The 57,336-nt window shown below is 74.2% G+C and carries 45 protein-coding genes, 2 tRNA genes, 1 pseudogene and 1 riboswitch (2 of these 49 cut by a window edge); of the genes and pseudogenes, 33 read left to right on the top strand and 15 right to left on the bottom strand.

Annotated features, from left to right (window positions below):
* Positions 1 to 727, top strand: the 3' portion of a protein-coding gene (locus ACH5AR_RS24905) for a LuxR C-terminal-related transcriptional regulator (protein WP_396303709.1). Its footprint begins 236 nt before the window's first position; 727 of the gene's 963 nt are visible here — the last part of the coding sequence; its start codon lies off the left edge, out of view; its stop codon occupies positions 725 to 727.
* 39 nt (positions 728 to 766) lie between these two features.
* Here ACH5AR_RS24905 and ACH5AR_RS24900 read toward each other — a convergent pair whose 3' ends face one another.
* Positions 767 to 1,264, bottom strand: coding sequence for a MarR family winged helix-turn-helix transcriptional regulator (locus ACH5AR_RS24900; protein ID WP_396303708.1), 498 nt, complete (start codon positions 1,262 to 1,264; stop codon positions 767 to 769).
* A 110-nt stretch (positions 1,265 to 1,374) separates the two neighbouring features.
* On the opposite strand from ACH5AR_RS24900, the gene ACH5AR_RS24895 reads away from it, so the two are divergent.
* Positions 1,375 to 2,172: a methyltransferase domain-containing protein gene (locus tag ACH5AR_RS24895; RefSeq protein ID WP_396303707.1), complete on the top strand. Its 798-nt coding sequence runs from the start codon at positions 1,375 to 1,377 to the stop codon at positions 2,170 to 2,172.
* 18 nt (positions 2,173 to 2,190) lie between these two features.
* Here the strand turns inward: ACH5AR_RS24895 and ACH5AR_RS24890 are convergent, their stop codons facing one another.
* Both ACH5AR_RS24890 and ACH5AR_RS24885 read right to left on the bottom strand, forming a co-directional pair.
* Positions 2,191 to 2,793 carry a TetR/AcrR family transcriptional regulator gene (locus ACH5AR_RS24890; protein WP_359827732.1) on the bottom strand — a complete coding sequence of 201 codons (603 nt, stop codon included), beginning with the start codon at positions 2,791 to 2,793 and terminating at the stop codon, positions 2,191 to 2,193.
* A 212-nt stretch (positions 2,794 to 3,005) separates the two neighbouring features.
* Positions 3,006 to 4,037 (bottom strand): acyl-CoA desaturase, encoded by a 1,032-nt coding sequence (locus tag ACH5AR_RS24885; RefSeq protein WP_396303706.1) that lies wholly within the window; start codon positions 4,035 to 4,037, stop codon positions 3,006 to 3,008.
* A 258-nt stretch (positions 4,038 to 4,295) separates the two neighbouring features.
* On the opposite strand from ACH5AR_RS24885, the gene ACH5AR_RS24880 reads away from it, so the two are divergent.
* From ACH5AR_RS24880 to ACH5AR_RS24855, 6 genes are all read left to right on the top strand, one after another.
* Positions 4,296 to 4,366: transfer RNA gene (locus ACH5AR_RS24880), tRNA-Gln, on the top strand.
* A gap of 143 nt (positions 4,367 to 4,509) precedes the next feature.
* Positions 4,510 to 5,964, top strand: coding sequence for a bifunctional UDP-N-acetylglucosamine diphosphorylase/glucosamine-1-phosphate N-acetyltransferase GlmU (glmU, locus tag ACH5AR_RS24875; protein ID WP_396303705.1), 1,455 nt, complete (start codon positions 4,510 to 4,512; stop codon positions 5,962 to 5,964).
* Between the two features lie 203 nt (positions 5,965 to 6,167).
* A complete protein-coding gene (locus ACH5AR_RS24870; protein WP_396303704.1) occupies positions 6,168 to 7,145 on the top strand; it encodes a ribose-phosphate diphosphokinase in 978 nt (325 codons plus the stop codon).
* 277 nt (positions 7,146 to 7,422) lie between these two features.
* Complete coding sequence (locus ACH5AR_RS24865; RefSeq protein ID WP_396303703.1) at positions 7,423 to 8,010, top strand: 50S ribosomal protein L25/general stress protein Ctc; 588 nt, start codon at positions 7,423 to 7,425, stop codon at positions 8,008 to 8,010.
* A 105-nt stretch (positions 8,011 to 8,115) separates the two neighbouring features.
* Positions 8,116 to 8,694, top strand: a complete 579-nt coding sequence (gene pth / locus ACH5AR_RS24860) for an aminoacyl-tRNA hydrolase (protein WP_396303702.1) — start codon at positions 8,116 to 8,118, stop codon at positions 8,692 to 8,694.
* Between the two features lie 166 nt (positions 8,695 to 8,860).
* Positions 8,861 to 9,169, top strand: coding sequence for a hypothetical protein (locus tag ACH5AR_RS24855; RefSeq protein WP_396303701.1), 309 nt, complete (start codon positions 8,861 to 8,863; stop codon positions 9,167 to 9,169).
* Between the two features lie 66 nt (positions 9,170 to 9,235).
* Here ACH5AR_RS24855 and ppc read toward each other — a convergent pair whose 3' ends face one another.
* Positions 9,236 to 12,034, bottom strand: a complete 2,799-nt coding sequence (ppc, locus tag ACH5AR_RS24850; protein ID WP_396303700.1) for a phosphoenolpyruvate carboxylase — start codon at positions 12,032 to 12,034, stop codon at positions 9,236 to 9,238.
* A 259-nt stretch (positions 12,035 to 12,293) separates the two neighbouring features.
* Between ppc and ACH5AR_RS24845 the strand changes: the two genes are divergently transcribed.
* A complete protein-coding gene (locus ACH5AR_RS24845; RefSeq protein ID WP_396303699.1) occupies positions 12,294 to 13,562 on the top strand; it encodes a sensor histidine kinase in 1,269 nt (422 codons plus the stop codon).
* A 31-nt stretch (positions 13,563 to 13,593) separates the two neighbouring features.
* On the opposite strand, the gene ACH5AR_RS24840 is transcribed toward ACH5AR_RS24845, so the two are convergent.
* Complete coding sequence (locus ACH5AR_RS24840) at positions 13,594 to 14,130, bottom strand: SUKH-3 domain-containing protein (RefSeq protein WP_396303778.1); 537 nt, start codon at positions 14,128 to 14,130, stop codon at positions 13,594 to 13,596.
* Positions 14,131 to 14,179: 49 nt separating this feature from the next.
* Entirely contained in the window at positions 14,180 to 14,641 is a 462-nt protein-coding gene (locus ACH5AR_RS24835; protein WP_396303698.1) for a YwqJ-related putative deaminase, read from the bottom strand.
* Between the two features lie 370 nt (positions 14,642 to 15,011).
* Between ACH5AR_RS24835 and ACH5AR_RS24830 the strand changes: the two genes are divergently transcribed.
* From ACH5AR_RS24830 to ACH5AR_RS24800, 7 genes are all read left to right on the top strand, one after another.
* Positions 15,012 to 16,172 carry a Gfo/Idh/MocA family protein gene (locus ACH5AR_RS24830; RefSeq protein WP_396303697.1) on the top strand — a complete coding sequence of 387 codons (1,161 nt, stop codon included), beginning with the start codon at positions 15,012 to 15,014 and terminating at the stop codon, positions 16,170 to 16,172.
* Positions 16,169 to 17,341, top strand: coding sequence for a DegT/DnrJ/EryC1/StrS family aminotransferase (locus ACH5AR_RS24825; RefSeq protein WP_396303696.1), 1,173 nt, complete (start codon positions 16,169 to 16,171; stop codon positions 17,339 to 17,341). Before ACH5AR_RS24830 ends, ACH5AR_RS24825 begins: the two co-directional genes overlap by 4 nt.
* Positions 17,342 to 17,469: 128 nt before the next feature.
* Positions 17,470 to 18,471 (top strand): SMI1/KNR4 family protein, encoded by a 1,002-nt coding sequence (locus tag ACH5AR_RS24820; RefSeq protein WP_396303695.1) that lies wholly within the window; start codon positions 17,470 to 17,472, stop codon positions 18,469 to 18,471.
* Between the two features lie 94 nt (positions 18,472 to 18,565).
* Positions 18,566 to 21,172, top strand: coding sequence for an SUKH-4 family immunity protein (locus ACH5AR_RS24815; protein WP_396303694.1), 2,607 nt, complete (start codon positions 18,566 to 18,568; stop codon positions 21,170 to 21,172).
* A gap of 265 nt (positions 21,173 to 21,437) precedes the next feature.
* Positions 21,438 to 22,793 carry a hypothetical protein gene (locus tag ACH5AR_RS24810; RefSeq protein ID WP_396303693.1) on the top strand — a complete coding sequence of 452 codons (1,356 nt, stop codon included), beginning with the start codon at positions 21,438 to 21,440 and terminating at the stop codon, positions 22,791 to 22,793.
* Positions 22,794 to 23,496: 703 nt separating this feature from the next.
* Positions 23,497 to 27,156: a transcription-repair coupling factor gene (gene mfd, locus ACH5AR_RS24805; RefSeq protein WP_396303692.1), complete on the top strand. Its 3,660-nt coding sequence runs from the start codon at positions 23,497 to 23,499 to the stop codon at positions 27,154 to 27,156.
* Between the two features lie 154 nt (positions 27,157 to 27,310).
* Positions 27,311 to 28,351 carry a MazG family protein gene (locus ACH5AR_RS24800; RefSeq protein WP_396303691.1) on the top strand — a complete coding sequence of 347 codons (1,041 nt, stop codon included), beginning with the start codon at positions 27,311 to 27,313 and terminating at the stop codon, positions 28,349 to 28,351.
* A gap of 4 nt (positions 28,352 to 28,355) precedes the next feature.
* Here ACH5AR_RS24800 and ACH5AR_RS24795 read toward each other — a convergent pair whose 3' ends face one another.
* Entirely contained in the window at positions 28,356 to 28,778 is a 423-nt protein-coding gene (locus tag ACH5AR_RS24795; RefSeq protein ID WP_396303690.1) for an SDR family NAD(P)-dependent oxidoreductase, read from the bottom strand.
* 312 nt (positions 28,779 to 29,090) lie between these two features.
* Between ACH5AR_RS24795 and ACH5AR_RS24790 the strand changes: the two genes are divergently transcribed.
* The 7 genes and pseudogenes from ACH5AR_RS24790 to ACH5AR_RS24760 all read left to right on the top strand — a co-directional run bounded on the left by ACH5AR_RS24790 (position 29,091) and on the right by ACH5AR_RS24760 (position 37,308).
* The gene (locus tag ACH5AR_RS24790) at positions 29,091 to 30,479 is read left to right on the top strand and encodes a cytochrome P450 (RefSeq protein WP_396303689.1); all 1,389 of its coding nucleotides are present in this window, start codon (positions 29,091 to 29,093) and stop codon (positions 30,477 to 30,479) included.
* A gap of 174 nt (positions 30,480 to 30,653) precedes the next feature.
* Positions 30,654 to 30,822: riboswitch (cyclic di-AMP (ydaO/yuaA leader) on the top strand.
* Between the two features lie 5 nt (positions 30,823 to 30,827).
* Positions 30,828 to 31,727, top strand: a complete 900-nt coding sequence (locus tag ACH5AR_RS24785) for a transglycosylase family protein (RefSeq protein WP_396303688.1) — start codon at positions 30,828 to 30,830, stop codon at positions 31,725 to 31,727.
* A gap of 301 nt (positions 31,728 to 32,028) precedes the next feature.
* Positions 32,029 to 33,315, top strand: coding sequence for a phosphopyruvate hydratase (eno, locus tag ACH5AR_RS24780; protein ID WP_396303687.1), 1,287 nt, complete (start codon positions 32,029 to 32,031; stop codon positions 33,313 to 33,315).
* A 94-nt stretch (positions 33,316 to 33,409) separates the two neighbouring features.
* Positions 33,410 to 33,931 (top strand): septum formation initiator family protein, encoded by a 522-nt coding sequence (locus ACH5AR_RS24775; protein ID WP_396303686.1) that lies wholly within the window; start codon positions 33,410 to 33,412, stop codon positions 33,929 to 33,931.
* Positions 33,903 to 34,442 (top strand): annotated as a pseudogene (locus ACH5AR_RS24770) (DUF501 domain-containing protein); the annotation flags it as partial. The gene ACH5AR_RS24775 and the pseudogene ACH5AR_RS24770, both read left to right, overlap by 29 nt.
* A 128-nt stretch (positions 34,443 to 34,570) precedes the next feature.
* The gene (locus ACH5AR_RS24765; RefSeq protein WP_396303685.1) at positions 34,571 to 35,512 is read left to right on the top strand and encodes an exopolyphosphatase; all 942 of its coding nucleotides are present in this window, start codon (positions 34,571 to 34,573) and stop codon (positions 35,510 to 35,512) included.
* Between the two features lie 428 nt (positions 35,513 to 35,940).
* A complete protein-coding gene (locus tag ACH5AR_RS24760; protein ID WP_396303684.1) occupies positions 35,941 to 37,308 on the top strand; it encodes an NAD(P)/FAD-dependent oxidoreductase in 1,368 nt (455 codons plus the stop codon).
* Between the two features lie 178 nt (positions 37,309 to 37,486).
* Here ACH5AR_RS24760 and ACH5AR_RS24755 read toward each other — a convergent pair whose 3' ends face one another.
* On the bottom strand, positions 37,487 to 40,045 hold the full coding sequence (locus tag ACH5AR_RS24755; protein ID WP_396303683.1) for an ABC transporter permease: 2,559 nt from the start codon (positions 40,043 to 40,045) through the stop codon (positions 37,487 to 37,489).
* A 71-nt stretch (positions 40,046 to 40,116) separates the two neighbouring features.
* A complete protein-coding gene (locus tag ACH5AR_RS24750; protein WP_396303682.1) occupies positions 40,117 to 40,926 on the bottom strand; it encodes an ABC transporter ATP-binding protein in 810 nt (269 codons plus the stop codon).
* 255 nt (positions 40,927 to 41,181) lie between these two features.
* Here ACH5AR_RS24750 and ACH5AR_RS24745 point away from each other — a divergent pair.
* The 3 genes from ACH5AR_RS24745 to ACH5AR_RS24735 all read left to right on the top strand — a co-directional run bounded on the left by ACH5AR_RS24745 (position 41,182) and on the right by ACH5AR_RS24735 (position 42,743).
* Positions 41,182 to 41,263, top strand: a tRNA-Leu gene (locus ACH5AR_RS24745).
* 138 nt (positions 41,264 to 41,401) lie between these two features.
* Entirely contained in the window at positions 41,402 to 42,274 is an 873-nt protein-coding gene (locus ACH5AR_RS24740) for a Bax inhibitor-1/YccA family protein (RefSeq protein WP_396303681.1), read from the top strand.
* Between the two features lie 85 nt (positions 42,275 to 42,359).
* A complete protein-coding gene (locus tag ACH5AR_RS24735; protein ID WP_396303680.1) occupies positions 42,360 to 42,743 on the top strand; it encodes a hypothetical protein in 384 nt (127 codons plus the stop codon).
* Between the two features lie 146 nt (positions 42,744 to 42,889).
* Here the strand turns inward: ACH5AR_RS24735 and ACH5AR_RS24730 are convergent, their stop codons facing one another.
* From ACH5AR_RS24730 to ACH5AR_RS24720, 3 genes are all read right to left on the bottom strand, one after another.
* On the bottom strand, positions 42,890 to 43,828 hold the full coding sequence (locus ACH5AR_RS24730) for a hypothetical protein (protein WP_396303679.1): 939 nt from the start codon (positions 43,826 to 43,828) through the stop codon (positions 42,890 to 42,892).
* Between the two features lie 291 nt (positions 43,829 to 44,119).
* Positions 44,120 to 45,361, bottom strand: a complete 1,242-nt coding sequence (locus ACH5AR_RS24725) for an acetyl-CoA C-acetyltransferase (RefSeq protein WP_396303678.1) — start codon at positions 45,359 to 45,361, stop codon at positions 44,120 to 44,122.
* 48 nt (positions 45,362 to 45,409) lie between these two features.
* A complete protein-coding gene (locus ACH5AR_RS24720; RefSeq protein WP_396303677.1) occupies positions 45,410 to 46,507 on the bottom strand; it encodes an SGNH/GDSL hydrolase family protein in 1,098 nt (365 codons plus the stop codon).
* Positions 46,508 to 46,720: 213 nt separating this feature from the next.
* Between ACH5AR_RS24720 and ACH5AR_RS24715 the strand changes: the two genes are divergently transcribed.
* From ACH5AR_RS24715 to ACH5AR_RS24695, 5 genes are all read left to right on the top strand, one after another.
* Entirely contained in the window at positions 46,721 to 48,121 is a 1,401-nt protein-coding gene (locus tag ACH5AR_RS24715) for a cystathionine beta-synthase (RefSeq protein WP_396303676.1), read from the top strand.
* 547 nt (positions 48,122 to 48,668) lie between these two features.
* Positions 48,669 to 49,007 (top strand): hypothetical protein, encoded by a 339-nt coding sequence (locus ACH5AR_RS24710; protein WP_396303675.1) that lies wholly within the window; start codon positions 48,669 to 48,671, stop codon positions 49,005 to 49,007.
* Between the two features lie 201 nt (positions 49,008 to 49,208).
* Positions 49,209 to 50,495, top strand: a complete 1,287-nt coding sequence (locus ACH5AR_RS24705; protein ID WP_396303674.1) for an Ig-like domain-containing protein — start codon at positions 49,209 to 49,211, stop codon at positions 50,493 to 50,495.
* A gap of 194 nt (positions 50,496 to 50,689) precedes the next feature.
* Entirely contained in the window at positions 50,690 to 51,241 is a 552-nt protein-coding gene (locus ACH5AR_RS24700; protein ID WP_396303673.1) for a SigE family RNA polymerase sigma factor, read from the top strand.
* A complete protein-coding gene (locus tag ACH5AR_RS24695; RefSeq protein WP_396303672.1) occupies positions 51,238 to 52,119 on the top strand; it encodes a hypothetical protein in 882 nt (293 codons plus the stop codon). The genes ACH5AR_RS24700 and ACH5AR_RS24695 overlap by 4 nt, the downstream gene beginning before the upstream one ends.
* Positions 52,120 to 52,288: 169 nt before the next feature.
* Here ACH5AR_RS24695 and msrA read toward each other — a convergent pair whose 3' ends face one another.
* Both msrA and ACH5AR_RS24685 read right to left on the bottom strand, forming a co-directional pair.
* Entirely contained in the window at positions 52,289 to 52,954 is a 666-nt protein-coding gene (gene msrA / locus ACH5AR_RS24690) for a peptide-methionine (S)-S-oxide reductase MsrA (RefSeq protein ID WP_396303671.1), read from the bottom strand.
* A 97-nt stretch (positions 52,955 to 53,051) separates the two neighbouring features.
* A complete protein-coding gene (locus ACH5AR_RS24685; RefSeq protein ID WP_396303670.1) occupies positions 53,052 to 54,665 on the bottom strand; it encodes a M48 family metalloprotease in 1,614 nt (537 codons plus the stop codon).
* A gap of 231 nt (positions 54,666 to 54,896) precedes the next feature.
* Here ACH5AR_RS24685 and ACH5AR_RS24680 point away from each other — a divergent pair, with 231 nt between their 5' ends.
* Positions 54,897 to 56,051: a cystathionine gamma-synthase gene (locus ACH5AR_RS24680; protein WP_396303669.1), complete on the top strand. Its 1,155-nt coding sequence runs from the start codon at positions 54,897 to 54,899 to the stop codon at positions 56,049 to 56,051.
* Between the two features lie 25 nt (positions 56,052 to 56,076).
* On the opposite strand, the gene ACH5AR_RS24675 is transcribed toward ACH5AR_RS24680, so the two are convergent.
* Complete coding sequence (locus tag ACH5AR_RS24675; RefSeq protein WP_396303668.1) at positions 56,077 to 56,559, bottom strand: MarR family winged helix-turn-helix transcriptional regulator; 483 nt, start codon at positions 56,557 to 56,559, stop codon at positions 56,077 to 56,079.
* A gap of 122 nt (positions 56,560 to 56,681) precedes the next feature.
* On the opposite strand from ACH5AR_RS24675, the gene ilvA reads away from it, so the two are divergent.
* Positions 56,682 to 57,336 carry the 5' portion of a threonine ammonia-lyase gene (gene ilvA / locus ACH5AR_RS24670; RefSeq protein WP_396303667.1) on the top strand. It continues 557 nt past the right edge of the window, so the window shows 655 of its 1,212 coding nt (coding positions 1–655); it begins with the start codon at positions 56,682 to 56,684; its stop codon lies beyond the right edge, outside the window.

Here is a 57,336-nt window from a genome sequence, read left to right as displayed (position 1 = left end):
GCCGGCGGTCGGCCTCGGGCCCGCCCGCCGCAGCCCCGGCGCGGAGCACGGCGACGAGGCCCGGCGCGGCCGCGCCGCCCCGCCCCTGCCGCAGCCGCGCAGGCCGGCCCCGCCGCCCGGGGCGCCGGTGCCGAACGGGTTTCCGCCCGGCGCCCGGGCCGCGGTGGACCCGCTGCGGGGCGACCAGCTCAGACCCGCCGCTCCGCCGCCCGACGGCATCACCCTGCTCGGACGGCTCCGGCGCGCCCACCCCGGGCTGCGCGCCGTCGTGCTGGCCGCTGCCGACGACCCGCACCGCGCGGCCCGCGCCCTGCACGCGGGCGCCACCGGCTGGGTGGCCAAGGAGAGCTCGCTGGCCCGGCTGCTCGCGGTGGTCCGGGGCGTGCTGCGGGACGAGACCCACCTGCCGCCCGCGCTGCTCACCGGGGTGATCCGCGAGCTCACCACCGCCCGGCGGGACCGCACCGAGAGCGAGCGGCTGGTGGACACGCTGACCCCTCGGGAGAAGCAGATCCTGCGCTGCATGGTCGCCGGCCTCGGCCGGCAGGCCGTCGCGGAGCGGCTCTACCTGTCGCCGCACACCGTCCGGACGCACATGCAGAACGTGCTGGGCAAGCTCGGGGTGCACTCCACGCTGGCGGCCGTGGCGGTCGCCCGCCGGGCCGGGGTCAGCCCCGCCGAGCCGACCGCGCCGCCGTCGGTGGTCGGCACCGCCGAACGGCCCTGAGCCGGGCGGGAGTCCGGCTCCCGCGCCGCGAGGCGCCCGTCAGCCCGGGATGTTGTCGAAGGGCGCGACCAGCACCCGCAGCAGGGCGGCCAGTTCGCTCTGCTGCCCGGAGCTGAGCCGGGCGAGCAGTTCCCGCTCGTGCGCGAGCAGTCCGGCGAGCGCCTGGTCGGCGCGGTCGCGGCCGTCGTCGGTGAGCCGGACCAGCACGCCGCGCCGGTCGTCCGGGTCGGGCAGGCGCTTGACCAGGCCCTTGCCGGTCAGCCGGTCGATCCGGTTGGTCATGGTGCCCGAGGTGACCAGGGTCTGGGTGAGCAGCTGGCCGGGGGAGAGCTGGTACGGGGAGCCGGCCCGCCGCAGGGCGGTCAGGACGTCGAACTCCCAGGGCTCCAGACCGTGCTCGGCGAAGGCGGCACGGCGGGCGCGGTCCAGGTGCCGGGCGAGCCGGCTGACCCGGCTGAGCACCTCCAGCGGCTCCACGTCGAGGTCGGGGCGCTCCCGGCGCCACGCTGCGACCAGCCTGTCGACCTCGTCCTCCATGACGATCAGTGTATCGGTGGATGTGTCGATGTGAAGTCTCTTGACATCGAGAAATGTGCCAGCAAGGCTACCGATGGATATCTTGATGTCGAGATACTTCGAGGTGAACCATGGCCGCCCCCGTCTGGGACCCGTCGCAGTACCTGCGCTTCGCCGACGAACGCACCCGCCCGCTGCACGAGCTGCTCGCCCGCGTCCCCGCCCTTCCGCACCCCGGCGCCGAGGTGGTCCTGGACATCGGCTGCGGCCCCGGCAACTCCACCGCCGTGCTGCGCGCGCGCTGGCCGCACGCCCGGCTCACCGGCGTCGACAACTCCGCCCCGATGCTGGCCGCCGCCCGCACCGAGGGCGAGCCCGACGCCGAGTACCTGCTCGCCGACGCCCGCGACTACGACCCGGCCCCGGCCCGGCCCGACCTGATCGTCTCCAACGCCACCCTCCAGTGGGTGGACGGGCACCTGGCCCTGCTGCCGCGCTGGGCGGAGGCCCTCGGAGCCGGCGGAGTGCTGGCCTTCCAGGTGCCCGGCAACTTCGACGCCCCCAGCCACACCCTGCTCGCCGACCTGCGCCGCAGCGCCCGCTGGCGGGACGCGCTCGGCGGACAGGCCGTCCGGGCCGGGGTCCACCCGCCCGAGCGCTACCTCGACGCGCTGGCCGAGGCCGGCTGCCGGCCGGACGTCTGGGAGACCACCTACCGCACCCTGCTGCCGGGGCCGGACCCGGTCCTGGAGTGGGTCAAGGGCACCGCCCTGCGCCCGGTGCTCACCCGGCTCACCGACCCGGCCGACCGCTCCGCCTTCCTCGCCGAGTACGGGAGGCTGCTGCGGGAGGCCTACCCGGCCGGGCCGCACGGCACGGTCTTCCCGTTCCGGCGGATCTTCGCGGTCGGGACCAGGCAGTCGCGGTGACGGCCCCGGCACGGCCGGTCAGCCCCTGCGCTCGCCGACCAGCTTCGGGTGCCGCTCCAGGCCCTCCAGCCCGTGCCAGGCGAGGTTCACCAGGTGCGCCGCCACCGTCGCCTTGTCCGGCTTGCGGACCTCCAGCCACCACTGGCCGGTCAGCGCGACCATGCCCACCAGCATCTGCGAGTACATCGGGGCCAGCCGGGCGTCGAAGCCGCGGGACTTGAACTCCAGGCCCAGGATGTCCTCGACCTGGGTGGCGATGTCGCTGATCAGCGAGGCGAAGGTGCCGGTCGACTGGGCCACCGGGGAGTCCCGCACCAGGATCCGGAAGCCGTCCGTCGAGGTGTCGATGTAGTCCATCAGCGCGAAGGCGGCCTGCTCCAGCAGCTCGCGCGAGTGCCCGCCGGTCAGCGCCCCGGTCACCATGTCCAGCAGCAGCTGCATCTCGCGGTCGACGACCACCGCGTACAGCCCCTCCTTGCCGCCGAAGTGCTCGTACACCACGGGCTTGGAGACCCCGGCGCGCTCGGCGATCTCCTCCACCGAGGTGCCGTCGTAGCCGCGTTCCGCGAAGACCGTCCGGCCGATCTCCAGCAGCTGCTCCCGCCGCTGCTTGCCGGTCATCCGGACCCGGCCGCCCCGGCGGCGCGGGGTGGGCGCCGGGGCGCCGCCGGCACTCCGGTCCGGACCCGCCTCCTCGGTGCCGGCCGCCGGTGCAGCGGCCCGCGGACGGGCCGGCGCCGTGGCGGGCGACGCGTCCGTCCGCGTGCTGTGGTGACCGCCTGTGCTGTCTGCGCTGCTCCCGTTCACCCCTACATCATGCTGGAAGCGCCGCCTCATGCGGCGCGGCGGGCGGCGATCCGCTGCGCGTCCGGCCAGCGAACGTCCCGGACCCAGCCGGCCAGCTCGAACCAGCGGATCAGCCGGGCCGAGGAGTCGATCTGCCCGCGCAGCACCCCGTGCCGGGCCGCGGTCGGGTCCGCGTGGTGCAGGTTGTGCCAGGACTCCCCGCAGGAGAGCACCGCGAGCCACCAGACGTTGCCGGAGCGGTCCCGGGAGCGGAACGGGCGCCGGCCGACGGCGTGGCAGATCGAGTTGATCGACCAGGTGACGTGGTGCAGCAGGGCCACCCGGACCAGCGATCCCCAGAAGAAGGCGGACAGCGCGCCCTGCCAGGACAGGCTCACCAGGCCGCCGATCAGTGCGGGCACCAGCAGCGAGAGGAGGGTCCAGAGCCAGAACAGCCGGGAGATCCGCCTCATGGCCGGGTCGCGCACCAGGTCGGGGGCGTAGGTGAGCTGCGAGGTCTGCTCCTCGTCGAACATCCAGCCCATGTGGGCCCACCACAGCCCCTTCATCAGCGCCGGGACGCTCTCCCCGTAGCGCCACGGCGAGTGCGGGTCGCCGTCCTTGTCGCTGTACCGGTGGTGCTTGCGGTGGTCGGCCACCCAGCGCACCAGCGGGCCCTCGACGGCGAGGCTGCCGGCGATCGCCAGCGCCAGGCGCATCGGGCGGGAGGCCTTGAAGGCGCCGTGGGTGAAGTAGCGGTGGTAGCCGACGGTGACGCCGTGGCAGGTCAGGAAGTACATCGCGACGGTGATCGCGAGGTCCGTCCAGCCCAGCCCGTGGCCCCAGGCGACCGGGACGGCGGCCACCAGGGCGGTGAACGGCACCAGGATGAACAGGGAGAGCGCGATCCGCTCGGCCAGGCCCTGCTTCTCCCCGCCGCGGGTGGCGGAGACCCGGGTGGCCGCGGCGTCGGCTTCGGTGGGCACGGCGGTCCCCGCGGGGTCGGCGGGCTCGGAGTCGGGAGACGGAGTGCGGGACGCGGTGTTCCCGGCGCGCGCCTCGCCTGCCTGGATGGTCATGGGCGTCCCTTTGCGGCGTCCCGTCGAGCGGGAGAGGAAACGGGGTAGCGGAGCTACGTTGGCGTAACCTACGGCATCGTAGGTTGCGCTCCGTGTCCAGCGGAACACTCCGCCGCGGGGCGCTTGGGTGAATTCACCCGACTGGATGGATGAACCGGGGGTCCGCCGGGTTCGCCGAGGGGCCTGGAATCCGGCTCGTGGATCGGTGCGGTTCGATACCCACGGCCGGGCCCTCTCGGGTAGGGTCTGACACGACTGTCCGCCGTGGTGTAATGGCAGCACAGGGCCCTTTGGAGGCCTTTGTCTGGGTTCGAATCCTAGCGGCGGAGCCTCTGCGCGCCTCGGGTTCGGGCGTTTTCCCCCGCGCCGGTATTGTCGGTGCTGCTCGGCGGACTGTGCGAATGGCGACCGGCCTGGGTCCGGGCCGGGCCTGCTCTGCCCTCTCCGTGAACCTACCGAGGAGCCTCCCCGCATGGGTGCCAATTCGCTTGCCGCCGTTGTCGTGCTCGCCGCCGGTGGCGGGACCCGGATGAAGTCGAACAAGCTGCCCAAGGTGCTGCACGAGGTGTGCGGGCGCTCGCTGGTCGGTCACGCGGTGTCGGCGGCCCGGGAACTGACGCCGGAACAGCTGGTCGTGGTGGTCGGCCACCAGCGCGAGCAGGTCGTGGCGCACCTGGCGGAGCACTACCCGGCCACCCGCACCGCGGTGCAGGAGGAGCAGAACGGCACCGGGCACGCGGTGCGCACCGCGCTGGAGTCGCTGGCCGCCGACGGGGTCGCGCTGGACGGCACCGTCATCGTCACCGCCGGCGACTCGCCGCTGCTGACCGGGGAGACCCTGCGCCGGCTGGCCGAGGCGCACGCCGCCCAGCAGAACGGCGTCACCGTGCTGACCGCCGTCGTCCCGGAGCCCTTCGGCTACGGCCGCATCCTGCGCGACGAGGACGGCACCGTCGCCGCGATCGTCGAGGAGCGGGACGCCAGCGCCACCCAGCGCGCGATCACCGAGATCAACTCCGGCGTCTTCGCCTTCGACGCCAAGCTGCTGGTCGCGGCGCTCGGCGAGCTCACCACCGACAACTCCCAGGGCGAGGAGTACCTGACCGACACCCTGGAGATCCTGCGCACGGCGGGGCACCGGGTCGGCGCCGTGGTGGCCGAGGACCACCGGGACATCCTGGGCATCAACGACCGGGTCCAGCTGGCCCAGGCCCGCCGGCTGCTGAACGACCGCCTGCTGGAGCGGGCGATGCGCGGGGGCGTCACCGTGGTGGACCCGGCGACCACCTGGTTCGACGTGCAGGTCACCTACGAGCCGGACGCCGTGGTGCTGCCGAACACCCAGCTCCAGGGCGCCACGCACCTGGGCGAGGGCTGCGAGGTCGGCCCGAACTCGACCCTGCGGGACACCCGGGTCGGCGCCGGCGCCCGGGTGAGCAACACCACGGCCGACCGCGCCGAGGTGGGCGAGCTGGCCGGCGTCGGCCCGTACGCCTACCTGCGGCCGGGCGCCCGGCTGGCCCGCAAGGCGAAGGTCGGCACCTACGTCGAGGTGAAGAACTCCGAGCTGGGCGAGGGCGCCAAGGTGCCGCACCTCTCCTACATCGGCGACGCCACGATCGGCGAGGGCACCAACGTCGGCGCGGCCTCGGTCACCGTGAACTACGACGGCGTGAACAAGCACCGCACCGTCATCGGTGCGCACTGCCGCACCGGCTCGGACAACATGTTCATCGCCCCGGTCACCATCGGTGACGGCGCCTACACCGCCGCCGGTTCGGTGATCACCGGCGACGTCCCGGCCGGGGCGCTCGGTGTGAGCCGGGCCACGCAGCGCAACATCGAGGGCTGGGTCGAGCGCAAGCGCCCCGGGACCACGTCCGCGCAGGCCGCGCAGGCGGCGGCGGACGGCACCGGGCAGGCCTGACCGGACGGGCCGGGCCCCGGGGGACGGTCCCGGGGCGGACGGTTTCTGCGCGGGCGCGTAACCTTGGGGACATACGTGCGCCACTGGGCTTACCGCCCGTGTCCAGGCGTACCGACAATTCCCCTACCCGTGCCGCGAGCGGGCCCTGCCTGCCCGCCACCGGGTCCTGGGGTTCAGCGTCCGCAACGCGAGGAGACGGTGCAGTGAGCGGGATCACGACGTCGGGTGAGAAGAAGCTGAAGCTCTTCTCCGGCCGTGCCCACCCGGAACTGGCGAGGGAGGTGGCCGAGGCGCTCGGGACCGAGCTGGTCCCCACCAAGGCCCTGGACTTCGCCAACGGCGAGATCTACGTCCGTTTCCTGGAGTCCGCCCGTGGCGCGGACTGCTTCGTGATGCAGAGCCACACGGCTCCCATCAACCAGTGGATCATGGAGCAGCTGATCATGATCGATGCTCTGAAGCGGGCCTCCGCCAAGAGCATCACCGCGATCCTGCCGTTCTACGGCTACGCCCGCCAGGACAAGAAGCACCTGGGCCGCGAGCCCATCTCGGCCCGGCTGGTCGCCGACCTGCTGCGCCAGGCCGGTGCCGACCGCCTGATGGCCGTGGACCTGCACACCGCGCAGATCCAGGGCTTCTTCGACGGCCCGGTGGACCACCTGTTCGCGCTGCCGCTGCTGGCGGACTACATCGGCGGGAAGGTCGACCGCTCCAAGCTGACGGTCGTCTCGCCGGACGCCGGCCGCGTGAAGGTCGCCGACCAGTGGTGCGACCGGCTGGACGCCCCGCTGGCGATCATCCACAAGCGCCGCGACATCACCCAGGCGAACACCATCCTGTCCGCCGACGTCGTCGGTGACGTCAAGGGCCGGGTCTGCGTGCTGGTCGACGACATGATCGACACCGCCGGCACCATCTGCGCCGCGGCTGACGCGCTGTTCGACAACGGCGCCGCGGACGTCCTGGTGGCCGCCACCCACGGTGTGCTCTCCGGCCCGGCCGCGGACCGCCTGAAGAACTCGCGGGTGAGCGAGTTCGTGTTCACCAACACGCTGCCCACCCCGGCCGCGCTCCAGCTGGACAAGATCACCACGCTGTCCATCGCCCCGTCGATCGCCGCCGCGATCCGCGAGGTGTTCGAGGAGGGCTCGGTGACCAGCCTCTTCGAGGGCGTGCACTGACGGAGCCCGCGCAGGCGGCCCCGGTCCGGACGGACCGGGGCCGCCGCCGATTTCACGGGAGGCCGCCGGTGCGGTTAGACTCGTGAGACTGCTCGGCGAGGGATGCCGTGCGCCCGCTCGCCGGGTGCCCGCTCCGTGATCGACGCGCTGCCGGTGCCGGACTCCCGTCCACCGGCAGGCCGTTGCCGCCGAGTGACCCCCGAACGTTCCGAGGGTGTGGTCCCGGCGGTTTTTCGCGTTGCCTGCACCCCGCGCCATTTCCACGAGGAGTGCAGTCGTGTCCGAGATCCGTCTTGCCGCTGAGACCCGTTCCGAGTTCGGCAAGGGTGCCGCCCGTCGTGCCCGCCGCGCCGGCTTCGTCCCCGGTGTCGTCTACGGCCACGGCCACGCCCCGGTTCACCTGAACCTGCCCGGCCACGACCTGATGATGGCCCTGAAGACCCCGAACGCCCTGCTGGTCGTCCCGATCGAGGGCAAGGACGAGTACGTCCTGCCGAAGGCCGTCCAGCGCGAGGCCATCAAGCGCACCATCGAGCACGTCGACCTGCTGCTGGTCAAGCGCGGCGAGAAGGTCACCGTCGAGATCCCGGTCCACACCGAGGGCGAGCTGGCCCCGGGCGGCAACCTGCTGGAGCACGTCCTCCAGGCCCTGCCGATCGAGGCCGAGGCCACCCACCTGCCCGAGGCCGTCACCGTCTCCGTCGAGGGCCTGGAGGCCGGCGCCTCCGTCCTCGCCAAGGACATCGCCCTGCCGTCCGGCGTGACCCTGGCCGTCGAGGCCGACGCCGTCGTCCTCCAGGTCATCGCCGCCCAGGCCGCCCCGGCCGAGGACGAGGCCGCCGAGGCCGAGGGTGCCGAGGCCTGAGCCCCGTAGCGCTCGACCGCTGCCCCGGTCGCTCCCGCTGGAGCGGCCGGGGCAGCGGTGTGTCCGGGATGATGGCGTCGGAGTCGACGGCGAGGAGGGAAGGCAATGGCTGAGGAGTACGACGGCCCCTGGCTGGTGGTGGGGCTGGGCAACCCGGGGGAGCAGTACGCCCGGAACCGGCACAACATCGGCTTCATGGTGGTCGACCTGCTGGCGGAGCGGATGGGCGCCAGGTTCAAGGCGCACAGGAGCCGGGCGCAGGTGGCCGAGGGACGGCTGGCGGGCCGGCGGGTGGTGCTGGCCAAGCCGATGTCCTTCATGAACCTCTCCGGCGGGCCGGTCACGGCGCTGCGGGACTTCTACAAGGTGCCGGTCTCGGCGCTCGTCGCCGTCCACGACGAGCTGGACGTCGACTACGCGGCGCTGCGGCTGAAGCTGGGCGGCGGGGACAACGGCCACAACGGCCTGAAGTCGATCACCAAGTCGCTGGGCCCGGACTACCACCGGGTGCGCTGCGGGATCGGCCGCCCGCCGGGCCGGATGGAGGTCGCGGACTTCGTGCTGAAGGACTTCTCCTCGACCGAGCGCAAGGAGCTGGAGTGGTTCGTGGACCGCTCGGCGGACGCGGTGGAGGCGCTGCTGTCCGAGGGCCTGGAGCGGGCCCAGGGGACGTACAACTCCTGACGCCGGCGCTGACCGGGCGTCAGGACCGTGCGCGGGGTACGCAACGGTCGTACAACGCTTGCCCGTCCGCGCCTGGATCGGTGCGGGAACCCCGTGCGGGATCGGATAGCGTCGGCCTGGTACGCGAACGAGTCCTGGGGAGTTCTCGATGCGGGGATTGCGTCCGGTGAGCCGGGTACGGCGCAGCCGGGTGGCCGAGCTGAGGCGGCTCGGCCGACGGGTCGGCACGGCCGGTGCGCTGGGGGTGGCGGGTGTCCTGCTGTCCGGCGGGGCGGTGGCGCACGCGGATCCGTCCGACGAGGCGGACCCGGCGGCCTCCCCGGAGCCGGCGGCCGCGCAGTTCGCCCCGGTGCTCGGCGACTCGGTGGGCCCGGACGCCGGGCTGCTGGCGGTCGGCGGCGGCCTCGTGGTGGCGGCCGGCGGCGCGGCGCTGTGGCTGAAGCGCAGGCGCGCCGGCGAGGGCGGCACGCCGTAGGAACCTTGCGGCGAGGGGCCGGTGTCCGGACGGGACACCGGCCCCTCGGCCGTTCTCGCGGGGCCGTCAGCCGGTGTTGCGCAGGCCGGCGGCGATGCCGTTGACGGTCAGCAGCAGCGCCCGGGCCCGCAGCGGGTCGTCCTGGCGCCCGGCCGCCAGCTCCTCGCGCTGGCGGCGCAGCAGCGCGACCTGGAGGTAGGAGATCGGGTCCAGGTAGGCGTCGCGGACGGCGAAGGTCTGCTTCAACACCGGGTTGTGCTCCAGCAGTTCGCTCTCGCCGGTGAGTCGAAGCACCTCGCGCAGGGTGAGGGCGTGCTCGGCCTCGATCTGGTCGAAGACGTGGTGCAGCTCGCCGGGCACCAGCTGCTCGACGTAGTGGCGGGCGATCCGCAGGTCGGTCTTGGCCAGCGTCATGGCGACGTTGGACAGGAAGTTGCGGAAGAAGTGCCACTCGCCGTACATCTCGTCCAGCACGTCGCCGAGGCCGGCCGCGCGGGCGGCGGCGAGGCCGGAGCCGACGCCGTACCAGCCGGGGACGATCTGCCGGGACTGGGTCCAGCCGAACACCCACGGGATGGCCCGCAGGCCGTCCAGGCCGGCGCCGGAGTCGGGGCGGCGGGACGGGCGGGAGCCCAGGTGCAGCGAGGCGAGCTGGTCGACGGGGGTGGAGGCGAAGAAGTACTTCGGCAGGTCCTCCTGCTCGACCAGGGCGCGGTAGGCGGTGTGGGCGGCCTCGGAGACCCGGTCCATCGCGGCGTCCCAGCGGGCCAGCGACTCGGGGGCCTGGCGCGGGGCGGTGTGCAGCGCGGAGGCGGAGAGCGTGGCGGAGAGGGTCAGCTCCAGGTTCTCCCGGGCCAGCGAGGGGAGCAGGTACTTGTCGGAGATCACCTCGCCCTGCTCGGTGACCTTGATCTCGCCCTCCAGGGTGCCCCACGGCTGGGCCAGGATGGCCTCGTGCGAGGGGCCGCCGCCGCGGCCGACGGTGCCGCCGCGGCCGTGGAACAGGCGCAGCCGGATGCCGTAGCGGTGGGCGACGTCGCGCAGCCGGCGCTGGGCGCGGTGGATCTCCCACTGGGAGGTGGTGATGCCGCCGAACTTGGAGGAGTCGGAGTAGCCGAGCATGACCTCCTGGACGTCGCCGCGCAGCGAGACGAGCAGGCGGTAGGACGGGTCGGAGAGCATCTCGTCGAGGATGCGGTCGGCCTGCTGGAGCTCGTCGGTGGTCTCCAGCAGCGGCACGATGCCGATCTTGGCGATCCCGGCGTGCAGGTCGATCAGGCCGGCCTCGCGGGCCAGCACGGTGGCGGCGAAGACGTCGTCGGCGCCCTGGCACATCGAGATGATGTAGCTCTCGACGATCTCGTCGCCGAAGCGCTCGAAGCCCTGGCGGATGGTGTTGAAGACGCCGAGGGTCTTGGTGCCGGCCTCGTCCAGCGGGGCCGGGGTGGGGGCGAGCGGGCGGCGCGAGCGGAGCTCCTTGGCGAGCAGCTTCTGGCGGTACTCGCGGGGCATGTCGGCGTAGCGCCAGGCCTCCTCGCCGAGCCGGTCGAAGAGCTGGCCGAGGGCGTGGTGGTGGGCCTCGGCGTGCTCGCGCACGTCCATGGTGGCGAGCTGGAGGCCGAAGGCCTCGACGGTGCGGATGGCGCGGGCCAGGCGGCCGTCGGCGATGAGCTCGCCGCGGTGGGCGCGCAGCGAGTCCTGGATCAGCCGCAGGTCGGCGACGAGCTCGCGGGTGCCGAGGTAGTCGCGGCCCTCGACGTGCGGGGTGCCGCCGGCCAGCCGCTCGCGGGTGTTCTCCAGCTTGAGCCGGATGCAGGTGGCCTTGAGGCGGTACGGCTCCTCGGCGTTCATCCGCTTGTAGCGCGGGCTGAGTTCGGGGAGCAGGTGCAGGTCGGTGTTGAGCGAGGCGAGCAGCTCGACCGAGGCGCCGGCCAGCCGCTCCGAGGTGGAGAGCGTGTTGCGCAGGTCGTCGATCGCGGCGAGCGCGTCCTTGATGCCGTACTCGTGCTGGAGGTTGAGGACGTCCCAGGTGACCTGCGGGGTGACGTTGGGGTTGCCGTCGCGGTCGCCGCCGATCCAGGTGCCGAAGGTGAGCGGGCGCACGCCCTCGGGCAGGCTCAGGCCGACCCGGGCGAGCTCCTCGTGCAGCTCCTCCAGGACCTCGGGGACGGCCTCGCGGTAGAGCTCGTCCAGGTAGTAGACGGCGTTGCGGGCCTCGTCGGTGGGCTCGGGCCGGGCGATGCGCAGCTCGTCGGTCTGCCAGAGCAGGTCGATGACCTCGGCCAGCCGGCGGTCGGCGGAGCGCTTGGCGCTGCTGGTGCGGGCCTGGTCGGCGGCGGCCAGGCCGGAGGTGACCTCGTCGCGGTGGATGCGGTCGAGGAGCTCGCCGATCCGGCGCAGCTTGTTGAGGACGCTGCGGCGGGCGGCCTCGGTGGGGTGCGCGGTGAAGACGGGGCGCACCGCGAGGTGGGCCAGGGTGTCCTGGAGGTGCTTGGCGTCGGCCTCGGCGAGCAGGTCGGCGGTCTGCGCGAGCAGCGAGCCCTCGCGGGCGCGGCGGGTGGCGAACTCGCGGCCGCGGTGCACCTGCTCGGTGACGTTGGCGAGGTGGAAGTAGGTGGAGAAGGCCCGGACCAGCTTCGCGGCGGTGTCCAGGTCGATGTCGGAGAGGAGTTCGGCGGTGGCCTCGCCGTCGGTGCGGCTCAGCAGGCGGACCTGTTCGACCAGGCCCAGCAGCTGGGGGCCCTCCTGGCGGACCAGCGTCTCGCCCAGCAGGTCGCCGAGGCGGCGGATGTCCGCGCGCAGGGCGGCGTTGTCGGCGACGACGGGCGTGGGGTTGTCCGCCGGGGCGGGGACCGGAGCGGTCACGGCTGGCTCCCTGTGGTGGTGGGGTTCGGCAACGGCTCATCGTCACAGGTCCGCACGCGGGTGGCGGGTGTGACGCGTGCGGACCGCGCTGTCCGACGCGACCAGCATAGGTGTCGGGGCGGGCGCTGTCCGCGAGGTGGCCGGATGGCGGACAGTGCCGTCGGGAACCACCTGTGGTCTGGACCACTTGGAGACTCCGGGGTGGATGGGGGGTTATCCCGGTGGGGAGGGGACGGGGTCGCCGCTTACCCTGTGGGGCATGAGCAAGTCGCCTGGGGAGCGCGTGCCGGTCCGGTCGTTCTGGTGGTGGAAGCGGCCGCGCAGCGCTTTCCTGGACATCGGGCTGGCGGTGCTCGCCGCCGTGGAGTGCGCGGCCAGCACGATCGCCTTCCTCTCCGCCCGGATCCACGTCAGCACCGCGGGAGCGGTCGGCATAGCCGTGCTCGGCACGCTGGCCGGCGGCTCCCTCGTGCTGCGCCGGCGCTGGCCGGCCGTCCCGGTGCTGGTGACGCTGCTGGTGATGCCGGGCATGCTGGGCGTGGTGCTGCTGGTGGTGGCGCTGTACACGCTGGCTTCGACCTGGGAGTGGCCCTCGCGCCGCCGGCGGGTGGTGGCGCTGTCCGGGCTGGCCTTCGCCGAGGCGGCCGCCGTGATGGCGGTGTCGCTGATGACGCCCGGGGACGCGCCGGTGGACCCGCCGCCGCTGTGGGGCCAGATCCTGCTCTCGCTGCTGGTGTCGGTCGGGCTGACGGTCGCTCCGGTGGTGACCGGCCTGTACGTCGGCGCGCGGCGGCGGCTGATCGACTCGCTCCAGGACCGCGCGCACGGCCTGGAGACCGAGCTGGACCTGCTGGCCGAGCAGGCGCAGGAGCGCGCCCGCCGGGCCCGGCTGGAGGAGCGCACCCGGATCGCCCGGGAGATGCACGACGTGGTGGCGCACCGGGTGTCGCTGATGGTGGTGCACGCCGGGGCGCTGGAGCGGATCGCCGGCAAGGACCCGGAGAAGGCCGCGCAGAGCGCCAAGCTGATGGGCGAGGTGGGCCGGCAGGCGCTGAACGAGCTGCGCGAGATCCTCGGGGTGCTGCGGATGGACGACGAGCGGCAGCCGGAGCCGGACTCGCTGGCCGGGCTGCCGCGGCTGGTGGACCAGTCCCGGGCGGCCGGGATGGCGGTGACCCTGACGGTCAGCGGCAGTCGGCAGGAGTTCACCGGCGAGGCCGAGCAGACCGCCTACCGGGTCGTCCAGGAGGGGCTGACCAACGCGCACAAGCACGCGGACGGCGCCCAGGTGTCGGTGCTGCTCTCGTACGCGCCGAACGGGGTGCGGGTGGCCGTGGTGAACGCCTGCCCGGGCGGGGACCGGGGCGCGGCGAAGCTGCCCAGCGGGGGCAACGGGCTGGTCGGCATGCGGGAGCGGGTGATCGCGCTGGGCGGCACCTTCTCCTCCGGCCCGGAGGCGGACGGCGGGTTCCGGATCGAGGCGGTGCTGCCGTCCCGGCTGGCGGTGCCGGCCGAGCGGTTGCGCTGAGCCGCGCCCGGCCCGCTCCCGCGCCCCGGCGTCAGTACTCGTCCGGGGTCCGCAGCCGCTCCGGGACGGTGCCCAGGACGAGGGTGGAGACCGCCTGGTCGATGCCGTGGCCGAGGAACCACTCGCCGGTGTGGTCCAGGCTGTAGACCCGGCCCTCCTCGTCGACCGCCAGCAGTGCCTGCCCGTACGCCTCCTCGCCGAGCGGGGCCAGCGTGGTGCCCAGCGCCCGGCCGAGGTCGAGCAGGGTGCGCGGCTGGTGCAGGCCGCACAGCGGGTCGATCAGGAACGGGGTGCGGGCCAGCTGGCGGCCCGGGCCGGACAGGTCGAAGGCGAGGCCGCCGAACTCGGCCCAGGCCTCCACGGCCGCCGGGAACACCGAGTGCCGCACCCCGGTGGGCGCGCCGTACCCGACCAGGGTGTCGGCCCACTCCTCGGCCTGCCGGATCTGCCAGCGGCCGGGGTGCCAGCCGGCCGCCTTGAGCTCGGCGGCGACGTCGGCGGGGAAGCGCGGACGGGTCCGGCCGGAGGCGGCGGGGGCGGCCGGCGCGGACGGGACGGGCGGGTTCAGGGCGGGCTCCAGGGCTGGGGGACGGTGGACGGGCCGGCGGCTCGGCCGGTCAGCGCACGGGCGGCCCGACGGCCACGCTGCGCACGGTGAAGTGCTCCAGCATCGGAGCGCAGGAGCGGCACGGCGGGGCGTGGCTGCCGTGCGCGGGATCGCCCTCCTCGCGGATGCGGACGGTCGTCATCCGGGAGCCCTTGAGCGCCTTGCGGGCCTCCTGCAGCGTCATCGGCTTGCGGGCGGCCCGTTTGGAGCGCCGGGCGTCGACCGCGGCCAGGTGCTGGGAGAGCAGGACGGCCTCCGGGCAGCGGCCGGTGAACCGCTCGCGAGCCTCCGCCGGCAGGGCGGCCAGGAAGTCGGCGACCAGGTGGTGCAGCACCGGGCGGCGCGGGTCCTTGTCGCCCGCCAGGGTGTGCACCTCGCCGCCCCTGAGCGACAGCGCGGCGGCGACGGCGGGCAGCAGGCTGTCGCGGTGGTGGCGCAGCACGGGCGGGGCCGCCGGCTCACCGGTGGTCATCCGTCGTCCTCCTCCTCGTTGCCCGGCGTCGGCCGGAGTGACCGGGCCGGTCCGGGGCAAGCCTGTCAAACGGTACTGACAACCGCACAACCGGGGTGCGGCGGCGGCCGGTGCCGCGGCGGACGGCCGGGCGGCGGCCCGGCGCCGGTCGAACGCGTACGCGCCCGTCACGACTTGTCCGCCGATTCACCGAAACGGCCCCCGGGCCCGGTACGCGGCCGGTAGCGTTCCGGCAGCGAGCCGAAGGGGGACGCGGCCGACCGCGCGGGCACAGCCGTCGGCGGGCCCGACTCCGGTGCCCGCATCGGACGTTGAGGCCGCCGGGGATGGCCTGCCGCCCGCCCCGGCGCTGAGCGAAGGGGCTCGCGCGATGACGCCGGTACCGCACGACGAGCACGGGCAGGCCGCCAACCAGGCACCCGGCGGGCACGTGCCCGCACCGGACGAGCCGCCCCGCCCGGTGCCCGAGCACCCCGTCGGGCTGGCCGTGGTCGGGGCGGGCTACTGGGGCCCGAAGCTGGTCCGCAACGCCCAGCACACCCCGGCGCTGCGGCTGCACTGGCTGTGCGACCTGGACGAGGCCAAGGCCCGCGCGGTGCTGGGGGAGTACAGCACCGTCGGGGTGACGGGCAGCTACCGGCGGGTCCTGGCGGACCGGAGGGTCGGCGCGGTGGCGGTGGCCACCCCGGCGGGCGCCCACTACGCGCTGGTGCGGGCGGCGCTGGAGGCCGGCAAGCACGTGCTGGTGGAGAAGCCGATCACCACCTCCGCGGCGGAGGCCGAGGAGCTGGTCGAGCTGGCCGAGCGGCGCGGGCTGGTGCTGATGTGCGACCACACCTTCTGCTACACCCCGGCGGTGCGCCGGATCCGCGAGCTGGTGCACGGCGGGGAGATCGGGGACGTCCAGTTCTTCGACTCGGTGCGGATCAACCTCGGCCTGGTGCAGCCGGACGTGGACGTGCTGTGGGACCTCGCCCCGCACGACCTGTCGATCCTGGACTTCGTGCTGCCGCCCGGGGTCGACCCGGTCGGGGTGTCCGCCCAGGGCGCCGACCCGATCGGGGCCGGCCGCGCCTGCGTCGCGTACCTGACGGTCCGGCTCAGCAACGGCGCGCTGGCGCACTGCCACGTCAACTGGCTCTCGCCGACCAAGGTCCGCACCACCCTGATCGGCGGCTCGCGGCGCACCCTGGTCTGGGACGACCTCAACCCGCAGGCCCGGCTGGCGGTGCACGACCGCGGCGTCGACCTCACCCCGCCCGACCAGCTGACCGACGCGATCCGGCACCGGGCGCTGATCTCCTACCGGGTCGGCGAGATGGTCGCCCCGGCGCTGGTCGAGCAGGAGGCGCTGCGCAACGTGATGGCGGAGTTCGCCGCCGCCATCACCGAGGGCCGGGCGCCGCTCACCGACGGCCGGGCCGGGGTGCGGGTGCTGCAACTGCTGGAGGCGGCCTCGCTCAGCCTCGAACTCGGCGGCGTCACCGTGCCGGTGGGCGCGGCGGTGCGGGCCGGGGCGGAGGCCCGGTGAGCGGCCCGGTGAGCGGCCCGGTGGACGGCGCGGTGGAGGGCCCGGGGGGCGGCGCGGCGCCGCAGGGCGTCCCGCTGGTCGACCTGGCGGCGGCGCACGCCGAGGTGGCGCGGGAGGTGCGGGAGGGCTTCGACCGGGTGCTCGCCTCCGGCGCCTTCGTCAAGGGCCCCGAAGTGGCCGCCTTCGAGCGGGAGTACGCGGCCTTCACCGGCATCCGGCACTGCGTGGGCGCCGCCAACGGCACCGACGCGCTCGAACTGGCCCTGCGCGCCCTGGACCTGCCGGCCGGCGGCGGGGTGGTGCTGCCCGCAAACACCTTCGTCGCCACCGCCGAGGCGGTGCTGCGGGCCGGGCTGCGCCCGGTGCTGGTCGACGCCGACCCGGAGTACCTGCTGATGGACCCGGAGCGGGCCGCCGCCGCGCTGCCCGGCGCGGCCGCGCTGCTGCCCGTCCACCTCTTCGGCCAACTCGCCCCGATGGGGCCGCTGCTGGCGGCGGCCGACGGCCGGCCGGTGGTGGAGGACGCGGCGCAGTCCCAGGGCGCCCGGCAGCACGGGCGCCGCTGGTACGGGCGGATCGCGGCCACCAGCTTCTACCCGGGCAAGAACCTCGGTGCGTACGGCGACGCCGGGGCGGTGCTCACCGACGACGACGCGCTGGCCGACGCCGTCCGGCTGACCGGCGACCACGGCGCCCGCGACCGGTACCGGCACGAACGGTTCGGCTGCAACTCCCGGCTGGACGCGCTGCAGGCCGTCGTGCTGCGGGCCAAGCTGCGCCGGCTCCCCGCCTGGAACGCCGCCCGCCGGGCCGCCGCCGCCCGCTACGACGAGCTGCTGGGCGGCCTGGAGGGGATCGCGCTGCCCCGCACCGCCCCCGGCAACGAGCACGTCCGGCACCTGTACCCGGTGCGGATCGGCCCCGGCCGGGACCGCGACGCGGTGCTGGCCGCGCTGCAGGCGGCCGGGATCGGCGCCGGCGTGCACTACCCGGTGCCCGTCCACCTCCAGCCCGCGTTCCGTCACCTCGGGCACCGCGAGGGGGCGTTCCCGGTGGCCGAGAAGGCCGCCCGCGAGCTGCTCAGCCTGCCGCTGCACCCGCACCTCACCGAGGGCGCGCAGCTGCGGGTGGCCGAGGCGCTGGCACGGGCGCTGCGCGGGCGGCCGTGACGCCGGGGCCCGGCCCGGCCGGGGAGGGCCTGCCGGGGCCCTCCGGGCGGACGACGGGGGCTTGAGGGCAGGCCCTAGGCTGGTGCCCAGCAAGCACCGTATTTGCAGCAGCCAGTGGGGGCTCCCAGATGACGACAGGTCGGCCCGGCGTCGCCGCCGCACCGAACGCGGCGTACGCAGGTCAGGTGGTGCAGTTCCCGGACCCGGTCCGCGCGGAGCGGCACCCCGCCGGGGTCAGGGTGGACGAGTACGGCTTCCCGGACTTCGGCCCGTACGCCGCCGCGGCGGCCGAGGTGGCCGACCCGCCGGCGGGCTTCGGGGTGGACGAGCTGCGGCTCACCGACTACGTCTCGGCCAACGCCGCGCTCTACACCCAGGGCCACCCGCTCTGGGCCGACCTCGCCACCGCCGTCGCCACCCCGCCCGGCTGGACCTGGCACCACGCCGTCGGCCGGGCCGCCCCCGGCTGGCGGCGGATGGAGCTCGTCCCGGTCGAGGTCAAGGCGCTGCTGCGGCACCACGGCGGCCTGGCCACCTCCGGCGCGGACCACACCCGCCGCGGCACCCGCCCGTTGCAGGAGCGCCGGCCGGTGCACTTCTCGCTGGCCCGGGACGGCGGCGACCCGGTCGGCGTGCCCGAGGACCTGGTGCAGCGCGCCGAGGAGCGCCTCGGCTACCGGCTGCCCGACGCCTACCGCACCTTCCTCAAGCTGGGCGGCGGCCGCGCCCCGGTCGGCGTGGCGCTGGACACCGAGCTCGGACTGCTCCTCGACCAGCCGTTCCTGACGCTGGCCGAGGAGTACGGCACCGAGGACGTCGTGTACGCCAACAAGTGCCTGCGCGACCACCTCACCAAGGACTACCTGGGCATCGCCTACGCGCAGGGCGGCCTGGTCGCGCTCAAGGTGCGCGGCGAGCAGGCCGGCTCGGTCTGGTTCCACCTGTACGACGACGCCCGCGACACCGGCGCCCCGGAGGCCCCGGAGGACCGCTGCGCCCGGCTGCTGCTGCCCTGCGGCGAGGACTTCGACGCCTTCCTGCTGCGGCTGGCGGGCAGCCCGCCGGAGCTGGAGACGGTCGCGGAGCTGATGGTGGACGGCGGGTTCGCCCGGGCCGTCCCGGTGGGCTGAGGCGCGTGGTCGCAGTGCTCGCGGTGGTGTCGGTGGCCGCGGTGGTCGCGGTGGAGCGGGGGACGAAGAGGATGCGGACAGGGGTGAACCGGGCGTGGTGACGTACGCGCAGGCGCAGGAGCTCGCCGAGGAGTGGATCAACGGCGGGGTGCCGCGTTCGCAGCAGCGCGAGGTGCGGGTCCGGGAGTTCGACCTGGGCTTCGTCTGCTGGGCGGTGGCGCCCGCGGGCCCGGCCGACGGCTCGGGCGGTGCGGGCGGCGGCTCGGGGGAGGCGCGGCTGGTGATCGCCCGGGACTCGGGCGCCAGCACGCTCTGGCCGGCGCTGCCCGTCAACGAGGTGGTCCGGCAGTACGAGGAGGTCTACGGGCGGCCGGTGGCGGCCAACCCGGCCGGGGCGGCGAAGCCCGCCCCCGGGCCGGTGGAGGCGACCTCCTTCCTGCTCAGCCCGCCGCAGTGGCTCCAGGAGGCGGGGGCCGCGGCGATCGCGGCGGAGGCGGAGCGGCTCGGCACGGCTCCGGCCGCTCCCGGTCCGCCGGGGGCTCCGGGTGTTCCTGCCGCTCCGGCCGCTCCGGTCGAGGAGCCGCCCGCGGCGGCGCCGCGGCCCGCGCCCGCCGTGCTGACCGAGCCGCCGGTCTCCGACCGGCCCGCCGGGGACGCGCCGACCATGCTCGCGCCGCCGGCCGGCCAGGAGGAGCCCGCCGCCTCGCGGCAGCCGCAGCCGCAGGCCGGGGCGCCGGTGCCGCCGCCCGCCGCGCCGGTCGCGCCCGCGCCGCCGGGGCAGCCGTCGGCCGAGGGCGAGGCCGCGACCGTCCTGATGGCCGAGGGGCTGCGGACCACCGGCTCGGACCTGCCCGAGCCCCCCGCGGCGGCCGGGGCCGAGGCCGCGACCGTGCTGATGCCGCCGACCGGCGGCGGATACGGCATGCCCCCGGTCCCGCCGTCGGCGGCCCCGGCGGCCCCGGCGCCCGCCCCGGCCGTCGAGCCGGCGGCCACGCTGCTCGCCCCGCCGGACGCGGTGCCCGGCCTGATGGGCCTGCCGGGTGCCCCGGCGGCCCCGCCCGCCCCGCCCGTCGGCGGTCCGCAGGTGGAGCACGCTCCGACCATGCTGGCCCCGCCCGGCGGCCTGCCCGGCCTCGCCGGGCTGCCCGGTGCTCCGGCCCCCGCCGCACCCGCTCCGGGCGCACCTGCTCCGGCCGCACCCGCGCCGGCCGCTCCGGAGGGCGGGCTCGGCCGCGGCGCGGCCTCGGCCCCGCCGCCGCCCCCGCCGGCCGCGCTGCGCGGCGGCCCCGCCGCCGCCTCCGGTACGGGCGCCGCCCCCGCCGGGCTGGGGCGCGGCGCGGCCGCCGCCCCGCCGCCGCCCCCGCCGGCCGGGCTGAAGCACACCCCGGGCTCCGGCACGCCCGCCGCCGCCCCCGGCGGCCGCGGCGCCGCCTCCGCCCCGCCGCCCCCGCCGCCGGCGGGTCTGCGGGGCGCGGGCCCGTCCGCGTCCGGGCCGTCCTACGAGGCGACCCAGCTGGCCGGCGCGGTCGACCCGGCGCTGCCGGGCGGCCCGGCGGACCCGGGCACCCCGCCGTCCGGCGGCCCGGCCGTCCCGCCGCCGCCCGGCGGCCCGGCGGCCCCCGCCGCGCCCGCGGCCGGCTACGGCTACCCGAACGCGGCCGGTCCGGCCGGCGTCGTCCCGCCCGCGCCGGTGCCCGGTGCGCCGCAGCCCGCGCCGGTGCCGCCAGGCGTGCCCGCGGTCGGCCCGGGGTACTTCGCCGCGCTCAGCTACCGGGGCCCGGACGGCTCGGAGCAGAAGCTGCTGCACCGCAGCGAGCCCGGCACCCCGCACCCGGAGTGGAAGATCCTCCAGGACCTGCGCCGGCTCAACGTGCCGCCGGAGCAGGTCCTGGAGCTCTACACCGAGCTGGAGTCCTGCGACCTGCCGGGCGGCTACTGCAACCGCATGATCGCCGCGTCCTGGCCGAACGTCCGGCTCACCCACACCGCCCCGTACGGCCGCGACCACGCCTCCCGGCAGGCCGGGATGGCCGAGCTGCTCGACCACCTGGACGAGCTGCACCAGCTGGCCTCCGGCGCCCAGCGGGTCCGCCCGTTCCGGGTGCCGCTGCCCGCGCCGGGGACGGTCCAGGCGCTGCCGCCGCTGGCGCCGCAGCAGCTCGCGCAGGAGGTCGGCGCCGCCTTCGGGCAGAACCTGTTCCGCTACGAGCAGCGCGCCGTCTCCCGCCAGGGCGTGCCCGAGCCGGTGTCCCAGACCCTGATGTGGGCCGGGCTGCCGCGGGACTTCGGGCCGTTCTTCTGGGCACAGGCCCAGGAGGGCCGCCCGATCCCGACGCTCGCCGAGCTGGCCGCCGAGCGCGGCCTCGCCGGGGGCCCGGACTTCGGCGGCTACCTGGTGCTGGGCAACGACTACGGCCGCCAGCTGTGCGTCCAGTACGGCACCGCGCACGTGGTGGCGGTGGACCTGGAGGGAACCGGCCAGCCGCCCCGGTTCGTCAACAGCGGTGTACCGGAGTTCGTCCGCTCGCTGGCCCTGCTGGGCCGGATGTGGCGGCTGCGGTACGGGCTGACGCCGGAGCAGGCCGGTCGCTGGACGACCGACTTCCAGGCCCAGCTCGCCGCGATCGACCCGGCGGCCCTGCAGAACGCGGACACCTGGTGGGCCGTGCTGCTGGAGCAGTTCTGGGACGGCCTGCTGTAGCGGACCGTCGCAGATCCTCGCTGGTGGGAGGGGTCGTTCCGGCATCCGGAACGGCCCCTTCGGCATGCCGTCGCAGCTGTGCCTCGTTGGGGTTTCGCCCGGATCTGCGCAAAATAGGTCAAGAGGATGGGTCTACTCGTCCCGTCCTCGCCACATTCCGGTCCGTACGACGACGGAATCCGGCCCCGGCTTGCGAACCGGTTCCGGATCCGTCCGTTCCGTCCGATCATGGGCTCCGCAGCCCGCGAAACGAGGGGAAGAGCCCATGAGCGACGCCGTCCCCCAGTACGGCTTCACCCAGGCCCGTCGTGGCTACGCGCCCGATCAGGTCGACCGAGCCCTCGCCGCGCTCACCGCGCAGCGCGACGAGGCGTGGGAGCGGCTGAGCGTCCTGGGCGCCGGCATCCGGCAGATGGAGGCCCGGCTGGCCGACATCCTCCGGGCCGCCGAGGAGGCGCCGGACCCCGACTACCAGGTGCTCAGCGAGCAGGCCGCCGGCCTGGCCGCGATGGCCGAGAACGAGGCGCGCGCCGTCCGCGAGAAGGCCGAGCGCTTCGCCGAGGACCTGCGCGACGAGGTCTACGAGGCCGGGCAGGCCGCCGAGCGCGCCGCCAAGGAGTACGCCGCCACGACCCGCGCCGAGGCCGACGCGGCCGCCCGCCGCACCGAGGAGCGGACCCGGGCCGAGGCCGAGGGCATCCGGGCCGACGCCGACCGGGAGAGCCGGGCCGTGCGCGACGCCGCCACCGCGTACGCCGCCAAGGTGCGGGTGGCCGCCGCCGAGGCCAGCGAGCAGGCCGAGGCCGAGCTGGCCGCCCGGCGCCGCAAGGCCGACGAGACCTTCGCCGCAGCCCAGGCCGCGGCCGACGCCGAGGACGCCGAGGTCTCGGCGACGGCGGCACGCCGGGTCAAGGAGGCGGAGCAGCAGCGGGAGACGGTGCTCAACCGGATCAAGCAGCTGGAGACGGACGCCCAGGCCAAGGCCGACCAGCTGATCGAGCAGGCCCGCCGGGAGGCCGAGAAGATCAACGCGGCCAGCGAGCGCGAGCAGCAGGAGTACGACGCCCGGCTGGAGACGGTGCAGCAGCACCTGGACCACATCAAGGCCACGCTGGCCTCGCTCACCGGAGCGGCGGTCGGCCAGATCGAGCCGGAGGCGGCGGCCGCGGCGGCCGTCGCGGCGGCCCGGGCCGCCCAGGACGCCGTCGAGGGCTCCGGCGACGCCGCGCCGCGCGCCGCGGCGGTGGCCGAGGACGGCCTCGCCGACGCCGCACCGGTGGACTCGGAGGCGGACACCGGGGAGATCCCGGTGGCGGACCTGCGCAAGGCGCCGGCCCCCGCGGCCGGGCCCGCCGCGGAGCAGTCCGCGCCCGTGCTGCGGACGCCGGTGGTCGGCGGCAGCGCCGCCAGGGCGATCGGCGGCCCCGTGGCGACCGGCCCGGTGCCGCCGAAGCCGGCCGCGCCGCCGGCGGTGGAGCGGGCCGAGGAGGCGGCGGCCGGCGCGAGCCGGGCCGAGGGGAAGCCGTCGGAGGAGGAGACCAGGATCGTCCCGAAGATCATCATCGTGGACGACGGCAGCGACTACGCGACGCCCCACACGGTGAGCTACCGGCGTCGCTGACCGGCCCCGGCCCCGGCTGCGTGAAGGCCCCGACCGCCCCGGAGGGGGCCGACGGGGCCTTCGCCGTGCCGCGGTTCGGGAGAGCGGGCGGCCCCAGGGGTGGGACGGCGCCCGGCGGGGTGGGCCCCGGGAACGGAAGAGGCCGAGACCCGTGGCGCCCTCCAGGAAAGGGCGCCACGGTTCCCGGCGCTTGGGCGGGCGCCCCCACCCAGGGCCGCTCCGCCTCGCACCTCCGACCCCCATCGGGGGTGCGACAGTGCCGCCACAGCCATCCCCCACGGTTGGGTGCGGCGGGCACGTCTCCATGGTGCGCGATCTCCATGGACGGCCAGTGACAGGAGTATGTCCAGTTCGTGGCGGATAGCCGTGCCCGGTTCGGGGCGGCGCCCGGTCGGTTCGTCCACGGGCCGGCCCGCGGTCCGTCCAGTCGTTCGTTCCCGGAAGTGCCCCTGACAAACCGCGTCGGCCGGAGGGGCGGCGGCTCCCACCCGGGCACCCCTCCCCGGGCACCCTTCCCCGGCCCTTCCCGGCCCGGCGTCGCGGTCGGCTCCGGCCCGCCGGAGCCGTGGACCGCGTGCGTGTCCGCGCCGCGGCGTAGGCTGGAGACCCCCGGCCGCTCGGCGTGCCGGGCCGTTCGCGTTGCCCCGGCGGGCCTTCGCCGCCCCGGGGCAGCTCCAGCCACGGGACGAAGAAGAGACCCCAGATGAGCCTGACCGGACTGCTCGATGTCGTCGCGCGGGACGCGGCGCTCGCCGAGGCGATCGAGGCGGCCACCGCCCCCGGAGCCGCGGCCGGCGGACGCCGCCACCTGGACCTGGTCGGGCCGCCCGCCGCCCGGCCGTTCGCCGTCGCCGCACTGGCCCGGGCGCTCGCCGCGCAGGCCGCCGGGGGCCGGGGCCGGCCGGTGCTCGCCGTGACCGCGACCGGCCGGGAGGCCGAGGACCTCGCGGCCTCGCTGCGCTCGCTGCTGCCCGCCGACGCCGTCGCCGAGTTCCCGGCCTGGGAGACCCTGCCGCACGAGCGGCTGTCGCCCCGGTCGGACACCGTCGGGCGCCGGCTGGCCGTGCTGCGCCGGATCGTGCACCCGCAGCTCGATGGGGGCACCTCCCAGCCGGGGGCTGGGGGAGACCCGGCGGCCGGGCCGGTGCAGGTGATCGTCGCGCCGGTCCGCTCGGTGCTCCAGCCGCAGGTCAAGGGGCTGGCCGAGCTGGAGCCGGTGGCCGTGCGGCGCGGGGAGTCGTACGACCTGGAGGACGTGGCCCGCCGGCTCTCCGCCGCCGCCTACGCGCGCGTCGAACTGGTCGAGAAGCGCGGCGAGTTCGCCGTCCGCGGCGGAATCCTGGACGTCTTCCCGCCGACCGAGGAGCACCCGCTGCGGGTGGAGTTCTGGGGCGACGAGGTCGAGGAGGTCCGCTACTTCAAGGTCGCCGACCAGCGCTCGCTGGAGATCGCCGAGCACGGCCTGTGGGCGCCGCCCTGCCGGGAGCTGCTGCTCACCGACGAGGTGCGGGCGCGGGCGGCGGAGCTGTCGGCCGAGCACCCCGGGCTGGCCGAGATCCTGGACCGGATCGCCGAGGGCGTCGCGGTCGAGGGCATGGAGTCGCTGGCGCCGGTGCTGGTGGACGACATGGAGCTGCTGCTGGACGTGCTGCCGCTCGGCTCCGTCACGGTGGTCTGCGACCCGGAGCGGGTCCGCACCCGGGCCGCCGACCTGGTCGCGACCAGCCAGGAGTTCCTGCACGCCTCCTGGGTCGCGGCAGCGGCGGGCGGGGACCGGCCGATCGACCTGGAGGCCATCGACGTCTCCGCCGCCTCGCTGCGCTCGCTCGCCGAGGTGCGCGAGCACGCGGACCGGATCGGGCTGCCCTGGTGGTCCGTCAGCCCCTTCGCGACCAGCGAGTCGACCGTCGACGGCATCCTCGAGTTCGACGCCAACACGCTGACCCTCGGCATGCACGCCGTCGAGGCGTACCGGGGCGACACCGCCCGGGCGATCGCCGACGCCAAGGAGCGGCTGGCCGCCGACTGGCGGGTCGTCATGGTGACGGAGGGCCACGGGCCCGCCGCCCGGCTCGCCGAGGTGCTGGGCAACGAGGGCATCCCGGCCCGGCTGGTCGCCGACCTCGCCGAGGCGCCCACCCGGGACGTCGTCCACGTCTCCTGCGGCTCGATCGAGCACGGCTTCGTCGACGAGGCCCTGAAGCTCACGGTCATCACCGAGACCGACCTGTCCGGCCAGCGGTCCTCCACCAAGGACATGCGCCGGATGCCGTCCCGGCGCCGCAACGCGATCGACCCGCTGGCCCTGGTGGCCGGCGACTACGTCGTCCACGAGGCGCACGGCGTCGGCCGGTACGTCGAGATGGTGCAGCGCACCGTCCAGGGCGCCACCCGCGAGTACCTGGTGCTGGAGTACGCCCCGGCCAAGCGCGGCCACCCCGGGGACCGGCTGTTCGTGCCGACCGACCAGCTCGACCAGGTCACCAAGTACGTCGGCGGCGAGGCCCCGACGCTGCACCGGCTCGGCGGCGCGGACTGGGCGAAGACCAAGCAGCGGGCCAGGAAGGCGGTCAAGGAGATCGCCGCCGACCTGATCAAGCTGTACTCGGCGCGGATGGCCGCCCCCGGCCACACCTTCGGGCCGGACACCCCGTGGCAGCGCGAGCTGGAGGACGCCTTCCCGTACGCGGAGACGCCGGACCAGCTGACCACCATCGCCGAGGTCAAGGCGGACATGGAGAAGTCCGTCCCGATGGACCGGCTGATCTGCGGCGACGTCGGCTACGGCAAGACCGAGATCGCCGTGCGGGCCGCCTTCAAGGCCGTCCAGGACGGCAAGCAGGTCGCGGTGCTGGTGCCGACCACGCTGCTGGTGCAGCAGCACTTCTCCACCTTCGCCGAGCGCTACGCCAACTTCCCGGTCACCGTGAAGGCGCTGTCCCGCTTCCAGACCGACAGCGAGGCCAAGGCCGTCCTGGAGGGGCTGTTCGAGGGCTCGGTGGACGTGGTCATCGGCACCCACCGGCTGTTCTCCTCCGAGACCAGGTTCAAGGACCTCGGCCTGGTCATCGTCGACGAGGAACAGCGCTTCGGCGTCGAGCACAAGGAGCAGCTGAAGAAGCTGCGCGCCAACGTGGACGTGCTCACCATGTCCGCCACCCCGATCCCGCGCACCCTGGAGATGGCGGTCACCGGCATCCGCGAGATGTCCACCATCACCACCCCGCCGGAGGAGCGGCACCCGGTGCTGACCTTCGTCGGCCCGTACGACGAGAAGCAGATCTCGGCGGCGATCCGGCGCGAACTCCTGCGCGAGGGCCAGGTGTTCTACATCCACAACCGGGTGGAGTCGATCGACAAGGCGGCCGCCCGGCTGAAGGACCTGGTGCCCGAGGCGCGGATCGCCACCGCGCACGGGCAGATGGGGGAGAGCCAGCTGGAGAAGGTCGTCGTCGACTTCTGGGAGAAGGAGTTCGACGTCCTGGTGTCGACCACGATCGTGGAGTCCGGCATCGACATCTCCAACGCCAACACCCTGATCGTGGAGCGCGGCGACACCTTCGGCCTCTCCCAGCTGCACCAGCTGCGCGGCCGGGTCGGGCGGGGCCGCGAGCGCGGCTACGCCTACATGCTGTACCCGCCGGAGAAGCCGCTCACCGAGACCGCGCACGAGCGGCTGGCCACCATCGCCCAGCACACCGAGATGGGTGCGGGCATGTACGTCGCGATGAAGGACCTGGAGATCCGCGGGGCGGGCAACCTGCTCGGCGGCGAGCAGTCGGGGCACATCGCGGGCGTCGGCTTCGACCTCTACATGCGGATGGTCGGCGAGGCGGTGGCGGAGTTCCGCGAGTCGCTGGCGGGCGGCGGGGAGCCGGAGGAGGAGCCCCTGGAGGTGAAGATCGAGCTGCCGGTCGACGCCCACGTGCCGCACGACTACGCGCCGGGCGAGCGGCTGCGGCTCCAGGCGTACCGCTCGATCGCCGCGGTCAACTCGGAGGAGGACATCCGGCAGGTCCGGGACGAGCTGGTGGACCGCTACGGCAAGCTGCCCGAGCCGGTGGAGAACCTGCTGATGGTCGCGGCGCTGCGGCTGTACGCCCGGCGGTGCGGGATCTCGGACATCACCCTCCAGGGCGCCAACGTCCGCTTCGGCCCGGTGGAGCTGCGGGAGTCCCAGCAGCTGCGGCTGAACCGGCTCTACCCGCGCAGCCAGGTGAAGGCGGCCGCCCAGCAGCTGCTGGTGCCGCGCCCGAGCACCGGGCGGATCGGCGGCAAGCCGCTGGTCGGGCGGGAGCTGCTCGGCTGGTGCAGCGAGTTCCTGTCGGCCATGTTCGACGACCTGGCGGGGACGAAGAAGTAGCGCCCGCCGCCCGGCGGCGCGCGGTGGGGCCACGGCGGTCCCGGGTTCCGGCCCGGGGCCGCCGGCGCGTGCCCGCGGGGCCGGGGCCCGGGGCCGGGGCCGGGGAAGGGCCTTCGCCCGGCCCGGGGCGGGGGAGCGGGGGTAGGTTCGGGGTGTGACGACGAATGTTCCGGGCGCGAAGCTGATCCTGTTGACCACCACCCACCGGGTGGCCCCCGGCCTGCTGGCGTGGCCGGCCTGGGAGGCGCTGCGGTCGGCGGGGCGGGTGCTGGTGGCGGACGAGGGGCATCCGCAGGTGGCGGCGGTGCGGCAGGCCGGGGTGGCCGTGGAGGCGGTGGCGGCCGGGCCGGCGCCCGCCCTGGCCCGCCTGCTGACCGGGCAGCCGGCCGGGGCCGGGCCGACGGTGTGGCTGGGCAGCCCGGACGGTGACCCGGGGCTGACCGACGCGCTGGCGCGGCTCGCGGTGGAGCGGGCCGGCGAGGTGCCGGAGATCGAGGTGCTGCCCGGCTCGTACGACCTGCCCGGCTCGCGGCTGCTGGACCTGGTGACGGTGATGGACCGGCTGCGCTCGCCGGGCGGCTGCCCCTGGGACGCCGAGCAGACGCACGAGAGCCTGGTGAAGTACCTGGTCGAGGAGGCCTACGAGCTGGTCGAGGCGATCGAGCAGGGGGACCGGGCGACGCTGCGCGAGGAGCTGGGCGACGTCCTGTTCCAGGTGTTCTTCCACTCCCGGATCGCCGAGGAGCACCCGACCGATCCGTTCACCGTGGACGACGTGGCGGGGGACATCGTCGAGAAGCTGATGTACCGGCACCCGCACGTGTTCGGCGACGTCGAGGTCGGGGGCGCGGCCGACGCGGAGGCGAACTGGGAGCAGCTGAAGGCGGCCGAGAAGGCGGACCGCGAGTCGGTGGTGGACGGCGTGCCGGCGGCGCTGCCCTCGCTGGCGTACGCGGCGAAGCTGGTGTCCCGGGTGCGCCGGGCGGGCTTCACGGGGGTGCCGGACGAGGCGTACCGGCTGCCGGACGAGCTGACCGCCGACTCGGCGGGCCGGCTGCTGCTCGCGGTGGTGCAGCGGGCGCACGGCGCCGGGGTGGACGTGGACGCCGCGCTGCGGGCGGCCGCGCGCGGCTACCGGGACGCGGTGCGCGCGGCCGAGGGCCTCGGGCCGCAGGGCGGTCCGGGCGGGGAGTAGGTGGTCAGGCCGCCGTGGCGGCGCGCTCCGGGTGCCGCTGCGGCGGGACGAGCTCGCCGATGGCCTCGCCGATGAGGACGACGAGCTCGGCGAGCCGCTCCAGGTCGAGGTGGTCGGGCAGGTCGGCCAGCGAGACGACCCGCTCGCCGGCCGGGCCGGCCACGGCGAACAGGTCGATCGGCCCGAGGTGCTTCTCGGCGGTGTCCACGAGGGCGGCGACGTCGCTGGGGCGGCGGATGTCGCCGCAGACGCCGACGACGGGGCAGCCCGGGCGGTCGAGTTCGGCGGCGAGGTCCTCGGCGATGCCCACGTGCTGGTCGGCGACCAGCATCCCGGCGGCGCCGGCGGCGGCGAACCGGCGGGCGAGGCCCGCGCCCGACCCGCCGTCGAGGACCGCGATGACGACGACTGACCCGCTGACCCGCATGGCCTGCTCCTCCCTGTGGGCGACACCGCACCGGCGCCCACGCGTACTGCGGAGGATCGTAGGCACGTCCTGACCCTCCGCAACAGGGGTTACCCCTCAGGTGACCAGGCTCACGCCCACTCCGCGGCCAAGAGTCGGCCAAGACCCGTCCACGGACCGGCCACGGGCCGTCCACGGGGTGTTGGCGCACCGCTCGCATTCCGTCCGCGCACCGGCTGGATCCCGCCCGCGCACCGCCCCTTCCCCGGCCCGCGCCCGGCCGCGCTCCGCCGGAGGCGGGCCCCGCCCGCCGCACCGGATACGGTCGGTCCCATGCCAGCTCAGCCCCACCCCGCCCGGCCCGCCGCAGCGCCGTCCGACGCCTGTGCCCCACAGCTGTTCACCTGGGAGTTCGCCGCCGATCCGTACCCCGCCTACGCGTGGCTGCGCGAGCACGCCCCGGTGCACCGGACCACCCTGCCGAGCGGGGTGGAGGCCTGGCTGGTGACGAGGTACGCCGACGCCCGGCAGGCGCTCGCGGACAGCCGGCTGTCGAAGAACCCGGCGCACCACAGCGAGCAGGCGCACCGCACCGGCCGGGTGGGCATCCCCGGGGAGCGGCAGGCGGACCTGATGACCCACCTGCTGAACATCGACCCGCCGGACCACACCCGGCTGCGCCGGCTGGTGTCGAAGGCGTTCACCCCGCGCCGGGTGGCCGAGTTCGAGCCGCGGGTGCAGCAGCTCACCGACCGGTTGATCGACGGCTTCGCGCAGCGCGGCTCGGCGGACCTGATCCACGAGTTCGCCTTCCCGCTCCCCATCTACGCGATCTGCGACCTGCTCGGGGTGCCGGCCGAGGACCAGGACGACTTCCGGGACTGGGCCGGGATGATGCTGCGGCACACGAAGCCGGGACACGGCGGCGGTCAACGCGGCGGCGTGGGGCGGGCGGTGAAGCGGATGCGGGCGTACCTGCTGGAGCTGATCCACCGCAAGCGTGCGGACCTCGGGGACGACCTGATCTCGGGCCTGATCCGGGCGAGCGACCACGGCGAGCACCTGACCGAGAACGAGGCCGCCGCGATGGCCTTCATCCTCCTGTTCGCCGGCTTCGAGACCACCGTGAACCTGATCGGCAACGGGACGTACGCGCTGCTGCGCGACCCGCAGCAGCGCCGGCTGCTCCAGGAGTCGGTGGTGCGCGGCGAGAGCGGGCTGCTGGAGACCGGGATCGAGGAACTCCTGCGCTACGACGGGCCGGTGGAGATGGCGACCTGGCGCTTCGCCACCCGGCCGCTGACCATCGGCGGGGTGGACATCCCGGTCGGGGACCCGGTGCTGGTGGTGCTGGCGGCGGCGAACCGCGATCCGGCCCGGTTCGCGGCGGAGAACACCCTGGACCTGGCCCGGAAGGACAACCCCCACCTGGGGTTCGGGCACGGCATCCACTACTGCATCGGCGCTCCGCTCGCCCGGCTGGAGGGGCGCGCGGCGCTGGCCACGCTGCTTTCCCGGCTGCCCGACCTGCGGCTGGCGGAAAGCCCCGGGAACCTGCGCTGGCGCGGCGGACTGATCATGCGTGGACTGCGGGAACTCCCGGTGGAATTCAGTCCGGAGAGCCGTTCCCCGCACGCTCCTCCGGCAGCTGCTGCGCCGGCACGCCCGGAGGGTGGAGATGACACTGACGGGACGTCGCCGACCGCCGATGGAGGGGTGTGAACGCCCATCAATCCGGACATAACGCCGCTGTTGGTAGGCGATCGGACACGGGCCGTAATTCTGGTGTGATATCGACGATATGAGCTTGTGATCGGTCTGATGATCTGTCTACTCTCCCTGGAGTTCGCAGCTGCGGACCCCGTGCGCGGAACGCCGAATCCTGCCCGCCGCGCCACGGGAAACCGACCAGAACCCTGGGCAGGGGCGGGGGAACCAGGTTTGTTGCCGTCTCCCCACGGCTTGGGGTGAAGCCGCCCGAGCGGAGTCGTCTCCGCGCACGGCGGCCGGGCCACCTCCCGGTCCGAACCCGACAGCTCACCTCGCAGGCGTGCGGAGAGGGACCTCTTCATGCTGTTCGTTGGAACTGGCCGCCACCGTCGTCGTACCCAGGCCGAGAAGGCCATCGCCGTCGCCGGTGTGGCCGGCGTCGGACTCGCGATGCCGATCCTCACCGCCACCGGCGCCGCTGCCGCCCCGGCCTCCACCTGGGACGCCGTCGCCCAGTGCGAGAGCGGCGGCAACTGGAGCATCAACACCGGCAACGGCTTCTACGGCGGCCTCCAGTTCACCTCCAGCACCTGGAAGGCGTACGGCGGCACCGCCTACGCGGCGCAGGCCAACCAGGCCAGCAAGGCCCAGCAGATCTCGGTCGCCGAGAAGGTGCTCGCCTCGCAGGGCCCGGGCGCCTGGCCGGTCTGCTCCCAGAAGGCCGGTCTGACCAAGGGCGGCGCCCCGGCCGCGGTCGACACCTCCTCGGACGCCAAGCCGCAGTCCGCCGCGAAGCAGCAGGCCCCGAAGCCGGCCGCCAAGCCGGCCGAGAAGCCCGCCGCGCAGAAGCCCGCCGCCAAGCCCGCCGCGAAGCCGGCCGCCCAGAAGCCCGCCGCGCAGCCGGTCCAGCAGGCCGCCCCGCAGGCCCAGGGCTTCCCGGGCAAGGCCGGCTGGGACGCCGACGCCAAGGTGTACTGGTACCAGAGCAACGGCGCCTGGTACTGGACCAGCCACCAGAGCGTCTACCAGCAGTACGCCCCGCAGGCCGCCGCCCAGCCGCAGTACGCCCCGCAGGCCGCGCAGCAGGCCCCGCGGGCCACCGGCCACGACTACACCGTCCGCGCCGGTGACACCCTGTCGACCATCGCCGCCGCGCAGGGCGTCTCCGGCGGCTGGCACGCGCTGTACGAGGGGAACCGCGCCACCGTCGGCGGCAACCCGAACCTGATCATGCCCGGCCAGGTGCTGCACCTCGGCTGAGCCGCCGCGCCCGGCGCGGGAGCACCCGCCACGGCGCTCGGCGCCGGCGCCGCTCCACCCCGTCGTCCGAAGGGGACCGGCCCTACCGGTCCCCTTCGTCCGCATTCGCCCGCTCCGGTGGGACAAGCTGGGACAAGCAGGTGAACTACCGGTGGGTAGTGGGGCCACACGCTGAGACGGGACCGAGGCGGACGTGGCCCCGGGAGCCCGGGCGGTTAGGCTCTGGTCGTAACGACTCCGCAATCGTCCTGCTGACAGCACCACCGTCAGACCGGACCCTGCTTCCGCAAGGAGATGCCTCGTGCCGTCCATCGATGTCGTCGTAGCCCGTGAGATCCTCGACTCCCGCGGCAACCCCACGGTCGAGGTCGAGGTCGGCCTCGACGACGGCAGCACGGGTCGTGCCGCTGTCCCGTCGGGTGCCTCCACCGGCGCCTTCGAGGCGCTGGAGCTGCGCGACGGCGACAAGAACCGCTACTTCGGCAAGGGCGTCGAGAAGGCCGTCCTGGCCGTCATCGAGCAGATCGGCCCGGAGCTGGTCGGCTACGACGCGACCGAGCAGCGCCTGATCGACCAGGCGATGCTGGACCTGGACGCCACGCCGGACAAGTCCTCGCTCGGCGCCAACGCCATCCTGGGCGTCTCGCTGGCCGTCGCGCACGCCGCCTCCGAGGCCAGCGACCTGCCGCTGTTCCGCTACCTGGGCGGCCCGAACGCGCACGTCCTGCCGGTCCCGATGATGAACATCCTCAACGGCGGGTCGCACGCGGACTCCAACGTCGACATCCAGGAGTTCATGATCGCTCCGATCGGCGCGGAGTCCTTCTCCGAGGCCGTCCGCTGGGGCGTCGAGGTCTACCACACGCTCAAGGGCGTGCTGAAGGAGCGCGGCCTGTCCACCGGGCTGGGCGACGAGGGCGGCTTCGCCCCGAACCTGGACTCCAACCGCGAGGCGCTGGACCTCATCGTCGAGGCCATCCGGAAGGCCGGCTACGTGCCCGGCCGTGACGTCGCGCTGGCCCTGGACGTCGCCTCCTCCGAGTTCTACGAGGACGGCGCCTACCAGTTCGAGGGCAAGGGCCTCACCTCCGCCGAGCTCATCGAGTACTACGCCGAGCTGGTCGCCGCCTACCCGCTGGTCTCCATCGAGGACCCGCTGGACGAGTCGGACTGGGACGGCTGGAAGGCCATGACCGAGAAGCTGGGCGACAAGGTCCAGCTGGTCGGCGACGACCTGTTCGTCACCAACCCGGCCCGCCTGGCCCGTGGCATCGAGACCGGCACCGCCAACGCGCTGCTGGTGAAGGTGAACCAGATCGGTTCGCTGACCGAGACCCTGGACGCCGTCGAGCTGGCCCAGCGCAACGGCTACCGCTGCATGATGTCGCACCGCTCCGGCGAGACCGAGGACGTCACCATCGCCGACCTCGCCGTCGCCACCAACTGCGGCCAGATCAAGACCGGCGCCCCGGCCCGCTCCGAGCGCGTCGCCAAGTACAACCAGCTGCTGCGCATCGAGGAGATCCTCGACGACGCCGCCGAGTACGCCGGCCGCGGCGCCTTCCCGCGCTTCAAGCACGAGGGCTGAGCGCTCCCGGTAGCGCACGCCTGACCGGTGCCCCGCCGTTCACCCCGTAGGGTGGTCGGCGGGGCACCGTCGCGACCAGGAGGGGATACGGGAGATGGCTGGCTGGAGGATCCCGGGCTTGGCGGCCCGGCCCCGGTTCACGAGCCGGGCGACCGTCCTCGTCCTGGTGCTCTGCTCACTGGTGGCGATCCTCGCCTACCCGACGCGGCAGTTCATCTCCCAGCGCGCCGAGATCTCCGCCCAGCGGGCGAAGGCCGACCACGCGCGCCAGCAGGTCGAGCAGCTGCGCCGGGAGAAGGCCCGCTGGCAGGACCCGGAGTACGTCAAGGCGCAGGCCCGCGCCCGGCTGCACTACGCGGTGCCGGGGGAGACCCCGTACATCGCGCTGGATCCCGCCGGACCGCCCGCCGACCGGTCCTCCTCCGGGGGCGGCGCCGCCCCCGCCCCGGGCCAGGCTCCCGGCAGCACCGCCGGAGGCCAGGCGACGGCCGCCAAGCCCTGGTACGCCAGCATCTGGGACTCGGTGGACGCCGCCGACACCGCCGCGGCGGCCCCCGCGACCCCCCGTCCCCTCCCACCGTCCCCCGTTGGAGACACCTCCCCCCATGACCACTGAGAACCACCCCACCGTCTCCGACGCCGACGTCGCGGCCATCGCCGCCCAGCTCGGCCGGGTGCCGCGCGGCCTGCGCGGCGTGGCGCACCGCTGCCCCTGCGGCAACCCGGACGTCGTGGAGACGGCGCCCCGGCTGCCCGACGGCACGCCGTTCCCGACGCTCTACTACCTGACCTGCCCCAAGGCCGCCTCGCTGATCGGCACCCTGGAGGCGCAGGGCGTCATGAAGGACCAGACGGCCCGGCTCGCCGAGGACCCGGAGCTGGCCGCCGCCTACCAGAAGGCGCACGAGGACTACATCGCCCGGCGCGACGCGATCGAGGTGCTGGAGGGCTTCCCGAGCGCCGGCGGCATGCCGGACCGGGTGAAGTGCCTGCACGTGCTGGTCGGCCACTCGCTGGCGGCCGGCGAGGGCGTCAACCCGCTCGGCGACGAGGCGCTCGGCATGCTGGAGGACTGGTGGGCCAAGGGCCCGTGCGTCTCCCCGGCCGAGGTCGAGGCCGCCGGGGAGCGGGTCGCCCGCAACCGCGCCAAGGAGCAGGACCACGAGGCGGTGATCGCGGCCAAGCGGCAGAAGGCCGCCGAGCGCGCCGCGAAGAAGCGTGCCGCCGAGGGCACGGCGGCGGAGCAGGAGTCCGAGTGAGCACGACCCGCGTCGCCGCGATCGACTGCGGCACCAACTCGATCCGCCTGCTGGTCGCCGACCTCGACCCGGAGACCGGCGAGATCACCGACCTGGACCGCCGGATGGTCGTCAACCGGCTGGGCCAGGGGGTGGACCGGACCGGCCGGCTGCACCCGGACGCGCTGGCCCGCACCTTCGCGGCCTGCCGGGAGTACCAGGAGATCATCTCCGGCTTCGGCGTCGGCCCCGAGCGGGTCCGCTTCGTCGCCACCAGCGCCTCCCGGGACGCCGAGAACAGCGACGAGTACGTCAAGGGCGTGCGCGACATCCTGGGCGTGGAGCCCGAGGTGGTGAGCGGCGAGGAGGAGGCGCACCTGTCCTTCGTGGGCGCCACCAGGGAGTTGACCAGCGGTCAGTTCCCGGGCCCCTACCTGGTGTTCGACCTCGGCGGCGGCTCCACCGAGTTCGTGCTGGGCACGGACGACGTGCAGGCGGCGCGCTCGGTGGACATCGGCTGTGTGCGGCTCACCGAGCGGTACTTCGGCGACGCCGAGCTGCCCTCCGAGGAGCAGGTCGCGGCCGCCCGGGCGCACGTGCGGGCCGAGCTGGACCGGGCCGAGGAGGTCGTCCCGCTGACCGGTGCGGCCACCCTGGTCGGCCTGGCCGGGACGGTCACCACGGTGTCCGCGATCGCCCAGGGCCTGCCCGGCTACGACTCGGCGGCGATCCACCACTCGCGGGTCTCCCGGGAGCGGGTCGCCGGGATCGCCCGGGAGCTGCTGGCCGCCACCCACGCCGAGCGGGCGGCCATCCCGTCGATGCACCCGGGCCGGGTGGACGTGATCGCGGCCGGGGCGCTGGAGCTGCTGGAGATCATGGAGCGCACCGGCGCCGCGGAGGTGGTCGTGAGCGAGCACGACATCCTCGACGGCATCGCCTGGGGGATCGCCTCCTGACCCCGCGCCGAGCCTGACCGACCGGCCCCGGTACCCCTTTCGGGGGGCCGGGGCCGGGGCGCGCCCGAGTGCGGGTGGAAAACTTCGTGAATTTCTTCACATGGCAATCCGGTCATTCGCCTCCCCCACCCGCCCGCAACGTCCGAATTGTGGGACCGAAGGCCCGTCGGCCGGGTGGCCCATGGGATCGCAGGTCACAGCCGGTTCGAGGTTTGAAAATCGAAATCACGCGCGGGAACCCGGGTGCCGTGCGGATCGTTGCTGCTCAGGCCGGTCGTGCTCCGGCGCGCATCCGCGCGGGGCCGCCCAGGGGTGGGGGCCGCCGCGCCGGGCCCGTTTTTGCGGCCGCGCAGTGTAGCACGGGGGGTCCGTCAACTTGTGACCGGGCTCACGAGGGCCGCTCGGGACGGTGCTGGATACTTTCGGATATGAGCACCACGGAGCGTCCTCGCATCCTCATTGTCGGCGGTGGTTACGTCGGCCTGTATGCCGCGATGCGCATCCTCAAGAAGATGCGTTACGGCGAAGCGACCGTCACGGTCGTGGACCCGCGGTCGTACATGACGTACCTGCCCTTCCTCCCCGAGGCGGCCGGCGGCAACGTCGCGCCCCGCAACCTCGTCGCGCCGCTGCGCAGCGCCCTCAAGCAGGCGGAGGTGCTGACCGGGTCCGTCACCGGCATCGACCACGCCCGTAAGGTCGCCACCGTCCAGCCCGCGGCCGGCGACAGCTACGAGCTGCCCTTCGAGTACCTGGTCGTCGCGACCGGCTCGGTCTCCCGCACCTTTCCGATCCCGGGTCTGGCGGAGAACGGCATCGGCATGAAGACGGTCGAGGAGGCCATCGGCCTCCGCAACCACGTCATGGCCCAGCTCGACAAGGCCGAGTCCACCACGGACGAGGAGGTCCGCCGCAAGGCGCTGACCTTCGTGGTGATCGGTGGCGGCTTCGCCGGCATCGAGACCGTCGCCGAGATCGAGGACATGGCCCGCGACGCGGCCAAGCTGTACAAGACCGTCAGCCGCGAGGACATGCGCTTCGTGGTGGTCGAGGCGGCCAACCGCATCCTCCCCGAGATGGGCCCGGACCTCGGTCTGTGGACCAAGGAGAAGCTCGAGGAGCGCAACATCGAGGTCTACATCGAGACCTCGATGGACTCCTGCGTCGACGGCCACGTCATGCTGAAGAACGGCATGGAGATGGACGCCTCCACCATCGTGTGGACGGCCGGCGTGAAGCCGAACCCGGTGCTGTCCGAGTTCGGTCTGCCGCTGGGCCCGCGCGGCCACGTCGACACCGCGCCGACCCTCCAGGTCCAGGGCTTCGACTACGTCTGGGCCGCGGGCGACAACGCCCAGGTCCCGGACCTCGCCGCCGGCGAGGGCGCCTGGTGCCCGCCGAACGCGCAGCACGCCTGCCGTCAGGCCGTCGTCCTCGGCGACAACGTGATCTCCGGCATGCGCGGCTTCCCGCAGAAGGAGTACAAGCACAAGAACCTGGGTGCGGTCGCCGGTCTCGGCCTGCACAAGGGCGTGGCGATCCTCTTCGGCAAGTACAAGCTGAAGGGCCGTCCGGCCTGGTGGTTCCACCGCCTGTACCACGGCGCGATGGTGCCGACCTTCAACCGCAAGGTCCGCGTCTTCACCGACTGGACGCTCGCGATGTTCCTGAAGCGCGAGATGGTCGGCCTGTCCCAGATGGAGCGGCCGCAGCTTCCGATCCAGGAGGTCACCCCGCCCACCAAGCCCGTCGCGGCCGCCGAGCCGGCCGCCGACAAGGCGCTCGCCAGCAAGTAAGCGACTGAGACCCCGGTGTGGGAGCACCGGGGTATGAGTCGGAGGCTCTCCGCCCGGCAGTGTCGCCGGACCACGACCTCCGTGGTGCTCAGCCGGCCGTGCGACCGGGCGGAGTACAGAAGTAGAAGGTCCCCTGCCGAACCCTCCGGCAGGGGACCCTTCTCGTTTCCGGGAGCGGTCAGTCGGTCTTGATGCTCGACAGGATGTCCAGCTTGGACGCCCGGCGGGCGGGCCAGATCGCGGCGACCAGGCCGACCACCCCGGCCAGCGCCAGGAACAGCGCCAGCTGGCCGTACGGCACCACCGTGGTCAGGCCGGAGAGGCTGGACTTCAGGGTGCCGTTGATCGCCCAGGCGATGAAGCAGCCGAGCAGCAGGCCGATGCCGGCGCCGAACAGCGAGATCACCACGGACTCCAGACGGACCATCCGCTTGATGCCGCTGCGGTCCAAGCCGATCGCCCGCAGCATCCCGATCTCGCGCTTGCGCTCGAAGACCGACATCGCCAGCGTGTTGACCACGCCCAGGATCGCGATCAGGACCGCCATCCCCAGCAGGCCGTACATGAGGTTCAGCGCGAAGGTGATGGTCTGGCTGAAGTCGTCCCGGATGTCCTGCTTGGACTTCACCTCGATCACCGGGTTGGCGCCGGTGGCGTCCTTCAGCGCCTGCTTGAGGCCGTCGGTGGCGCCGTCCTTGCCCTTGACCAGGACGTCCGAGATGTAGGGCTTCGGTTCGTGCTTGACGACCTCGCTGTTGGCCAGCACGACCGAGCCGAGCGTGCCGCCCGGCCGGAACACGCCGCCGACGGTGAGCTGCCCGGTGGAGTCGTCCGAGAAGGTCACGTTCAGGACCGAGCCGGTGGTGACGTTCAGCTTCTCGGCGGCCTTCTCGTCGACCAGCAGCCGGCCGTTGCCGAAGTCGGCCGCGGAGCCGCTGGTCAGCTGGAGGTCGGCGAGCTTGTCGAGGGCGGCCGCGTCCACGCCGGTGACCGTCTTGTAGGTGCCGTTGAGCTTCCAGTCGGAGGTGGTCGTCGCGGAGGAGACGGCGACCCCGGGGGCCTTGGCGATCTGGGCGGGCACCTGCTCGGACAGGCTCATGCCGTTGGCGGCCCCGACGACGTAGTCGGCCTTCATCGACCTGGTGACGGCCCGGTCGACGGTGTCGTTGACCGAGGCACCGATCACGGTGAGCCCGGTGACCAGGGTCAGACCGATGGTGAGCGCGGCGGCGGTGGCCGCGGTGCGGCGCGGGTTGCGCACCGCGTTCTGCTGGGCGAGCTTGCCGGGCATCCCGCCGAGCCCGCGCAGCAGCGGGCCGACCAGCGCGACCACCGGACGGGAGAGCAGCGGCAGCAGGACGAACACGCCGATCAGGGTCAGGAAGGCGCCCAGCGCGACCGGGATCCGGCCGCTGTCGTTGCCGGTGGAGGCGCCGTAGCCGATCAGCGCCAGGCCGCCGCCGGCGAGCACCGAGCCGATCGTGTTGCGGACCACGAGGCTCTTCTGGGACACCGGCTGGTCGCCGCTGCTCATCGCGGCCACCGGGGCGATCCGGGCGGCGCGGAGGGCGGGCAGCAGGGCCGAGGCGACCGTCACCAGGATGCCGACCACGATCGTCACCGCGACGGTGACCGGGCTGATCACCAGCGAGCCGGTCGGCATGCTGTCGTTCATCGCGCCGATCAGCGACTGCATCCCGGCGCCGATCCCGATGCCGGCCAGCAGGCCGGTCACGGCGGAGACGGTGCCGATCAGCAGGGCCTCGACCAGCACGGACCGGGTGACCTGCTTGCGGCTGGCGCCGATGGCGCGCAGCAGGGCCAGCTCCTTGGTGCGCTGGGCGACCAGCATGGTGAAGGTGTTGGCGATGATGAAGATGCCGACGAAGAGCGAGATGCCGGCGAAGGCCAGGAACATCGTGCGCAGGCTGCTGCTGGCCTTGGTGATCTGCTCCTGCTCGTCGGCGTTGAGCTTGGCGCCGGTCTCCACGTCGAACTGGCGGCCGGACGACACCTTGGGCTCGACCTCGGCGAGCAGCGCGTCCTGGCTGGTGCCGGGCTTGGCGGTGAGCACGATGCTGCTGTAGCGGCCCGGCTCCAGCAGGATCTGCTGGGCGGTGGCCTTGTCGAACAGGGTGAGCGTGCCGCCGGTGTTCACCACCGGGTCGTCGGTGGTGAACAGCCCGGTGAGCTTCGCCTCGATGACCGGGCCGTTGGCCGCGATCCGGACGGTGTCGCCGACCTTGTAGCCCGCCTTGTCGGCGGTCTTGCGGTCGAGTGCGATCTCCTTGGCGGTCTTCGGTCCCTGGCCCTCGACCATGGCGTAGCGCGGGTCCTTGCCGTCCTGGCCCGGCGCGAAGTTGGCGCCCCTGGCGGTCCAGACCTGGCCGATCAGGTCGCCCTTCTTGTCGGCGACCCCGGTGAAACCGCTGACCACGCCGCGGGCGGCGGCGGTGCCCGGCAGGGCGGCCAGTTGCTGGACGGTGGCGTCGGTGAGGGCGGCCGAGCCGCCCTCGGCCTTCTGCCGGGCGGAGGCGCCGGAGCCGGCGGCGCGGTCCACCACCTGGACCGAGACGTCCGAGTAGCTCTTGGAGTTGTTGTCCCGCATGGCCTTGGCGAAGGTGTCGGAGAAGACCATGGTCCCGGCCACGAAGGCGGTGCCGAGCATGACGGCCAGGGCCGTCATCAGCAGTCGGCCCTTGTGGGCCAGCACGTTGCGCAGTGCGGTGCGATACATGGGGTGTCCTGGGGAAGGGTCGGTGAGCGGGCTGCGACGGCCGCGCCGGATCGGTCGTGGCTGGGCCGGTCTCAGCTGGTGCGGCCCTTGGCGTCGAAGCGGCGCATGCGGTCCAGGACGGTGTCGGCGGTGGGCTGGTGGAGCTCGTCGACGATGCGGCCGTCGGCGAGGAAGACGACGCGGTCGGCGTAGGAGGCGGCGACCGGGTCGTGGGTGACCATGACGACGGTCTGGCCGAGCTCGCGTACGGAGTTGCGCAGGAAGGAGAGGATCTCGGCGCCGGAGCGGGAGTCGAGGTTGCCGGTGGGCTCGTCGGCGAAGATGATGTCGGGCTTGCCGGCCAGGGCGCGGGCGCATGCGACGCGCTGCTGCTGGCCGCCGGAGAGCTGGGAGGGGCGGTGGCTGAGGCGGCCGGAGAGGCCGACGGTGTCCACCACGCGGTCGAGCCAGGCCTGGTCGACCTTGCGGCCGGCGATGTCCATGGGCAGGGTGATGTTCTCCAGCGCGGTGAGCGTGGGGAGCAGGTTGAAGGCCTGGAAGACGAAGCCGATGTGGTCCCGGCGCAGCTGGGTGAGCTGCTTGTCCTTGAGGCCGACGAGCTCGGTGTCGCCGATGGTGGAGGAGCCGGAGGTGACGGTGTCGAGGCCGGCCATGCAGTGCATGAGGGTCGACTTGCCGGAGCCGGAGGGGCCCATGATCGCGGTGAACTCGCCCTGGGGGAAGACCACGCTGACGTTGTCGAGGGCGACGACGCGGGTCTCCCCCTCCCCGTAGACCTTGTTCAGGCCGGTGGCTCGGGCGGCCGCCAGGCCGGTGCGGACGGCGGTTGCGGTCGACGTGGTCACGGGGGACTCCTTGTGCTCGCGGACTTGTACCTCCATGGTCCGCGACGTGATCATGGTCCTGCGTCGCTCCGCCGGACGGTTGGCCCTACCACCGCTGGGCGTACGGGAGGGAAGGCCCCTCCTCCTGCGGTATGACGTGGACCCTGAGGCGAGGGGGATGGCCGGAACGGATATCCTTCGTGGCCGAATCCCGGACAGTTCGTCAGATGGCAAGGAAACATGACAACTTCCCGGGCTGGGAACATGCGAAAGGGTGAGCCGGGAGACTAGGCTCAGGGTGGTTTCGCAGACGCCCGGATGGTGGAACGCAGACACGGGCAGCTTAAAACTGCTTGGCCGCGAGGCCGTGCCGGTTCGAGTCCGGCTCCGGGCACCGATTACCCGGCGGGGGCGCGACGGCGTCCCCGCCGTTCGCGTTCACCGGATCCTCCTCGCGGCGTATCCCGGAATTTTTGCCAAGCCATTACCCTTGTACACGGGCGGTGCAGTGCCGCCACGGAGGGAATGTGCAATGAGAAGCAGCAACCCGGTCTTCTCGCGGGAGGGGTCCTTCACCCGCGACACCGGCTACGCGGGGTTCGGTACCACCGCGCAGGCCGGGAGCCCGTACGGCCAGAACCCCTACGCGGGGACGCCCTACGGCCAGCAGCCGCAGGGCCAGGCCCCCATGACCGACGAACAGCTCTACGCGCTGTACAACGGGCCGTCGGCCGGCCCGGCGGCGACGGGGCGGATGACGCTGGACGACGTGGTCGCGCGCACCGCCATGACGCTGCTGACGCTGGTCGTCGCCGGCGCGGTGGCCTGGTTCGCGCTGCCGTTCGAGAACTTCGGCTACGCGATCGGCGCCAGCCTGGTGGCCATGGTCGTCGGCCTGGTGGTCTCGTTCAAGCGCAGCGTCAGCCCGCCGCTGATCCTGACCTACGCGGCCCTCCAGGGCTTCGCGATGGGCGCCGTGTCGCACGCCTTCAACACCTGGCTGAACGGCATCGTGATCCAGGCCGTGCTGGGCACCGCGGCGGTCTTCGCGGCGATGCTGTTCGCCTACAAGAGCGGCCGGATCCGCGTCACCGCGCGCTACCAGCGGATCGGCATCGCGGTCGCCCTGGGCTTCGTGCTGCTGATGCTGGTCAACGTGGTCGCGATGGCGTTCGGTGCCGACATGGGGCTGCGCTCCGGCCCGCTGGGCATCGTGGTCGGCCTGGTCGGCATCGGCCTGGGCGCCTTCTTCCTGTCGCTGGACTTCCACGAGATCGAGACGGCCATCGCCCAGGGCGCCCCGCAGCGGGAGTCGTGGCGGGCCGCCTTCGGGCTGACCCTCTCGCTGGTCTGGATCTACATGGAGATGCTGCGGCTGATCGCGATCCTGCGCGGCGACGACTGACGGTCCCTCCCGCCGTGCGCCACTGCCGCCGGGCCCCGGAGCACCCGCTCCGGGGCCCGGCGGCTTTTCGCCTAGGCTCGCTGCCATGCATGACGGAGCACCTCTGGACGTCGACCCCCTGGTCGAAGCCGCCGAATCCCTGGCGGATCGTTTCCGCTCGCTGCCGCAGAGCAAGCTGCTGGGCGCCGTGCCCGGGTACGCCTCGCGGGCGGCGGCCGCGCTGGAGCTGGCCCGGCGCCTGGCCGGGCTGGCGCTGGCGGCGGAGGGCGGCCCGCAGCGGGACTTCCCGGACGCCGGGGCCTTCGCGGCGGGGGACCAGCTGGCCGTCGCCGCGCACGACCTGGCGGCCGCGCTCGCCGGGCTGCCGCGGGGCGCGGCGGTGGCGCTGCCGGGCGGTCCGGTCCCGGCGGCCGAGCTGCTGGCCACGGCGGTGGCGGCGGTGCGGGAGACGGCCGTGATCTGCGGCTGAGCCCCGACGGGCGCTGACGGGCGCGGGCGCGCCCGGGCCGGGTGCGGACTGGCCGGGGTGCGGACAGGCCGAAGGCCGGCCGGGTCGGTAACCCCGTGACCCGGCCGGCCTTCGGCGCGCTGCGTCCCGACGGACGTGAGTCGGTGTCAGATGCTGGCGACCACCCGGTCGGCGAGCACGTAGACGGCCTCCTCGTCGGTGGAGAAGGTCAGCGAGTACGAACCGGAGAAGCGCGAGCCGCCGAGCAGCCGGACGTGCTCGCCGGCGCGGACCGCGTCGATCAGCCGGTAGGCGGCCTCCCGGTCGCCCGGGGCCACGCAGAGCGTGGTGCCGTCGGCGAAGGCGTACACGTCCAGGGTGCCCAGCGGGCCCGGGCGGACGTCGGTCAGGGCGACGGCCTCCTCGGCGAGGGCGGCCAGCCGGCTGTCGGTCCACTCCCGGGACGGCGCCTGGCTGGGGACGAAGTCGGGGTGCGAGGGGTGGCGGCGCGGGTCGGGCGCGGCGACCGGCGCCTCCTCGACGGCCGGGTCGGCGTCCAGCAGCCCGGCCTCCAGGCCGGTGGCCAGCAGGTCGGCCTCGCGGCGGGCGCGGGCGTCCTTGGCGGTCTCGCCGACCGGGTGCCCGGGGCGCAGCGGCACGCCGCCCTCGGGGCCGGGCTCGGGGGCGGTGCCGCCCTCGTTGATCATGTCCTCCAGCGCGGAGCGCAGCGCCTCGCCGAACTCCGGGTCCATCGTCCCGGCGTTGTCGACGGCGTCCTGCGGGCCGGTGGGGCGGGGGAAGAAGAGCGGCCACTCCTCGGTGCCGGAGAACGCGCCGGAGAAGGGGGAGTCGAACAGCGGGGCGTCCTCGGCCGCGCGGGCCTCCTGCTCGGCCCAGAACGCCCGGGCCTCCGTGATCTCCCGCTCGCGGTCGGAGGCGAGCGCCTCGGCGACGGCCCGGCGTATCGCGGCCTCGTCCACCGGTGCGGGCGCGGCCGGGGCGGCGTCCCGTGCGTCCAGGCGGCGGGAGAGTCCGCGGAGGTGGAGCAGCACGGCGGTCGACACGGCGATCAGGATCAGCAGCAGGAGGGTGTAGACGGCGCTCACGGAACGTACTCCTAGCGAGGAGCGGAACGGGGTTACGTGTCCACATTGCCGCATGCGGGGCTGTTGCCGCAGTGGCGAATGTCCAATTGGTCCGTGACTTTCGCTCTTGTCCCCAAATTGTTAGGTAACACCGTTCTACGCAGTGGAGTTGATCCGCTCCGCACTGTCGATTTCCGGGCCGAAAACGAAAGGAACGAGGGCCGGATCGACCTCGCGGTGTGATCCGGCCCTCAATTACACTGCGTCACTCCAAATGGGTGGTCCAGACCCTTCGGAGGGTGCCGTCGCCCGTCAGCTGAGGCGCTCGAGGACCATCGCCATGCCCTGGCCGCCGCCGACGCACATGGTCTCCAGGCCGAACTGCTTGTCGTGCCACTGGAGGGAGTTGATCAGCGTGGTGGTGATCCGGGCGCCGGTCATGCCGAAGGGGTGGCCGACCGCGATCGCGCCGCCGTTGACGTTCAGCTTGTCCAGGTCGACGCCGAGGTCGCGGTAGGAGGGGATCACCTGGGCCGCGAAGGCCTCGTTGATCTCGACCAGGTCGATGTCGTCGATGGTCAGGCCGGCCCGCTTGAGCGCCTGCCGGGAGGCCTCGACCGGGCCGTAGCCCATGATCTCGGGGGAGAGCGCGCTGACGCCGGTGGAGACCACCCGGGCGAGCGGGGTGATGCCGAGCTCGCGGGCCTTGGTGTCGGACATGACCACCAGCGCCGCCGCGCCGTCGTTCAGCGGGCAGCAGTTACCCGCCGTCACGGTGCCGTCGGGGCGGAACACCGGCTTGAGGCCGGCCACGCCCTCCAGGGTGACGCCGGCGCGCGGGCCGTCGTCCGCGCTGACCACCGTGCCGTCCGGGAGCGTCACCGGCGTGATCTCGCGCTGCCAGAAGCCGGCCTTGATGGCGGCCTCGGCGAGGTTCTGCGAGCGGACGCCGAACTCGTCCTGCTCGGCGCGGGTGACGCCCTTGAGCGCGGCCAGGTTCTCGGCGGTCTGGCCCATCGCGATGTAGGCGTCCGGCAGCAGGCCGTCCTCGCGCGGGTCGTGCCAGCCGTCGCCCTCGCCCGAGGCGCCCCGGGTGCCCTCCTCGGCCCGCTTCCTGGTGCGCGCCTGGGCCTCGTCGAAGATCGGGTTCATGGTGCCCGGCAGGCCGTCCGAGGTGCCGTTCACGCTGCGCGAGACGGTCTCCACGCCGGCCGAGAGGAAGACGTCGCCCTCGCCGGCCTTGATCGCGTGCAGCGCCATCCGCGTGGTCTGGAGCGAGGAGGAGCAGTAGCGGGTGATGGTGGTGCCGGGCAGGTAGTCCATGCCCATCTGCACCGCCACGATGCGGGCCAGGTTGTGGCCCTGCTCGCCGCCGGGCAGGCCGCAGCCCAGCATCAGGTCGTCGATCTCGCGCGGGTCGAGCTGCGGGACCCTGGCCAGCGCGGCCTGGACGACGTGGGCGGTCAGGTCGTCCGGGCGGACGTCCTTCAGCGAGCCCTTGAACGCCCGGCCGATCGGCGAACGGACGGCGCTGACGATGACGGCTTCGGGCATGGCGGGCTCCTCGCTGGGTGACGGCGGACCTGACGTCCGGGAGGAAAGTTACCGCCTGGTAGGTCGGTCGTCACCCGCCCCGGCGTGTGAGCTGGCCGACGTGCTCCCGCAGGCCCCGCCGGGGCTCGTACCCCCGTCCTTCCCGCTTTCCGCACCCGGCAGACCGATCCGCAGCCGGTGCCTCAGCTGGGCCCAGCGGCGGCCCGCGCCCTCGGCCGGCACGGCCGCCACCTCGGTGCCCTCCCGCCCGGCCGCCGTCGCGGCGGCCACCGCGACCGGCAGCACCGTGGCGCCCGGGACGGCCGCGGCCGGGCGCTCCTCCTCCGGCCACAGCCCGAGCGCGGCGCAGAGCGAGGGCAGCACGGCCATCGCCGCCGTCGCGTAGCCCTGGGCGGAGGGGTGGTAGCGGTCGGCGGCGAACATCTCCGGACGGGCGGCGAACTCGGGGCCCAGCAGCGAGCCCAGCGAGACCGTCCGGCCGCCCGCCTCCACCACCGCGATGGTCTGCGCGGCGGCCAGCTGCCGGCTCAGCCGACGGGCCACCCAGCGCAGCGGCGGCCGCACCGGCTTGATCGTCCCGAGGTCCGGGCAGGTGCCCACGACCACCTCGCAGCCGTTGGCGCGCAGGGCGGCGACGGCCTCGCCGAGCTGGCGCACGGCCAGCTGGGCCGGGCTGTGCCGGGTCACGTCGTTGGCGCCGACCATGATCACGGCGACGTCCGGGCGGTGCCGCAGGACCTGCTCCAGCTGGCCGGAGAGGTCCGCGGAGCGGCCGCCCGAGCGGGCCGCGTTGACCAGCCGGACGGGACGCTCGGCGACCGAGGCGAGGCCCGCGGCCAGCAGCGCCCCCGGGGTCTCCCCGGCCCGGGCCACTCCGAGGCCGGCGCCGGTGGAGTCGCCCAGGACGGCCAGGACGAGCGGGGCCTGCGGGGCGGCGGCCCGGTCCGCGAAGGCCTCCCCGTAGACGCCGTCCGCCTTGGGCGGGGCCGTCTCCAGGACGCCGATCGCCTGGATGGCGAGCTTGCTCTCGGTCACCAGCAGGCCGACCAGGCCCACCCCGAGCAGGCCGAGGCCGCCGCCGCCGTACGCCGCCGCGGTGGCGATCCGGCGGGCCACCCGGGCCCGCGAGTCCCGTGACCCTGCCATCCGGTGCCCCCTTTCCCGTGCTCCGGCCGGCCCCCGGGGGCTGCGGCCATGCCTGCACAGCGCTCTTACCCGCGCGGGGGGCGCGACTACCGGTGCCGCCGGTAGGGGTGGGCCATTGGGGGAGGTGGGAAGGAGGGGAGCCGTGGGGCCGGCGCCACGCCCTACGCTTTGCAGTACCGAAAAATCGCATGCCCACAGACCGGGAGGACCCCCGTGCGGTACCACAACTCGATCATCGACCTCGTCGGCAACACGCCGCTGGTCAAGCTGAACAAGGTCACCGAGGGCATCAGCGCGACAGTGCTGGCCAAGGTCGAGTACTTCAACCCCGGCGGCTCGGTCAAGGACCGCATCGCGATGCGCATGATCGAGGCCGCCGAGGCCTCGGGCGCCCTCAAGCCCGGCGGCACCATCGTCGAGCCGACCTCCGGCAACACCGGTGTCGGCCTGGCGATCGTGGCCCAGCAGAAGGGCTACAAGTGCATCTTCGTCTGTCCGGACAAGGTCTCCACCGACAAGATCAACACCCTGCGCGCGTACGGCGCCGAGGTGGTCGTCTGTCCGACCGCCGTCGCCCCCGAGCACCCGGACTCCTACTACAACGTCTCGGACCGCCTCGTCCGGGAGACCCCGAACGCCTGGAAGCCGGACCAGTACTCCAACCCGGACAACCCGGCCTCGCACTACCACTCCACCGGCCCGGAGCTGTGGGAGCAGACCGACGGGCGGATCACCCACTTCGTGGCGGGCGTCGGTACCGGCGGCACCATCTCCGGCACCGGCAACTACCTCAAGGAGGCCTCCGGCGGCCGGGTCAAGGTGATCGGCGCCGACCCGGAGGGCTCGGTCTACTCGGGCGGCACCGGCCGGCCGTACCTGGTCGAGGGCGTCGGTGAGGACTTCTGGCCGACCGCCTACGACCGCGGCGTCGCGGACGAGATCGTCGCCGTCTCCGACAAGGACTCGTTCCAGATGACCCGCCGCCTGGCCAAGGAGGAGGGCCTGCTGGTCGGCGGCTCCTGCGGCATGGCCGTGGTGGCCGCGCTGGAGGTGGCGAAGAAGCTCGGCCCCGACGACGTCGTGGTGGTGTTGCTGCCGGACGGCGGCCGCGGCTACCTGTCGAAGATCTTCAACGACGACTGGATGGCCGACTACGGCTTCCTGCCCTCGGCCACCGACGAGGCGCACATCGGCGAGGTGCTGGCCCGCAAGGAGTCGATCGAGCAGGGCGGCGTCCCGCAGTTCGTCCACATGCACCCGGGCGAGACGGTCGCCGAGGCGGTCCGGGTGCTGCGCGAGTACGGCGTCTCGCAGATGCCGGTGGTCTCCCCGGGGGCCGGCCACCCGGACATCATGGCCGGCGAGGTGATCGGCTCCGTGGTGGAGAAGCTGCTGCTGGAGGGCATCTTCGCCAAGGAGATCGAGCTCACCGACACCCTGGACAAGGTGATGTCCAAGCCGCTGCCGGTGGTCGGCTCGGGCGAGACCGTCACCAACCTGATGACCGTGCTGGAGAAGGCCGACGCGGCCGTCGTGCTGGTCGAGGGCAAGCCGCAGGGCATCGTCACCCGCCAGGACCTGCTGGGCTTCCTGACCGGCCGCACCCAGCACTGACCCGCCGTCACCACCGCGCCCCCGCGGACGGATGCGGAGGATTCGCCCACGGGGAAGTGGTACACCGGCGTCACCTGTCCGCAGCACGTGGTTAACACGGCTCGGGCATGGTGGTGGTCAACGGCAGGACGCCGAGTGAGGCGACGGCAACCGTCCGGGAGCGGCTCCCCGGCGGTCGCGGTCGGCTCCGGACACACCGGGTGGCCCTGACCCGGCCGCTGTGTCCTCCCGCCGCGGGAGGCGCCGTCGTCCCGCCCCTGCCCGGCTCCGGCCGGCTGACAGGGTGCGGCGGTTCCCGCGGCAGCAGCGCGCCGCACGGCGCGCGTCCCCGCGGCTCCCGGGTGGGGGAGCCCAGGCGGGGAACGGTGGGGCCGGTCCTTCTCCGAGGGGCCGGCCCCTTCCGTTCGTGCGGTCGGTGCCGGTCACGCGGTCCTGGCCTCCCGTGCCGTTCGCGCCGTTCGCGCCGTTCGCGCGGGGCGTGCGGGGTGTGCTCCGGGCGGGCGCCCGCCCGCCGCGCCGGGCGCGCCCGTCCCGTACGCTCGCACGCATGACCAGCACTGAAACGACCGACCAGGACGCCCCGCGCTACGTCCGGGTCAAGATCGAGCTCATCGCGGAGATCACCGACGAGGGCGCGCTCAAGGCGGCCGCCCTGGAGGCCGTCACCGCGGACGAGTACCTCGACGACGAGGAGCGCGCCCAGTCCGTCGAGGCCATCGAGGTGGACCCGTCGGGTTCGCTCGCCCACTTCATCGACCCCGTCGCGCTGCTCGGCGAGGTGCCCGGCGTGGAGCTCGCCTCGGCGACCTGGGAGTCGGCGCAGACCGAGTTCGACCCGGACAACGAGGAGTGGGACGAGTACGCGGTGGACGAGTCCGCCGAGTAGGACGGAACGCGCCGCCCGGTGGCCCCCGCCGTCACCGCCCGTGAACGCCCGGTCCGCCCTGCGGGCCGGGCGTTTGCTCCCTGTTCGTCGGGAAGTTGGGTCATCTCATACGATCGCTTACCCTTCGGTGATGGAACCGTGAACGGGTGGATTGCGTTTCTGTATCCGTAATGCCCGGGATGATCAGCAGGGAGACGCGACGTGACGGCACGGGACGGTCAGGGGCGGGCGGCCGGAAGCAGCTGGAGCCGCCGCGGGGTCCTCGCAGGGCTGATCGGAGCGCCCGTCCTGCTGCTGGCCGCCTGCAACGACAACAGCGGCGGCAACGGTGGCAGCGGCGGTAGCGGCACCGGTTCCGGCGGTGCGAACGGCGCCCCGGGCACCGGCGGCGGGGCCACCAGCGCCCCCAAGACCTCGACCGCGGTCATCACCGTCACCCCGGCCGACGGCGCCGCCGCCGCGAGCTTCAGCGAGCCGGTCAAGGTCACCGTCGCCAACGGCACCCTGAGCAGCGTCAAGGTCACCGACTCCACCGGCAAGGAGCTGGCCGGCCAGCTCTCCGCCGACGGCACCGGCTGGACCTCGGCCGCGGCCCCCGCCAGCGGCACCAAGTACACCGTCGCCGCCACCGCCTTCGACAAGGACAAGCTGGAGGCGGACTCCAACGCCGTCTTCACCACGGCGACCCCGGCCAACACCTTCGTCGGCTACTTCACCCCCGAGGACGGCTCGACGGTCGGCGTCGGCATGCCGGTGTCGATCAACTTCAGCAAGCCGATCACCGACCGCAAGACCGTCCAGCAGGCGATCACCGTGATAGCCGAGCCGGGGGTCGAGATCGTCGGCCACTGGTTCTCCAGCACCCGCCTCGACTTCCGGCCGCAGGAGTACTGGGCCAAGGGCACCAAGGTCACCCTCAAGCTCCGGCTCAAGGACGTCGAGGGCGCCAAGGGCGTCTACGGCACCCAGTCCAAGGACGTGAGCTTCACCATCGGCCGGGCCCAGACCAGCGTCGCCGACCTCTCCACCAAGAAGCTCACCGTCACCACCGACGGCCAGGTCAGCGCGGTCTACAAGATCTCCGGCGGCTCGCCCGAGCACACCACCTGGGGCGGCAAGATGGTGATCTCCGAGCAGTACACCCAGACCCGGATGAACTCGCAGACCGTCAACCTGGGCAGCGAGTACGACATCGCGGACGTGCCGCACGCCCAGCGCCTCAGCACCTCGGGCACCTTCATCCACGGCAACTACTGGTCCTCGCCGTCGATCTTCGGCGGGCAGAACACCAGCCACGGCTGCATCGGCCTCCAGGACGCCAAGGGCGCCCAGGACACCGGTACGGACGGCTACAAGTTCTACAAGTCCTCGATGATCGGCGACGTGGTCGAGGTCGTGAACTCCGGCGACAAGACCGTCGCCCCGGACAACGGGCTGAACGGCTGGAACATGAGCTGGGCCGCCTGGAAGGCCGGCAGCGCCGTCTGACCGACCCCTGCCCGTCTGACCGACCCCTGCCCGTCTGACCGACCCCTGCCCGTCTGACCGGCCCCTGTCCGGCCCGACCCGGGCCGCTCGCCCGGCCCGACCCGGGCCGCTCGCCCGGCCCGGCCGGGCCCACCCGCCGCGGAAACTCCTCGGGCGGACCGAACCCCGCGGTCCGCCCGAGGAGTAGAACGGGTGTGAAACGCGAGCAGAGACAGCTCCGGGACGACGAGTTCAGCGCCTTCGTGACCGGCCAGGGCCGCCAGCTGCTGCGGCTGGCCGAACTGCTGACCGGCGACCCGCACCGGGCGAAGGACATCGTGCAGTCCGCGCTGGAGCGCGCCTACCTGCACTGGCACCGGATCACCGGGGACGACCCCGGTGCCTACGTCCGCCGGATCGTGGTCAACCAGCACCGGGACTGGTGGCGCAGGCGGTGCAACCACGAGCTCCCCACCGACCGCACCCCCGACCGCCCGCTCGCCGAGGACCTCGCCGAGCGGTACGCCGACCGCGCCCTGCTGCACCAGGCGCTGGGCACCCTGACCCGCCGGGAGCGGACGGTCGTGGTGCTGCGGTACTACGGGGACCTCACCGAGGCCGCCATCGCCGCCGAACTGGGGATCGCACCGGGCACGGTGAAGAGCACGCTGCACCGGGCGATGTCGAAGCTGCGCACACGGCCCGAGCTCGCCGACCGCTGCGGCGGGACGGCGGCTTCCACGACGCACATCGAGGTGACGGTATGAGCTTCGAGAACCGGCTCGGCGCACTGCTCAAGGACGAGGACCCGTACGCCGCCGGGCCGGACCCGGTGCCGATCATGGCCGCCGCCCGGCGCCGCCGGGCCCGGCGCAGAGCCGCGACCGGAGCGGCCGCGTTCGCGGTCGTCCTGGTCTGCGGGGCGACGGCGGTGACGGCCGGGAACGCCCGGCACGCGGGGGAGGCCGCGCGGGCGGCGACGACCCCCTCGACGGCGCTGCCGGCCGCGCCGGCCGCCGGGCCGGGTGCGTCGCCGAGTGCGGTGCCGAGCGCCGCGCCGAGCCCCGTACTGCCCGCCGCGCCGAGCCCCGTACTGCCCGCCGCGCCGAGTGCCGTGGCGAGCGCGGTCGTGCCCGCCGTACCGAACGGCGTGGCGCCCCCGGAGGGACTGTCGACCTCCCCGGTGAAGCAGCTCGCGCCGGGGGAGAAGGTCGAGATCATCACCGGGGTCCGGCTGTCCGTCACACCGACCGAGAGCTGCCACGACGCCCTCGACCGGACGCGGACCGCCTACACCGGCCCGGTGTGCACCGACATGGAGCCGCTCGTGCGGCGCGGCGTGACCGACATCGACGCGGCGTACTTCGACACCCCCGACCGGTTCGTCGTCACCAGCTACTACCTGGGCCCCACCCCGGCCCGGATCGTGGTCTTCGAGGACGGCCGGCCGACCGTCGCGACCCTGCTGACCACCGCCGGCGCCAAGGGGTGGCTCGGCTACTACGCGATCGTGCCCGCCCCGGCCCCCGCCGGGGGCAGTTCCGTCCCGACCGTCGCGGCCTACGACGCCGACGGCCGGCTGTTGGCCGCCCGGGCCGGCCGAACCGCCGACGGCGCCCCCGAGCAGCCGCCCGTACGGCTGTGACGCGCTCCCGGGCCGGCGCTTCGCGTGGTCCGCGGGGCCCCGCAGGGCGGACGGCCGCGCGGGCCCCGGGCCGCCGACCGCCGTCCGGCCGCGGGCCCCGGGCCTCAGACGGGGACGGGTGCCCCGCGCCCCGGCCCGGCCGTACCTTCCCGTCCGCGCCCGGAGGGGCTCAGCCCTGGGTGCGGGCCACGCCGATCGGGCAGGAGGCGCCCGTGCCGCCGAGGCCGCAGTAGCCGTCGGGGTTCTTGGCCTCCGAGAGGTACTGCTGGTGGTACGGCTCGGCCGGGTAGAACGGGCCGGCCGGGGCGATCTCGGTGGTGATCGGGCCGTAACCGAGCGCGGTCAGCGAGGGCTGGAAGGCGTCCCGGGTGGCGGCCGCGGTCTCGGCCTGGGCGGGGGAGTGGGTGTACACGGCGGAGCGGTACTGGGTGCCCACGTCGTTGCCCTGGCGGTTGCCCTGGGTCGGGTCGTGGGACTCCCAGAAGGTCTTCAGGAGGCGCTCGTAGGAGACCACCGCCGGGTCGAACACCACCCGGACGGCCTCGGTGTGCCCGGTCAGCCCGCTGCACACCTCCTCGTACGTCGGGTTGGGGGTGTGGCCGCCCTGGTAGCCGACCAGCGTCGTCCAGACGCCGGGCAGCCGCCAGAAGGCGCGCTCGGCGCCCCAGAAGCAGCCCAGGCCGAAGTCGGCCACCTCCAGGCCCTCCGGGTACGGGCCGGTCAGCGGATGCCCGAGCACGGTGTGCGGCTCGGTCAGGGCGAAGGCCGGGGCGGGCCGGCCGGGGAGCGCCTGGTCGGCGGGGACCAGCGAGGTCTTGTGGCGGTTGAACAGCACGGCCTGCTCCAGCGGGTCGGGAATCCTGGCGCAGTGTCCAACGCGGCCGACCGCCCCCGGATTCCGGGAGCGGCCGGCCGGCCGGGGCGGGAGCGGATCAGGCGCTCGGCAGGCCGGCGCCGGCGAGCAGCGCGCGCAGGGGCGCGGTGTCCGGGGTGTCGCCGCAGGCGGCGTCGAGGGCGGCGTCGAAGCCCTCCGCGAAGCCGTCCGGCAGGTGCAGTTCGGCCGGCCCGGACCAGGAGAGCTCCCAGCGGGCCAGTCCGGCCTCGGCCAGGGCGAGGACGGCGGTGTGCGCCAGTTCCTCGCGCAGCGCCGGGCGGGCGGGCTCGCGGGCGGCCCGGCCGGTGGCGGCGGTCTGCTGCCCGCCCTTCGGCAGCCGGTCGGTGAACTCCCGGGCCCGGCCGGAGTCGACGGCGTCGAGCAGGCCGTGGACGGTGGGCGGCAGGCCCAGCGCCGTCAGCGCCCCGCCGGCCGTCGCGGCCGCCGCGCGGGCGTGCGCCAGCATCGCGCTGCGGACCAGCTCGGGCCACTCGACCCGCTGCTTGCCGGCCGCCTCGGGGATCAGGGTGGCGGCCTCCAGCTCGGCCAGCACCCGCTCGGCGTCGTGCAGCAGTGCGAGGGCCGGGCCGGTGGCCCCGGGGCCGCGGCCGTCGTCGGGCAGCGCCTCGACCGCGGCGACCCGGTGCTCGATCGGCGGGTGCGAGTCGTACGGGTCCGGCTGCTCCGCGGGCGGTTCGAGCGCCAGCTCGGCGAGCTCCTTCCGGCGCTCCGGGTCGGCCAGCAGGTGGGCCAGTCCGCCGTACACCTGGCCGGGCGGCGGGAGCAGCCCGGCGTCCCAGCCCAGGGTGGCGTAGCGGCCGAGGTAGAAGTCCTGGGCGGAGTCCAGCACCGGGATCCGGCGCAGGGCCGAGACGGTCGCCTCCCGGCCCGCGACCTGCGCGGCGACGTGGTCGGCCGCGTACTCCTGGCGGCGCCCGACCGCCTCGGAGACCCGGAAGTAGAGCTTGGCGTAGAGGGTGAAGAGCTTGGCGAGGACCCGGTCGACACCGCCGGAGGCCTTCTCGCCGGACGGCTTGCGGCCCTTGGCCAGCCGCTTCTCGGCCTTGGCGGCCAGCTTGGCGGCCTCCTGCGCCTGGTGCTGGTCGGCGCGCTGGTGGAGCCCGCCGATGGTGTGCAGGAGGGCGCGGCGCCCGGCCACCGTGACGGCGGCGAGCCGGACGTCCCGGTTGCTGTAGTGGCCGAACTCGTGCGCCAGCACGGACTCCAGCTCGCCCTCGGTGAGGCCGATCAGCAGCGGGGCGCCGATGACCAGGTGCCGCTCGCCGGGGAGCAGGCCGAGCAGCCTGGTCTCCTCGTACACGCCCGCGTTGACCTCGGGAACGAGGCGCATCCCGGCCGGTCCGCGGACGCCGGTCCGCTCGCCGATCCGGTCGACCACGGCCCAGAGGGCGGGCTGCTGCTCGCGGGTGAGGAGCACGCCGGGGACCTCGCCGTCGCCCTTGCGGCGGCGGGTCAGGAACACCACCCGGACCACCGGGTAGGCGACCGCGGCGGTCAGGAACCAGATCTTGACCAGGCCCGGGCGCAGTTCGCCCGAGGCCCGGTACAGCGCGATGTCGAGGACGAGCAGGCCCACGACGATGCCGAGGGCGAGCAGGTAGAAGCCGATGAGTAGGGCCACGGCCGTGGCGGCTCGGGTGGATGTGCTCATGCCGGTGGAACGCCGGGGCGCGCCCATGCGGTGATCCTTCCGGGGCGCGACGGCAGGGCGGCGCGCGACTGTTGCATGGTGAACATGTGTACGACGGGTGGAGATCGTAGCGGTCGCCGGGGCTCCGCGCACCGGGGTTCCGGCCCGCCGCATCCCCGCTCCGACCTGCGGGTTCACCCCGGTTTCCGGTTCGTGCGGGCTTGACGGCATTCGCCCACTAGGCTCGGACCCATGACCGAGCACCAGCTTCCTCAGGGCTTCGAGACCCTCGCCATCCACGCGGGTCAGGAAGCGGACCCCCAGACCGGGGCCGTCGTCACGCCGATCTACCAGGTGTCCACCTACAAGCAGGACGGGGTGGGCGGACTGCGGGGCGGCTACGAGTACAGCCGCAGCGCCAACCCGACCCGCACCGCGCTGGAGGAGTGCCTCGCGGCACTGGAGGGCGGCGCGCGCGGCCTCGCCTTCGCCTCCGGCCTGGCCGCCGAGGACACCCTGCTGCGCACCATCCTCAAGCCGGGCGACCACATCGTCATCCCCGACGACGCCTACGGCGGCACCTTCCGGCTCTTCGCCAAGGTGCTGACCCGCTGGGGCGTCGAGTTCTCCGTCGCCGACACCCAGGACCTGGCCAGCGTCCGCGCGGCGCTGCGCCCCAACACCCGCGCGGTGTGGGTGGAGACCCCGTCCAACCCGCTGCTGGGCATCACCGACCTGGCCGCGCTCGCCGAGATCGCGCACGGCGCCGGTGCGCTGCTGGTGGTCGACAACACCTTCGCCAGCCCGTACCTCCAGCAGCCGATCTCGCTCGGCGCGGACGCGGTCGTGCACTCCACCACCAAGTACATGGGCGGCCACTCGGACGTGGTCGGCGGTGCGCTGGTGCTGGCCGAGGCGGGCCTCGGCGAGGAGGTCGCGTACCACCAGAACGCGATGGGCGCCGTCTCCGGCCCGTTCGACGCCTGGCTGGTGCTGCGCGGCATCAAGACGCTGGGCGTGCGGATGGACCGGCACAGCGCCAACGCGGAGAAGGTCGCCGAGCTGCTGGCGAGCCACCCGAAGGTCAGCCGGGTGCTCTACCCGGGCCTGCCCGAGCACCCCGGCCACGACATCGCGGCGAAGCAGATGAAGGCCTTCGGCGGCATGGTCTCGTTCCGGGTCGCCGGCGGCGAGGAGGCGGCCGTCGAGGTCTGCAACCGCGCGCAGCTGTTCACCCTGGGCGAGTCGCTCGGCGGCGTCGAGTCGCTGATCGAGCACCCGGGCCGGATGACCCACGCCTCGGCGGCGGGCTCGCCGCTGGAGGTCCCCGCCGACCTGGTGCGCGTCTCGGTCGGCATCGAGTCGATCGACGACCTGCTGGCCGACCTCAAGCAGGCGCTGGGCTGAGCCGGTCGGCCCCGTGAAGGGGCCCTCACTGCCCCTGCTGGTCCGCCGTGTACGACTCCATCGCGAGGTTGAAGCGGGCCAGCAGGGCGCAGAACGCGCGCTGCTCCTCGGGCGGCCAGTCGGCCACCAGCCGGCGGGTCAACTCGGCCCGGCCGTCCCGGACTTCGGCGAGCCGGCCGGCGCCGTGCGAGGTCAGCGCGAGCCGTACGGCGCGGCGGTCGGCCGGGTCCTGCACCCGGCCGACCAACCCCGCCGCGACCAGCGGCGCGACCTGTCGGGTCACCGTGGAGGAGTCCACGCCCAGCGCCTCGGCCAGCGCCTTGACGTTGGCCGGCCCGTGCCGCTCCAGCCGGTCGAGCAGCAGGTAGGCGGCCCGGTCGAGCACCCCGACCCCGCCGCCGGAGGTTCGGACCTGTTCCATGCGGCGCGCGAACACCGCGAGCTGGTACTGGAGTTGGGTGTGCACGGGGTCGGTGCGGTCGGTGGCCTGGGGCGAGGTCGTCGTCATCGCGGCTCACGATCGTCGTGCGGTGAGGGAGGCTCAGAAGGAGCAGCGTACGCGGGCGGGGCGGGCCCGGGAACAGGCCCGGCATCCCGGATTGCCGCCGCCCGCAGCCGTAGTCTGGCGCCATGCAGAGCTGGCCGATCACCCTCGACGACGTCCGCGGCGCCCAGAAGATGCTCGCCGGCATCGCCCGGGTGACTCCGATGGAGGGCAGCCGGCACCTCTCCGGGCTGATCGGCGCCCCGGTCCACCTGAAGTGCGAGAACCTCCAGCGCACCGGGTCCTTCAAGCTGCGCGGGGCGTACGTGCGGATCGCGGGACTCTCGCCGGTGCAGCGGGCCGCAGGGGTGGTGGCGGCGAGCGCCGGGAACCACGCCCAGGGGGTGGCGCTGGCGGCCTCGCTGCTGGGCGTGCGCTCCACGGTGTTCATGCCGGTCGCGGCGCCGCTGCCGAAGGTCGCGGCCACCCGCGAGTACGGGGCCGAGGTGCGGTTGCACGGCGCCACCGTGGACGAGGCCCTCCAGGCCGCGCAGCGGTACGCCGAGGCGACCGGCGCGGTGTTCATCCACCCCTTCGACCACTGGGACGTGGTCACCGGCCAGGCGACCGTCGGGCTGGAGGTGCTGGAGCAGTGCCCGGAGGTGCGGACCATCCTGGTCGGGGTGGGCGGCGGCGGGCTGCTGGCCGGGATCGCGGCGGCGGTCAAGCCGCTGCGGCCGGACGTTCGGGTGGTCGGGGTGCAGGCGGCCGGCGCGGCGGCGTACCCGCCCTCGCTGGCGG

Source organism: Kitasatospora sp. NPDC018619, assembly GCF_044391605.1.
Lineage (GTDB): Bacteria > Actinomycetota > Actinomycetes > Streptomycetales > Streptomycetaceae > Kitasatospora.
This window is presented reverse-complemented; position numbering and strand designations above follow the sequence as displayed.

Excerpts from the sequence above, each read along its gene's own strand:
- ACH5AR_RS24900 (WP_396303708.1), bottom strand. The coding sequence starts at position 1,264 with ATGGAGGACGAGGTCGACAGGCTGGTCGCAGCGTGGCGCCGGGAGCGC.
- ACH5AR_RS24895 (WP_396303707.1), top strand. The coding sequence starts at position 1,375 with ATGGCCGCCCCCGTCTGGGACCCGTCGCAGTACCTGCGCTTCGCCGAC.
- ACH5AR_RS24890 (WP_359827732.1), bottom strand. The coding sequence starts at position 2,793 with ATGACCGGCAAGCAGCGGCGGGAGCAGCTGCTGGAGATCGGCCGGACG.
- ACH5AR_RS24885 (WP_396303706.1), bottom strand. The coding sequence starts at position 4,037 with ATGACCATCCAGGCAGGCGAGGCGCGCGCCGGGAACACCGCGTCCCGC.
- glmU (WP_396303705.1), top strand. The coding sequence starts at position 4,510 with ATGGGTGCCAATTCGCTTGCCGCCGTTGTCGTGCTCGCCGCCGGTGGC.
- pth (WP_396303702.1), top strand. The coding sequence starts at position 8,116 with ATGGCTGAGGAGTACGACGGCCCCTGGCTGGTGGTGGGGCTGGGCAAC.
- ACH5AR_RS24845 (WP_396303699.1), top strand. The coding sequence starts at position 12,294 with ATGAGCAAGTCGCCTGGGGAGCGCGTGCCGGTCCGGTCGTTCTGGTGG.
- ACH5AR_RS24835 (WP_396303698.1), bottom strand. The coding sequence starts at position 14,641 with ATGACCACCGGTGAGCCGGCGGCCCCGCCCGTGCTGCGCCACCACCGC.
- ACH5AR_RS24830 (WP_396303697.1), top strand. The coding sequence starts at position 15,012 with ATGACGCCGGTACCGCACGACGAGCACGGGCAGGCCGCCAACCAGGCA.
- ACH5AR_RS24820 (WP_396303695.1), top strand. The coding sequence starts at position 17,470 with ATGACGACAGGTCGGCCCGGCGTCGCCGCCGCACCGAACGCGGCGTAC.
- ACH5AR_RS24810 (WP_396303693.1), top strand. The coding sequence starts at position 21,438 with ATGAGCGACGCCGTCCCCCAGTACGGCTTCACCCAGGCCCGTCGTGGC.
- mfd (WP_396303692.1), top strand. The coding sequence starts at position 23,497 with ATGAGCCTGACCGGACTGCTCGATGTCGTCGCGCGGGACGCGGCGCTC.
- ACH5AR_RS24795 (WP_396303690.1), bottom strand. The coding sequence starts at position 28,778 with ATGCGGGTCAGCGGGTCAGTCGTCGTCATCGCGGTCCTCGACGGCGGG.
- ACH5AR_RS24790 (WP_396303689.1), top strand. The coding sequence starts at position 29,091 with ATGCCAGCTCAGCCCCACCCCGCCCGGCCCGCCGCAGCGCCGTCCGAC.
- ACH5AR_RS24785 (WP_396303688.1), top strand. The coding sequence starts at position 30,828 with ATGCTGTTCGTTGGAACTGGCCGCCACCGTCGTCGTACCCAGGCCGAG.
- ACH5AR_RS24775 (WP_396303686.1), top strand. The coding sequence starts at position 33,410 with ATGGCTGGCTGGAGGATCCCGGGCTTGGCGGCCCGGCCCCGGTTCACG.
- ACH5AR_RS24760 (WP_396303684.1), top strand. The coding sequence starts at position 35,941 with ATGAGCACCACGGAGCGTCCTCGCATCCTCATTGTCGGCGGTGGTTAC.
- ACH5AR_RS24755 (WP_396303683.1), bottom strand. The coding sequence starts at position 40,045 with ATGTATCGCACCGCACTGCGCAACGTGCTGGCCCACAAGGGCCGACTG.
- ACH5AR_RS24750 (WP_396303682.1), bottom strand. The coding sequence starts at position 40,926 with ATGGAGGTACAAGTCCGCGAGCACAAGGAGTCCCCCGTGACCACGTCG.
- ACH5AR_RS24740 (WP_396303681.1), top strand. The coding sequence starts at position 41,402 with ATGAGAAGCAGCAACCCGGTCTTCTCGCGGGAGGGGTCCTTCACCCGC.
- ACH5AR_RS24735 (WP_396303680.1), top strand. The coding sequence starts at position 42,360 with ATGCATGACGGAGCACCTCTGGACGTCGACCCCCTGGTCGAAGCCGCC.
- ACH5AR_RS24725 (WP_396303678.1), bottom strand. The coding sequence starts at position 45,361 with ATGCCCGAAGCCGTCATCGTCAGCGCCGTCCGTTCGCCGATCGGCCGG.
- ACH5AR_RS24720 (WP_396303677.1), bottom strand. The coding sequence starts at position 46,507 with ATGGCAGGGTCACGGGACTCGCGGGCCCGGGTGGCCCGCCGGATCGCC.
- ACH5AR_RS24710 (WP_396303675.1), top strand. The coding sequence starts at position 48,669 with ATGACCAGCACTGAAACGACCGACCAGGACGCCCCGCGCTACGTCCGG.
- ACH5AR_RS24695 (WP_396303672.1), top strand. The coding sequence starts at position 51,238 with ATGAGCTTCGAGAACCGGCTCGGCGCACTGCTCAAGGACGAGGACCCG.
- ACH5AR_RS24685 (WP_396303670.1), bottom strand. The coding sequence starts at position 54,665 with ATGAGCACATCCACCCGAGCCGCCACGGCCGTGGCCCTACTCATCGGC.
- ACH5AR_RS24680 (WP_396303669.1), top strand. The coding sequence starts at position 54,897 with ATGACCGAGCACCAGCTTCCTCAGGGCTTCGAGACCCTCGCCATCCAC.
- ACH5AR_RS24675 (WP_396303668.1), bottom strand. The coding sequence starts at position 56,559 with ATGACGACGACCTCGCCCCAGGCCACCGACCGCACCGACCCCGTGCAC.